Source organism: Aestuariivirga sp. (assembly GCF_046294715.1).
Classification (GTDB): domain Bacteria; phylum Pseudomonadota; class Alphaproteobacteria; order Rhizobiales; family Aestuariivirgaceae; genus Aestuariivirga.
On sequence record NZ_JBKBKI010000030.1, the window covers coordinates 1 to 50,577 of the forward strand.

Annotated in this window: 48 protein-coding genes, 2 tRNA genes and 1 riboswitch; of the genes, 29 read left to right on the forward strand and 21 right to left on the reverse strand. The window is 65.7% G+C overall.

Features of this window, described 5'->3' with window-relative positions:
- The 3 genes from ACK4HL_RS16335 to ACK4HL_RS16345 all read right to left on the reverse strand — a co-directional run.
- Window positions 1–586: precorrin-8X methylmutase (locus ACK4HL_RS16335; protein ID WP_409762355.1), on the reverse strand; the 586-nt coding region annotated here is incomplete at its 3' end.
- Entirely contained in the window at window positions 583–1,752 is a 1,170-nt protein-coding gene (locus ACK4HL_RS16340; protein WP_409762358.1) for a sirohydrochlorin chelatase, read from the reverse strand. The genes ACK4HL_RS16335 and ACK4HL_RS16340, both read right to left, overlap by 4 nt.
- 161 nt (window positions 1,753–1,913) lie before the next feature.
- Complete coding sequence (locus ACK4HL_RS16345; RefSeq protein ID WP_409762361.1) at window positions 1,914–3,764, reverse strand: PAS domain-containing protein; 1,851 nt, start codon at window positions 3,762–3,764, stop codon at window positions 1,914–1,916.
- Between the two features lie 276 nt (window positions 3,765–4,040).
- Between ACK4HL_RS16345 and ACK4HL_RS16350 the strand changes: the two genes are divergently transcribed.
- Window positions 4,041–4,262 (forward strand): hypothetical protein, encoded by a 222-nt coding sequence (locus tag ACK4HL_RS16350; protein WP_409762364.1) that lies wholly within the window; start codon window positions 4,041–4,043, stop codon window positions 4,260–4,262.
- Window positions 4,263–4,541: 279 nt separating this feature from the next.
- On the opposite strand, the gene cobO is transcribed toward ACK4HL_RS16350, so the two are convergent.
- From cobO to ACK4HL_RS16375, 5 genes are read right to left on the reverse strand one after another with little or no spacing between them, the layout of a single operon-like run.
- A complete protein-coding gene (cobO, locus tag ACK4HL_RS16355; RefSeq protein WP_409762367.1) occupies window positions 4,542–5,159 on the reverse strand; it encodes a cob(I)yrinic acid a,c-diamide adenosyltransferase in 618 nt (205 codons plus the stop codon).
- Entirely contained in the window at window positions 5,156–8,818 is a 3,663-nt protein-coding gene (cobN, locus tag ACK4HL_RS16360) for a cobaltochelatase subunit CobN (protein ID WP_409762370.1), read from the reverse strand. The genes cobO and cobN overlap by 4 nt, the downstream gene beginning before the upstream one ends.
- On the reverse strand, window positions 8,818–9,855 hold the full coding sequence (cobW, locus tag ACK4HL_RS16365; RefSeq protein WP_409762373.1) for a cobalamin biosynthesis protein CobW: 1,038 nt from the start codon (window positions 9,853–9,855) through the stop codon (window positions 8,818–8,820). Before cobW ends, cobN begins: the two co-directional genes overlap by 1 nt.
- Window positions 9,852–10,583, reverse strand: coding sequence for a CbtA family protein (locus ACK4HL_RS16370; protein ID WP_409762376.1), 732 nt, complete (start codon window positions 10,581–10,583; stop codon window positions 9,852–9,854). Before ACK4HL_RS16370 ends, cobW begins: the two co-directional genes overlap by 4 nt.
- A 16-nt stretch (window positions 10,584–10,599) precedes the next feature.
- Entirely contained in the window at window positions 10,600–10,776 is a 177-nt protein-coding gene (locus tag ACK4HL_RS16375; RefSeq protein ID WP_409762379.1) for a CbtB-domain containing protein, read from the reverse strand.
- 20 nt (window positions 10,777–10,796) lie between these two features.
- Window positions 10,797–11,011: riboswitch (cobalamin riboswitch) on the reverse strand.
- Window positions 11,012–11,157: 146 nt separating this feature from the next.
- On the opposite strand from ACK4HL_RS16375, the gene ACK4HL_RS16380 reads away from it, so the two are divergent.
- From ACK4HL_RS16380 to ACK4HL_RS16395, 4 genes are all read left to right on the forward strand, one after another.
- Window positions 11,158–12,429: an SPOR domain-containing protein gene (locus ACK4HL_RS16380; RefSeq protein ID WP_409762382.1), complete on the forward strand. Its 1,272-nt coding sequence runs from the start codon at window positions 11,158–11,160 to the stop codon at window positions 12,427–12,429.
- An 87-nt stretch (window positions 12,430–12,516) separates the two neighbouring features.
- Entirely contained in the window at window positions 12,517–13,152 is a 636-nt protein-coding gene (locus tag ACK4HL_RS16385; protein WP_409762385.1) for a restriction endonuclease, read from the forward strand.
- Between the two features lie 59 nt (window positions 13,153–13,211).
- Complete coding sequence (locus ACK4HL_RS16390) at window positions 13,212–13,628, forward strand: DUF1489 family protein (RefSeq protein ID WP_409762388.1); 417 nt, start codon at window positions 13,212–13,214, stop codon at window positions 13,626–13,628.
- Window positions 13,625–14,071, forward strand: coding sequence for a GNAT family N-acetyltransferase (locus ACK4HL_RS16395; RefSeq protein ID WP_409762391.1), 447 nt, complete (start codon window positions 13,625–13,627; stop codon window positions 14,069–14,071). The genes ACK4HL_RS16390 and ACK4HL_RS16395 overlap by 4 nt, the downstream gene beginning before the upstream one ends.
- Window positions 14,072–14,121: 50 nt before the next feature.
- Here the strand turns inward: ACK4HL_RS16395 and ACK4HL_RS16400 are convergent, their stop codons facing one another.
- The 3 genes from ACK4HL_RS16400 to ACK4HL_RS16410 form a co-directional block, all read right to left on the reverse strand.
- Window positions 14,122–14,367: a hypothetical protein gene (locus ACK4HL_RS16400; protein ID WP_409762394.1), complete on the reverse strand. Its 246-nt coding sequence runs from the start codon at window positions 14,365–14,367 to the stop codon at window positions 14,122–14,124.
- Window positions 14,368–14,468: 101 nt separating this feature from the next.
- Window positions 14,469–15,311 (reverse strand): pantoate--beta-alanine ligase, encoded by an 843-nt coding sequence (gene panC / locus ACK4HL_RS16405; RefSeq protein ID WP_409762397.1) that lies wholly within the window; start codon window positions 15,309–15,311, stop codon window positions 14,469–14,471.
- Window positions 15,308–15,814 carry an Lrp/AsnC family transcriptional regulator gene (locus ACK4HL_RS16410; RefSeq protein WP_409762400.1) on the reverse strand — a complete coding sequence of 169 codons (507 nt, stop codon included), beginning with the start codon at window positions 15,812–15,814 and terminating at the stop codon, window positions 15,308–15,310. Before ACK4HL_RS16410 ends, panC begins: the two co-directional genes overlap by 4 nt.
- Before the next feature lie 115 nt (window positions 15,815–15,929).
- Between ACK4HL_RS16410 and putA the strand changes: the two genes are divergently transcribed.
- Window positions 15,930–19,055: a bifunctional proline dehydrogenase/L-glutamate gamma-semialdehyde dehydrogenase PutA gene (gene putA, locus ACK4HL_RS16415; RefSeq protein WP_409762403.1), complete on the forward strand. Its 3,126-nt coding sequence runs from the start codon at window positions 15,930–15,932 to the stop codon at window positions 19,053–19,055.
- 2 nt (window positions 19,056–19,057) lie between these two features.
- Here the strand turns inward: putA and ACK4HL_RS16420 are convergent, their stop codons facing one another.
- Window positions 19,058–20,338, reverse strand: a complete 1,281-nt coding sequence (locus ACK4HL_RS16420; protein WP_409762406.1) for a DNA polymerase IV — start codon at window positions 20,336–20,338, stop codon at window positions 19,058–19,060.
- A gap of 73 nt (window positions 20,339–20,411) precedes the next feature.
- On the opposite strand from ACK4HL_RS16420, the gene ACK4HL_RS16425 reads away from it, so the two are divergent.
- A complete protein-coding gene (locus tag ACK4HL_RS16425; RefSeq protein ID WP_409762409.1) occupies window positions 20,412–21,056 on the forward strand; it encodes a glutathione S-transferase family protein in 645 nt (214 codons plus the stop codon).
- A 2-nt stretch (window positions 21,057–21,058) separates the two neighbouring features.
- Here the strand turns inward: ACK4HL_RS16425 and ACK4HL_RS16430 are convergent, their stop codons facing one another.
- Entirely contained in the window at window positions 21,059–21,709 is a 651-nt protein-coding gene (locus ACK4HL_RS16430) for a hypothetical protein (protein ID WP_409762412.1), read from the reverse strand.
- A complete protein-coding gene (locus ACK4HL_RS16435; RefSeq protein WP_409762415.1) occupies window positions 21,699–21,992 on the reverse strand; it encodes a DUF3572 domain-containing protein in 294 nt (97 codons plus the stop codon). Before ACK4HL_RS16435 ends, ACK4HL_RS16430 begins: the two co-directional genes overlap by 11 nt.
- Window positions 21,993–22,202: 210 nt before the next feature.
- On the opposite strand from ACK4HL_RS16435, the gene ACK4HL_RS16440 reads away from it, so the two are divergent.
- From ACK4HL_RS16440 to ACK4HL_RS16485, 10 genes are all read left to right on the forward strand, one after another.
- Entirely contained in the window at window positions 22,203–22,577 is a 375-nt protein-coding gene (locus ACK4HL_RS16440) for a response regulator (RefSeq protein ID WP_409762493.1), read from the forward strand.
- Window positions 22,574–23,938, forward strand: coding sequence for a PleD family two-component system response regulator (locus tag ACK4HL_RS16445; RefSeq protein ID WP_409762418.1), 1,365 nt, complete (start codon window positions 22,574–22,576; stop codon window positions 23,936–23,938). The genes ACK4HL_RS16440 and ACK4HL_RS16445 overlap by 4 nt, the downstream gene beginning before the upstream one ends.
- Window positions 23,939–24,023: 85 nt before the next feature.
- Entirely contained in the window at window positions 24,024–25,136 is a 1,113-nt protein-coding gene (locus ACK4HL_RS16450; protein ID WP_409762422.1) for an ABC transporter ATP-binding protein, read from the forward strand.
- Between the two features lie 97 nt (window positions 25,137–25,233).
- Entirely contained in the window at window positions 25,234–25,458 is a 225-nt protein-coding gene (locus tag ACK4HL_RS16455; RefSeq protein WP_409762425.1) for a twin-arginine translocase TatA/TatE family subunit, read from the forward strand.
- Window positions 25,459–25,489: 31 nt separating this feature from the next.
- Window positions 25,490–25,846 (forward strand): Sec-independent protein translocase protein TatB, encoded by a 357-nt coding sequence (tatB, locus tag ACK4HL_RS16460; RefSeq protein ID WP_409762428.1) that lies wholly within the window; start codon window positions 25,490–25,492, stop codon window positions 25,844–25,846.
- Window positions 25,843–26,628 carry a twin-arginine translocase subunit TatC gene (tatC, locus tag ACK4HL_RS16465; RefSeq protein ID WP_409762431.1) on the forward strand — a complete coding sequence of 262 codons (786 nt, stop codon included), beginning with the start codon at window positions 25,843–25,845 and terminating at the stop codon, window positions 26,626–26,628. The genes tatB and tatC overlap by 4 nt, the downstream gene beginning before the upstream one ends.
- 71 nt (window positions 26,629–26,699) lie before the next feature.
- Complete coding sequence (gene serS, locus ACK4HL_RS16470) at window positions 26,700–27,980, forward strand: serine--tRNA ligase (RefSeq protein WP_409762434.1); 1,281 nt, start codon at window positions 26,700–26,702, stop codon at window positions 27,978–27,980.
- A 3-nt stretch (window positions 27,981–27,983) separates the two neighbouring features.
- Entirely contained in the window at window positions 27,984–28,745 is a 762-nt protein-coding gene (gene surE / locus ACK4HL_RS16475; RefSeq protein WP_409762437.1) for a 5'/3'-nucleotidase SurE, read from the forward strand.
- Window positions 28,742–29,383, forward strand: a complete 642-nt coding sequence (locus ACK4HL_RS16480) for a protein-L-isoaspartate(D-aspartate) O-methyltransferase (RefSeq protein WP_409762440.1) — start codon at window positions 28,742–28,744, stop codon at window positions 29,381–29,383. Before surE ends, ACK4HL_RS16480 begins: the two co-directional genes overlap by 4 nt.
- 60 nt (window positions 29,384–29,443) lie before the next feature.
- On the forward strand, window positions 29,444–30,181 hold the full coding sequence (locus ACK4HL_RS16485) for a hypothetical protein (protein ID WP_409762443.1): 738 nt from the start codon (window positions 29,444–29,446) through the stop codon (window positions 30,179–30,181).
- Between the two features lie 18 nt (window positions 30,182–30,199).
- On the opposite strand, the gene ACK4HL_RS16490 is transcribed toward ACK4HL_RS16485, so the two are convergent.
- On the reverse strand, window positions 30,200–31,102 hold the full coding sequence (locus ACK4HL_RS16490) for a DMT family transporter (protein WP_409762446.1): 903 nt from the start codon (window positions 31,100–31,102) through the stop codon (window positions 30,200–30,202).
- Between the two features lie 177 nt (window positions 31,103–31,279).
- On the opposite strand from ACK4HL_RS16490, the gene ACK4HL_RS16495 reads away from it, so the two are divergent.
- On the forward strand, window positions 31,280–31,582 hold the full coding sequence (locus ACK4HL_RS16495) for a hypothetical protein (protein WP_409762449.1): 303 nt from the start codon (window positions 31,280–31,282) through the stop codon (window positions 31,580–31,582).
- Here the strand turns inward: ACK4HL_RS16495 and ACK4HL_RS16500 are convergent.
- A complete protein-coding gene (locus tag ACK4HL_RS16500; RefSeq protein ID WP_409762452.1) occupies window positions 31,579–34,002 on the reverse strand; it encodes an FAD-dependent oxidoreductase in 2,424 nt (807 codons plus the stop codon). The two genes, ACK4HL_RS16495 and ACK4HL_RS16500, sit on opposite strands and share 4 nt — an antisense overlap.
- 193 nt (window positions 34,003–34,195) lie before the next feature.
- On the opposite strand from ACK4HL_RS16500, the gene ACK4HL_RS16505 reads away from it, so the two are divergent.
- Entirely contained in the window at window positions 34,196–34,516 is a 321-nt protein-coding gene (locus ACK4HL_RS16505) for a hypothetical protein (RefSeq protein WP_409762455.1), read from the forward strand.
- A gap of 6 nt (window positions 34,517–34,522) precedes the next feature.
- Here the strand turns inward: ACK4HL_RS16505 and ACK4HL_RS16510 are convergent, their stop codons facing one another.
- Window positions 34,523–35,260 (reverse strand): TrmH family RNA methyltransferase, encoded by a 738-nt coding sequence (locus ACK4HL_RS16510; protein WP_409762458.1) that lies wholly within the window; start codon window positions 35,258–35,260, stop codon window positions 34,523–34,525.
- 35 nt (window positions 35,261–35,295) lie between these two features.
- Here ACK4HL_RS16510 and ACK4HL_RS16515 point away from each other — a divergent pair, with 35 nt between their 5' ends.
- Window positions 35,296–37,386, forward strand: a complete 2,091-nt coding sequence (locus ACK4HL_RS16515) for a molybdopterin-dependent oxidoreductase (protein WP_409762461.1) — start codon at window positions 35,296–35,298, stop codon at window positions 37,384–37,386.
- Between the two features lie 200 nt (window positions 37,387–37,586).
- Here ACK4HL_RS16515 and ACK4HL_RS16520 read toward each other — a convergent pair whose 3' ends face one another.
- From ACK4HL_RS16520 to purM, 3 genes are read right to left on the reverse strand one after another with little or no spacing between them, the layout of a single operon-like run.
- Window positions 37,587–38,531 (reverse strand): nucleoside hydrolase, encoded by a 945-nt coding sequence (locus ACK4HL_RS16520; protein WP_409762463.1) that lies wholly within the window; start codon window positions 38,529–38,531, stop codon window positions 37,587–37,589.
- A complete protein-coding gene (gene purN, locus ACK4HL_RS16525) occupies window positions 38,528–39,127 on the reverse strand; it encodes a phosphoribosylglycinamide formyltransferase (protein ID WP_409762466.1) in 600 nt (199 codons plus the stop codon). The genes ACK4HL_RS16520 and purN overlap by 4 nt, the downstream gene beginning before the upstream one ends.
- Window positions 39,124–40,209, reverse strand: coding sequence for a phosphoribosylformylglycinamidine cyclo-ligase (gene purM / locus ACK4HL_RS16530; RefSeq protein WP_409762469.1), 1,086 nt, complete (start codon window positions 40,207–40,209; stop codon window positions 39,124–39,126). Before purM ends, purN begins: the two co-directional genes overlap by 4 nt.
- A 141-nt stretch (window positions 40,210–40,350) precedes the next feature.
- Here purM and ACK4HL_RS16535 point away from each other — a divergent pair, with 141 nt between their 5' ends.
- The 6 genes from ACK4HL_RS16535 to ppx all read left to right on the forward strand — a co-directional run bounded on the left by ACK4HL_RS16535 (window position 40,351) and on the right by ppx (window position 47,637).
- The gene (locus tag ACK4HL_RS16535) at window positions 40,351–41,460 is read left to right on the forward strand and encodes a DUF2066 domain-containing protein (protein WP_409762472.1); all 1,110 of its coding nucleotides are present in this window, start codon (window positions 40,351–40,353) and stop codon (window positions 41,458–41,460) included.
- Between the two features lie 3 nt (window positions 41,461–41,463).
- Window positions 41,464–42,021: a CDP-alcohol phosphatidyltransferase family protein gene (locus tag ACK4HL_RS16540; RefSeq protein ID WP_409762475.1), complete on the forward strand. Its 558-nt coding sequence runs from the start codon at window positions 41,464–41,466 to the stop codon at window positions 42,019–42,021.
- A complete protein-coding gene (locus tag ACK4HL_RS16545) occupies window positions 42,018–43,163 on the forward strand; it encodes an AI-2E family transporter (RefSeq protein WP_409762478.1) in 1,146 nt (381 codons plus the stop codon). Before ACK4HL_RS16540 ends, ACK4HL_RS16545 begins: the two co-directional genes overlap by 4 nt.
- Window positions 43,160–43,864, forward strand: coding sequence for a hypothetical protein (locus tag ACK4HL_RS16550; RefSeq protein ID WP_409762481.1), 705 nt, complete (start codon window positions 43,160–43,162; stop codon window positions 43,862–43,864). Before ACK4HL_RS16545 ends, ACK4HL_RS16550 begins: the two co-directional genes overlap by 4 nt.
- Window positions 43,865–43,942: 78 nt before the next feature.
- Window positions 43,943–46,120, forward strand: coding sequence for an RNA degradosome polyphosphate kinase (locus ACK4HL_RS16555; RefSeq protein WP_409762484.1), 2,178 nt, complete (start codon window positions 43,943–43,945; stop codon window positions 46,118–46,120).
- The gene (gene ppx, locus ACK4HL_RS16560; RefSeq protein WP_409762487.1) at window positions 46,117–47,637 is read left to right on the forward strand and encodes an exopolyphosphatase; all 1,521 of its coding nucleotides are present in this window, start codon (window positions 46,117–46,119) and stop codon (window positions 47,635–47,637) included. The genes ACK4HL_RS16555 and ppx overlap by 4 nt, the downstream gene beginning before the upstream one ends.
- 1 nt (window position 47,638) lies before the next feature.
- On the opposite strand, the gene rnd is transcribed toward ppx, so the two are convergent.
- Complete coding sequence (gene rnd, locus ACK4HL_RS16565; RefSeq protein WP_409762496.1) at window positions 47,639–48,811, reverse strand: ribonuclease D; 1,173 nt, start codon at window positions 48,809–48,811, stop codon at window positions 47,639–47,641.
- Window positions 48,812–49,129: 318 nt separating this feature from the next.
- Here rnd and ACK4HL_RS16570 point away from each other — a divergent pair.
- From ACK4HL_RS16570 to tuf, 3 genes are all read left to right on the forward strand, one after another.
- Window positions 49,130–49,214: transfer RNA gene (locus tag ACK4HL_RS16570), tRNA-Tyr, on the forward strand.
- A 55-nt stretch (window positions 49,215–49,269) separates the two neighbouring features.
- Window positions 49,270–49,343: transfer RNA gene (locus ACK4HL_RS16575), tRNA-Gly, on the forward strand.
- Between the two features lie 50 nt (window positions 49,344–49,393).
- The coding region (gene tuf / locus ACK4HL_RS16580; protein ID WP_409762490.1) for an elongation factor Tu at window positions 49,394–50,577 on the forward strand (1,184 nt) is incomplete at its 3' end.

A 50,577-nucleotide genomic window follows, 5' to 3' on the forward strand; every position in this document is an offset into this window, starting at 1 on the left:
CGACTGCGGCGGCCATTGCGGAGCCGCCGCTGCGGCCGAGCAACGTGGCATAAGGAATGCCGCGCGGGCTGGCGTGGAGTTCGGACTTGGATTCCGCAGCACCCACGAAGCCCACGGGAAAGCCGGCGATGGCGGCGGGCCGTGCGGCGCCCTCGTCGATCAGCTCCAAAACGGCGAAGAGTGCCGTCGGCGCGTTGCCGATCACCACGACGGCGCCCTCGAGATGGTCGCGCCAGAGTTCGACGGCGGCGGCCGAGCGGGTGTTGCCCGTGGCAAGGCCGATCTCGCGTGCCCGGGGATGGTTCAGCGTGCAGATGACGTCAAGGTTCTTGCCGATGATGCCGTGGCGAACCATCTCGGCATCGACGAGCACCGGCTTGCCCCGGGCGAGGGCAGCCTGTGCGCTCTCGACGAATTCCGGCGAGATGCGGAGATCCGCCGCGACCTCCGGCATGCCGCAGGCATGGACGATGCGGGCGGCGACGGCCTCGGCGTTTTGCGGAAGGTGCGAGAAATCCGCTTCGGCACGGATGATTTCGAAGGAGCGCCGATAGATGGCGGCAGGATCTCGCAGGTAGGGCGTCACGTCTTCAGCATGCTCTTCGGCCCCAGCGGATGATCCGCGTGGGGGTAGGGGGCGTGGGTGTGCGGATGCCCGTGATCGTGTCCGTGATCGTGGCCGTGATCGTGACCGTGAGGATGGTGGTGATCCCCGGGACCGTGAGGATGGTGGTGATCCCCGGGACCGTGATGATGGTGGTGGGGCTGGCCGGCGAGGACCTTGCCGGGATCGATGGCGAGCACCGCATCCTTCTGCTTTCCCGGCATGGTCTTGCACATGGAGTTGCAGGTGCCGTCGCAATACGCGCAGTCCTCCGCCGTGCCAATTCCCTCGACGTGGTGGTGGTGGCTTTCCTGAACGGCACCCACTTCGGCCTCGAAGCCCAGAACCTGGGTGCGGTACTTGCACATCTGGCAGTTCATGGCGACGTCGCCTGTGAGGATCTGCCCGATGCGTTCCTCGAAGGTGGCGATGACCTGCGGATGATCGTTGAGATAGGGCGCCTTGACGAACTCGATCGCCGGATGTTTCGCGGCAACCTCGTCCGTTGCGGAATAGATGCGCTCGACGAGGATTCCGGTGAACAGGAAATAGGGAAAGACGATGATGCGGCGGTAACCGAGCCTCGCCGCGTGATCGAGCGCGGGAGCCACCAGTGGGAAGGTGACGCCGGAGTAGGCCGTTTCCGCCCAGCCGAAGCCGAAACCTTCCCAGAGGAGGCGCGTGACCTTCGAGACGTTCGAATTGGCGTCGGGGTCGGAGGCGCCCCGGCCCACGACGACGAGCAGCGTCTCGTGCTTCGGCACGCCTGGCCCCGCGGCGTCGAGCGCCTCCTGCACGCGATCGGCTGCGGCGCGCATCATCTTGGGATCGATGCCGAGCTCCTTGCCATAGTCGATGCGGAGGCCGTTGGCGGCGGCATAGGTGTTGAGCACCGAGGGGATGTCATTCTTGGCGTGGCCGGCGGCAAACAGCATGCCGGGCACCGCCAGCACGCGGGTGACGCCCTGGTCCTTCAAGGTGTCGAGGCCGGTGCGGATGATGGGCGTGGCGAATTCGAGATAGCCGTATTCGACGGGATATTGCGGCAGGCGGCGCTTCAGGTGCTCCGCCAGCACGGCGAACTCCTTCACGGCATCCTTGTCGCGGCTGCCGTGGCCGCACAGCATCACACCGAGTTTTTCCGTCATTTCTCCTGCCTTCCCCGCCCGTGATGCGCCCCCGGGGCGAGCCCGGTCCGGAAGGCAGCTCCGGCATTGGCCCCCGAATTGGGTCGGCCGCACCGGAATGTGCTTTCAGTCCCGTCTCAGGGGACGCTGCGGAGCGCCGTTCTAGCTCCGGGAGGGGCCGGTCACAAGCCCGTTTGCGGCGTTCCGGCGCCGGTTCCGTCCTCGCCCAGACGATCGAAGGGGGCGTCGAGAGTCCACCTGAGGCCGGACCGGCGGAATTCGAGGGTCACCTTGCCGCCGAAGGCGTCCTCGACCACTCTCGTCAAGACGATCGTACCAAATCCGCTGCGCTCCGGCGGGGAAACGGCCGGTCCGTTCTCCTCCAGCCACTCCAGAGAAAACATCTCCCGGCCACCATCCTGCTGCAGTTTCCAGGCGATCGACACGCTGCCCTCCTCGCCCGACAGGGCGCCATATTTAACGGCATTCGTCGTCAGTTCGTGCATCGCCATTCCCAGCGTCTGGGCGCCGAGCGGCGTCAGACGGAGGGGCAGGCCATGCACGGCGATCCTGCTGCCGAGCAGCTCGCTCACATGGGAGAGCTGCGAGAGTACAAGGTCCGTCATCAGAATGCCGCGCCAGCCATTGTGGACGAGAAGATCATGGCTCGCGGCGAGACCGCGAAGCCGCTCGGAGAAATTCCTCACGAAGGACTTCGGCTCGTTCACCATCGCCGTCTGGTGGGCGACGGCCTGAACCACCGACAGCAGGTTCTTGGAGCGGTGGTTCACCTCGCGCATGAGGAGCTGGATCTGTTCCTCGCGCCGCATGCGATCGGTGATGTCGGCGGCGACGCCTGTTATGCGTTCGACGGCACCCGTCTCGTCCATGCCGACATGAGACCGGTTGATGATCCAGCGGATTTCGCCATCCTTTCTGATGATGCGGTACTCGTGCTCGAAGACCGTCCTCTGTTCGATGGCCTGCTTGCTCTTCTGCCACAGCTCCTCCCGGTCGGCCGGGTGAACGAGGGTGGAAAAGCTCTCGACGGTGGGCGTGAAGGTCGCGGGATCGACACCGTAGAGCGTGTAGGTTTCGGGCGACCACCAGACGCTCTCCTCGCCGATCCGCCATTCGTAGACACCAAGCTGGCCGACGAGAAGGGCGACGTTCAGGCGCTCGCGCTCGCGTGTCAGCGATTGGACGGCGGCCGCCAGATCCTCCTCGATCCTCTTTCTTTCCGAGATGTCGAGATCCACTCCGTAAATCCAGCGGCCTTCCGGCTCGTGCGGCCCGGCGATCGAACGCCGTTCCATCCATGCCCAGCTTCCGTCATCCCGAAGCAGCTTCACCTGTATGGCGAACTTCGTACCGGGTTCGGCCGAGCGCTCCGCCGCGCGCACGTCAGCGAGGAGCTGCTGATGATCCGGGTGAACGCGGGCGAAGAAATCCTCCAGCGAGGGATATCGCGACCCGCTCTCGAGCTTCAGCAGCCTCGCTATCCGCGGCGACCATTTCAGTTCAAGTGCAGCGGTGTTGTAACGCCACGGAACCGCATCGACGCCATCGAGCGTCACTTCCAGGGAGGACAGAGCCTCCGTCAAGGCGCTTTCCGCCGCCTTCCGGCTGGTGATGTCGGTGATGGTGCCGAGCAGGCGTACCGGCTTGCCGCCCTCGTAGATCATTCTCCCGTGCGACTCGATCCAGCGCACGGCGCCGGTCGGAAGCAGCAGGCGATGCTGGAGGTGCATCCTGCCGCCCGATGCCGGCTCGAAGAGGCGCCGCGCCGCTTCCTGCACCCATTCGGCATCTTCCGGATGAATGCGGGACACCCAGACCTCGTAGGTCACTTCCGCGCCGGGCGGCAATGCGAAAATCTCGCGCTGGCGATCCGACCAATAGACTTCACCTGTCGCCAGGTCCCATTCCCAGACTCCCAGGCTCGTCGCCTCGACGGCCGCTTCCAGCCGCGAGTGGGCGTGGGGCGCTTTCTCCATCACCGGCTCGGCGGGAGTGCGGCTGTTCTCGCGCATGCGACATCATCCTCAAGGGACACGCGTAGCAATGACAACCAGAGACCTGCCGCCAAAGGTTCCGAGCACTCTGGAGCATCATCGGCTTCCCGGTCAATGGTGCCGGCGGAGGAGCAGATGCCATGGCCATCATTTCGTGACATTGCGGTGCTATGAATTCATCCATACCGATATCCGAAGGTAGTTCACGCCAGCATCTCCCATTCCCGGCAACGGGGCTGTCAGCGGCCGAGCTCAGCGCTACCAAGTATCCAACAATGATTTGGAGTGAGCGCCATGGGTTTGTTCGAAACCGCAAGTGCGGCTGTCAAAGATACAATGAATCGAAGCGGAAGCCGGATCGTCACCGTCGATGTTCTTCTTCCCGAGCTTGAGAAGCGATACGATTCGCTGTCCCGCGATCAGATCACCGATGCCATTCTGCGGGCGATCGCGCTGCACGGCGGAGCTGCCGAATTTGCCGGAAATGCGGATTCACACGAAAGCACTGCCGTCTGAGGTCGAGAGCGGACGATGAGCATTCCCTCCCTGATGCCTTGAGTTGCAGACGACGGGGAGCGCTGCCAGCACTCTCGTCAAAGTAGCGTTCAGAAAGGCAAGCGGCCTTCAACGCATGGGGAAACCTTACGTAGCGGGTGGCCAGACCGGCAAATCGTGATAGCATGGCTGTTGCCGATCTGATCTTGGGAGCGGAGCGGCAGTGGTGTGGCGTCAGAATCCCCCGGTCCTGCGCCACACCATTCCGGCAGGGCAGCAAGACGAGGCCCACCCGCGCCGTCAGAACTCGATTCCGGCCTGCGCCTTCACGCCTGATCGGAAGGGGTGCTTCACCTGTTCCATTTCCGTCACGAGATCGGCAAGCTCGATCAGCTCATCCTTGGCGTTGCGGCCCGTGACGATCACATGCTTTCCGGCCGGCCTGTTCCCGAGAACCTCGAGCACCTCGGCGAGAGGCAGATAGTCGTAGCGCAGCACGATGTTGAGTTCGTCGAGCAGCACCATCTTGTAGGAGGGGTCGGCGATCATCTTCTTCGCCTCCTCCCAGGCGGCGCGGGAATGGGCGATGTCCCGCTCGCGGTCCTGGGTTTCCCAGGTGAAGCCTTCGCCCATAGCCTTGATGGTGACGAGATCGGGAAACTTCTCCAGCACTGTTCGCTCGCCCGTGGACCAGGCGCCTTTCACGAACTGGATGACACCCGATTTCATGCCGTGACCCACGCAGCGGAAGATCATGCCGAAGGCTGCCGTGGATTTGCCCTTGCCCTTGCCGGTGTGGACGATGAGCAGGCCCTTCTCGATGGTCTTGCCCGCCATGATCTTGTCGCGCGCGGCCTTCTTCTTCGCCATCTTCTCGTGATGGCGGGCGTTGTCGTGGTCCGGCGTTTCGTCTGTCATCTGGTCAGTTCCTCGAGAAGATGATGGGCAGAGTTGAGGCGCGGCGTCCAGAGCCCCCTGGCGGCGGCCTCGCGGAAGCGCTCCGCAATCTCCTTCAGCGCAGCTGGATTGTTGTCGCGGATGAAGCCGCGGGTGGGATCGTCGGCAATGAAGGCGTCGAAGGCCAGATCGAAATGATGCGAGCGCACCGCCCCGGTGGTGGCGGCGAAGGCGAACATGTAGTCGACCGTGGCAGCGATCTCGAAGGCGCCCTTGTAGCCGTGGCGCCTGACGCCGGCGATCCATTTCGGATTGACGACGCGTGCGCGCACGACGCGGCCCACCTCTTCCTCGAGCGTGCGGATCACCGGACGCTCGGGCCGGGAATGGTCGTTGTGGTAGACCCGCGGGCGCTTGCCCGATGCCTGTTCCACAGCCGCCGTCATGCCGCCCTCGAACTGGTAATAATCATCCGAGTCCAGAAGATCGTGCTCGCGGTTGTCCTGGTTGTGGACCACGGCCTCGATGCGCCGGAGACGTTCGGTGAAGGCCTTCTCATCGCTCAATCCCTGCGCCTTGGCTCCATATGCGTAGGCACCCCAGGTAACGTAGGCCGCGGCGAGGTCGGCGCGCTCGGTCCAGATCTTCTCGTCGATCAGTGCCTGGAGGCCCGCGCCATAGGCCCCGGGCTTCGAGCCGAAGATGCGGTGGCCCGCCATCAGCCGCGCGTCTTCGCTGGCGATGCCGGCGGCGGCAAGTGCTTTCGCTTCCGCTCTCATGCGGGCGGCGATCGGGTTGTCCTCCTCGTCTTCCTCCAGCGCGCCCACGGCGCGGAACGCCTTGTCCAGCAATTCGATCTGGGCGGGGAAGGCGTCGCGGAAGAAGCCGGAGATGCGGAGCGTGACGTCGACGCGGGGGCGGCCGAGCTTCGCCAGGGGCACGATCTCGAAACCGGTGACGCGCCAGCTCGACGGTTCCCACACGGGCCTGGCGCCGATCAGGGCAAGCGCCTGGGCGATGTCGTCGCCGCCCGTCCTCATGTTGGAGGTGCCCCAGGCGGAGAGCCCGAGCGCTCGCGGATAGGTGCCGGTGTCCTGGAAATGGCGCAGCAGGAGATCTTCGGCGGATTTCTGGCCAAGGTTCCAGGCGGTGGGCGTCGGCACCGTGCGGTTGTCGATGGAATAGAAGTTCCGCCCGGTGGGCAGCACGTCCAGCCGGCCGCGGGTTGGCGCGCCGGAAGGGCCGGGCGCAACGAAGCGGCCCGCTAGACCTCGATTCAATGCGGCAATCTCGTTCGGGCCGCAGGCGCGGAGCGCCGGGCGGATGCGTGACTCGACGTGTGCAAGTACCATCCGGCTACGGACGAAATCCCGCGGAAGGGCTGCACCGGAGAGAAGGCCGGCGGCGAAGAGTTCGAGGCGCTCGACGGTGTCGCCGTTGCTGCGCCAAGGCTCCGGGATCAACTGCGCAAGTGCCTCGGGGCACGGGCCCGTCCAGCGCTCCGCCATGGAACATGTCAGCGGGTCGAAACCAGTGAAGCCGAAATCGCAACTCAAGGCGCGCACGAGCGAAGCATCTCCGCCTTCCCCGAGGCCACGGGGAGCGCGCGTCAGGGCGAGGAGCAGGTCGGTTTCCAGCCGGCCCTGCGGCGAGACGCCGAGAATGTGCAGGCCATCGCGGATCTGCGCCTCCTTCAGGTCGCACAGGAAGGCGTCGAGGCGCTGGAGGTCGGCGTCCTCGTGTCCGGTAAAGCCCGCGTCGGCATCGAGGCGGGTGGAGCGGGTAAGGTCCAGGATGTCGCGGCGCAGCGCGTCACGGCGGCGGCGGTCCAGCCCCGAGGCGAGATAGTATTCATCGACCAGCGCTTCGAGGTCCTTGAGGGGGCCGTAGGTTTCAGCGCGCGTGAGGGGCGGGGTGAGGTGATCGATGACGACCGCACCCGTGCGGCGCTTTGCCTGCGTTCCCTCTCCCGGATCGTTGACGATGAAGGGATAGAGCTGCGGCAGGGGACCGAGCGCGATCTCAGGCAGGCATGCGGCGGAAAGCGCATTGGCCTTGCCGGGCAGCCACTCGAGATTGCCGTGCTTGCCGTTGTGGATCACCGCATGGGCGCCGAAGTCGTGGCGAAGCCAGAAGTAGAAGGCGAGATAGCCGTGCGGCGGAAGAAGGGCAGGATCGTGATAGGTCGACTTGGGATCGATGTTGTAACCGCGCGCCGGCTGGATCGCCACGGCGGCATTGCCGTAGACGCGCACAGGAAGCCGGAACGCGCCATCGGCGAAGAAGGGGTCGCGCGCCGGTTCGCCCCATCGCTCGTTGATCCGTTCACGGACGGAGGAGGGCAGGGCCTGGAGGTGGCGTAGGTAGTCGGCCAGAGCAAAGATTGGCCCGCCCGGGCCGGGGCGATGGAGGCCCGAATTCGTGGGGCCGCGCTGCAGGTCCTCGATAATGCCGTTGCCGGTCGCCGGGTATCCGGTGATGGCATAGCCTTCCGCGCACAAGGCGTCGAGAATTGCCACCGTGCTTGCCGGCGTGTCGTAGCCCACGCCGTTGGCGATGCGGCCGTCCTTGTTGGGATAGTTGGCGAGAACGATCGCCAGCTTGCGCTCCGCTGCGGAGGTGCGCCGCAGCCTCGCCCAGCCGGCGGCGAGATCGGCCACGAACTCCACACGGTCCGGCACGGCCCGGTAAGTGACGATGCGGCACTCGGTTCCCTGATGCCACTGACTGTCCGCCTTAAAGGAAATGGCGCGCGACATGATGCGGCCGTCGAGCTCCGGCAGCACGACGTTCATCGCCAGGTCGCGGGCGTTGAGCCCCTGCGCGCTGCCTCGCCAGCCTTCTTCCGATGAGCCCGAGAGCACGAGCTGCAGCACCGGGCAGTCGCAGGCGGCGAGCGGGTCATCGCCACCGCCCGAGGCCACGGCGAAGCTCGTGGCGTTGAGGATCACGTCCGGAGCACCGAGACCCTGCTTCAGGCACGCGACGCTGGAACCATCCTTCAGGCTCGCGACGTGGAAGGCCTTGCAGCCGATCCCGCGCGCCGCGAGGGCGTCGACGAGGGCGTCGATGGGGGCGGTCTGTGCGCCTTCGAGCACCGAGCGGTAGAAGACCAGCGCCGCACTTGCCTCTCCGCGGCGGGAGGTGTCGCGGTAGAGCCCGGCCTTGGGCAGTTCGCGGGCAGGGGCGGGCGCCTCGGTTCCGGCGATGAGGTGGCGGCAATAGCTGAGGAAGGCACCTGCGTTCTCTGCCCCGCCCATCACCAGATACTGCCGCAGCCGCTCGCAGTGCCGGGGCTCGAGGGTGGAGCGGCGGGTGAGATCCGGATCGGGATGGGCATCGCCCGGCAGGACACAAAGCAGGATGCCGCGCGCGCGCGCCAGTGCTTCGACCTGGTCGAGACCGTAGCTCCAGTAGGAGGCGCCGCCGAGAATGCGGAGCACGATCAGCCTGGCGTGGGCGAGCGTCTTCTCGACATGGAGATCGACGGAGAGGGGATGCTGCAGCTGCAGCAGGTTGGCCAGGCGAAGCGAGACGGGTGCCGCGTCGTGGGCGCGGGCGAGCGACGCGAGTTCGCTGTCCGCCGCCGAGAGCACGACGATCTCCGCTGGAGACTGTTCGAGGTCGACTGCCTCGGCGGCGCCGTCGATCACGCCCGATGTCGTGGCGAGGAGATGCATCAGCCCCGCAGCTTGGCGGCGATCGCCTCGCGGTCCATGTGCTTTTCGCCGATGACGACGAGCTCCGTGCCGCGCCTCTCGCCCGCCTTCCACGGCCGGTCGAAATAGCTGTTGAGGCGCGGGCCCACGGCCTGCACCAGCAGCCGCGCGGCGGAGCCCTTCACATCGGCGAAGCCCTTGAGGCGCAGGATGTCGTGCGCGGCGATGGTCTCCTCGATGCGCTTCAGGAGGGCGGCCTTGTCGGCCACCTCGCCGAGCGATACGATGAAGGTCACGAAGTCGTCGTGGTCGTGCTGCTCCTCGCCTTCCATCTCGTGATGCGACAGGCGGTTGTGAATGTCGTCCTCCGCCGAGGCGCCCACCCCCAGGAGTGCGGAGACATCGATCCGGCCATGGCGCGTGGGAACGAGCTTGGTGCCGGCTCGCACCTTCCCCCTCAGCTCGCCGGTGACGGCGGCATGTTCATTCGCATCCAGGAGGTCTGTCTTGTTGACGATGACCATGTCGGCGCAGTTGAGCTGATCCTCGAAGAGCTCCTCGATCGGATTCTCGTGGTCGAGGTTCGGGTCCGCCTCGCGCTGCGCCTGAACGGCTGCCTCGTCATCGGCGAAGCGGCCCTCGGCCAGCGCCTTGGCGTCTACCACCGTCACCACGCCGTCGACGGTGACGCGCGACTTGATCTCGGGCCAGTTGAAGGCGCGCACCAGCGGCTGGGGAAGCGCCAGGCCCGAAGTCTCGATCACGATGTGCTGGGGCGGGTCTTCGCGCTCGATGAGTTTCTTCATGGTGGGAACGAAGTCATCGGCCACCGTGCAGCAGATGCAGCCATTGGCAAGCTCGATCACGTCCTCCTCGCGGCAGGCCTCGACGCCGCAGCCCTTCAGGATCTCGCCATCCACGCCCACATCGCCGAACTCGTTGATGACGAGCGCGATGCGGCGGCCGTCGGCGTTCTCCAGCATGTTGCGGATGAGGGTGGTCTTGCCCGCGCCCAGGAAGCCGGTGATGACGGTGGCGGGAATCTTCTCGGGTTTCATGCGGCGTAGGCCTCTTTGGCGTAGCGGTTGAGCGCCATTCCCAGGAACTGGCCGATCAGCACCCAGAATATGGCATTGGCCGCGATCGAGTTGGCGGCGAAGGCGGCGGCGAGCCCCGGCGGCACGCTGCTCTCCTGGTGCGCGGCGACCGGCGCCCCGATGACATGGGGCGCGCCGATGAGCAGCACGGCCGCGGCGAGCGCCACGGCCTCGCGCCGCGTGGCGAGAAGGAAGATGCCGGCCCCCGTGGCGATGATGGTGCCTGCCCACCAGGCCTGGCGCGAGACGAGATCGGCGGCCGGCATGCCGGGAAGTTCCGGCGGCAGGCCGATCGAGGGCGCGAGACTCGCCGCGAGGAATCCGCAGAGGCCCCACACCATGCCGTTCTCCCGCGTGAGGGGAATGCCCGAGACGAGCGAGACCGCCGCGAGGATGGCGGCGAAGCCGGCACCCGCCATGGCGGCGGTGAGGGTCGTCGCGAGCGTCCGCTGCCAGCCGTCCTCGGGGGCCCAGCCCTCGCCGTGATCATGGTCGTGACCGCCGGCGGGCGCTTCCGCCCCTGCGGTTGCCGGCTCGCCGGCCGGGGCATGGCTGTGGACATCCGCCGCCCGTTCATAGGCCTCGGCTTCGAGGATGAGGGGCGTCAGCCGCAGATGCTGGATGGCGCCCATGATCAAACCCGCCGCGATCCCCGCAAGGAGCGCGGCGAGCACGACTCGCCCGATCATGTGAAGGTCCGCCGGTTCAGTGGCAGGGGAAGCCGATGGCGTGGCGCGTATCGTGCGCGGTGTTGTGGGCGGCCGCCATGTTGGACAGCCCCACCGCGAAGCTGAGCGTGGCGCCGATGAACAGCAGCGCGAGGCCGGCGGCAATACGCTTAGAGACGGGCAGAGCGGAAACGGAAACGATACGAGCGGTCATGAACACCCTCCGTGGTGACCAGTGAAGTCCAGGCGCGTGGCAGGTCTCCTGACTTGCGGGTCTCAGAACTCCGGCGGCCTTCCCGGTCTCCCAGTGGCCATTTCAGCCGAAGCCCTCGCCGCTCACAGTTGCGGGGGCAGTCACGGATTCGGCCCCGATTGGGTCGTCCTCACCGTGTTCCCTGTTAGGCCCGCAGTCCGTCTGGCTGGCGGGCACCACACGGGAACAGTTGTGGCAGCATGGCCCCGGTTCGTCAACATGCGGGAACGCCGCCCAACGTCCAAAAACGACACAGGTTTCGGGCGGCATTTACCCAATGGAAAGCAGTTGGGCGGCTGGCGGAAAGGCGTTCTTAACCCTGTCCTCGCGATACTGGATGCCATGAAGGTTCGTACGCTCATCCTCGCTTCCGTCTGTTCCGCGTTGCTTGCTGCGGGCGCAACACCCTCCCTTGCCGCAGCCGGCAATCCGGCAAGCAGCCTCGCTTCGCAGGCCTACAAGGCGCTTCATGCAGGCGATCCGGCCTCGGCCGTGATCGCCTACACCCAAGCCATCGAATCCCGCACGCTCGAGCCCGAGGTGCTGGCCAACGCTCTGCTCAACAGGGGGCTTGCCTATCAGCGCCTCAATGAGCACGAGTTCGCGCTGGACGACTACACCGCGGCGCTGCGCATCGATGCGATGTCCGGCAAGCTCCGCGCCCTTGCCCTCTACAATCGCGGCCTGTCCTACCAGCGCCTCGACCGCGACGCGCTGGCCATGGAGGATTACACGTCCGCGCTGTTCCTCGACGGGCAGTTCAGCCATGCCTACTACAGCCGCGGCACGCTGCTGCGCGATGGCGGGCAATATCTCTTCGCGCTCGCCGATTTCGACAAGGCGCTGCGCTTCGGCTATCCGGATGCGGCGCGGCTCCATTTCGCCCAGTCCCTCACCTTCGAGAAGCTGAACCGCGCGGAGGATGCGCGCAACGCCCTGAACCAGGCGCTGGCGGCCAATCCGAAATACGAACCCGCCCTGCAGCGCCTCGCGGTGCTCGACGGCACCATGCCGCAGGCTCCTGCCGAGGCGAGCGACCAGATGCAGACGGCGGCCGTCACGCGGGCCGGGGTGAACCTGCCTCAGGCCGCGGCCCCGGGTGCTACGCTGCTCGGCAGTGAGGCACAGGCCGGTGAAAACGATATATCCCCGAGTGCGGAAAAAGAGTTCACCGACCGCGTCCCGCCCGAGGAGGTGACGCAGGTCGCTGCGGTGCAGCCTTCTCCGGCGGCACCCGCCGAGGAGAAGATTCTCGCTGTCGAAGAGGTGCCGGAGGAGGCTCCCGCAACGGTGGCGGTGGCAGAGCCTGCCTCCGCGCCGGTGGAAGGGGTTGCCCAGGAACCGGCAGAGGCGCCGAAGGCCTCGGGCTGGGCCGTGCAGCTTGCCTCCGCCACGACGGAAGAGGCGGCATGGTCCACCTGGAAGAAGATGAAGGCCAGGCACAAGGCGCTCTCCTCGCATGAGCCCGTGGTGGTGCGCGCCGATCTGGGCTCCAAGGGCGTCTTCTACCGCGTCAGGCTGGTGGGCTACGACACGCAGACGGATGCCGGCAAGACCTGCTCCCGCCTGAAGGCCAAGGGGGTCAAGTGCTACGTGAGCAAGTCCTCCTCGTAAGCTTATCTCCAATCGCAAATGGGGCACGGGTGACCGGGCCCTTTTCGCATTAACGCGCCTTCAAGCCATTCCGCATTACGTAACGGCATGTCCCTGCTTGGTGATTTCCAGCGGCTCATGCTGTCTCCGGACGACGAGTCATCTCCTCCTCCCGGGGAACGGCTGGAGCACGGCTCTCCGAAACCCCGCGGCGACGACGCGGTTACGGGCTTCGTCGAGGCGGCGCATGCGGCCCTCACGGACGAGCTCATCGCGCGCATCCACGCTCAGCCGCCCGCCTTCTTCGAGCGGCTGGTGATCGACGTGCTTCTTGCAATGGGCTACGGCAGGGACCGGGCGGGAATGGCGCAACGCCTGGGCCGTTCCGGCGATGGCGGCATCGATGGAGTGATCACGCTCGACGAGCTCGGCTTCGACCTGATCTACATCCAGGCCAAACGGCTGAAGCCCGGCGTGCCCGTTCCGATTTCCGACGTCCGGGATTTCGCCGGGACGCTCGAATCCCGGCACGCCTCCAAGGGCGTGTTCGTGACCACGACGCATTTTTCCGCCGGCGCGGCGGAGTTCTGCTCGCGCCTGACGCGCCGCGTGGTGCTGATCGACGGCATGCGGCTCGCCCATCTCATGGTGCGCTACAACATCGGTGTGGTGGTGCGGCACTGCTATGTGCTCAAGGGCCTGGACAGGGACTATTTCGCCCTCCCGCCGAGCCTCGCCCGCTGAACTGGGGAAAACCGGCCGGCCGTCTTCCGCCCCGAGCGGGGTTCACCTAATATCGCGGCATGCCTCTCAACCTCGTCAAGCTCTGCGTGGGCGTTTCCGAAATCGAGGAGCTCGAGTCCTGGGTGAACGACTGCCGGGCAGGACGCGACACGCTCGACCACGTCACCCGCATGTTTCCGAAGCGGAAGGACGAGATCCTGCCCGGGGGCTCGCTCTATTGGGTGATCCGCGGCATGATCCTGTGCCGGCAGCCCATTGCGGCGCTCGAGCCGGTGACGGGGGCGGACGGCATCGAGCGCTGCCGCATCGCCTTCAAGCCGCAGATCATCCCGGTGCGGCCGGTGCCGAAGCGCGCCTTCCAGGGCTGGCGCTATCTGGAGTCCGCGGACTCGCCGCCCGACCTGCCCAAGTCCGCGAAGGTCGAAGGCATGCCGGAAAAACTGCGGCGGGAGCTGGCGGAGCTGGGGCTGCTGTGAAGGTGCGGCGGGTCGCTGCGGCGGACGACCCCGCGGGAGCGATCACATTGCTGCAGCGGTTCTTCGCCGAGGAAGGATTCGCGACGCCGGACGAGACGATTGCCGCGAACGCCCGACGCATGCTCGCCATCGACAGCTGTGCGCTCTTCGTGGCGGAAGCAGGCGGCGAGGCGATCGGCGTGGCGACTGTCTCGATGGAATTCGGGATCGAATATGGATGGTCCGCCGAGATGGGCGATCTTTACGTCCGCCCCGACTGGCGGGGGCAGGGAGTGGCGCGCGCGCTGGTCGCGGCGGTCGAGGCTCACCTTCGAGAAAATGGCGCGAGTGGTTACCAGGTGACTCTCACGCCCATTGGAGAAGGGGTGCACGGCCTGAGCCGCTTCTATCGCGCGCTCGGATTCAGCAGCGAAGGGCGCGTCATCCTCCATCGCGCCCTGTGATCGTGGAAGGTATACGGGCGCAGACTTGCTGCGCCCGCGCATTGATCCAATCAGGGCGTGGTCGTGGTGCCCTGCTGCTGGCCTGTCGAAGGGGCAGCGGTGGTGCCCTGCGCCGCAGGAGCCGCAGGCTGCTCCGTCGTGGTGGCGGCCGGGGCGGGGGCCTCGGCAGGGGTGCTGCCACCGAACCATCCCGCGGTCCAGCCCACAATGGCGAGGACGACGACTGCGGCGGCAGCGGCGATGCCGATGGTCTTGCCGTTGAGGCTCGTCGACGAGCCCCGCGTGGACGTGCTCATGAAAGTCTCCTTCATTGGCGGGAGGCTCCAGCGCCTCCGCTATCGCAAGAGTTGGTGATGGGTTGCGCGCCGTTCAAATGAAGAAGCTGTAATGATCGGCATCACACCGGGATGTTGTCGATGAGGCGCGTCTTGCCGAGCCAGGCGGCGGCGATGAGGCGCATCGGTTCGTCGCGGTGCTGGGGAATGGCGAGCGTCTCGGCATTGCGGGCGGAGACGTAATCGACCTTGAAGCCCAGCGCCATCAGCGTGCGCGTCGCCGAGCGCGTCGCTGTCTGCGGGTTGACGCCCGCCCTGATGCGGTCGGCTGCATTCACCAGGTTCCGATAGATGGCGAGCGCCTGCTGGCGCTCGGACTTCGAGAGATAGACGTTGCGCGATGACTTGGCGAGCCCGTCCTCCTCCCGGACGGTGGGAATGCCGATGACTTCGATGGGGAGATCGAGATCCTTCGCCATGCGAGTGACGACCTTCAGCTGCTGATAGTCCTTCTCGCCGAACATGGCGTAGTCCGCGCCCGTCTGGATGAAGAGCTTGGCGACGACGGTGGCGACGCCGTCGAAGAATTGGGGGCGGAACTTGTCCTCGAGCCCGGCCTTGGCTGGCCCCGCGAGCGAGACGGTGGTGGAGAAGCCCTGCGGATACATGTCCTGCGGGCCCGGCAGGTAGATCGCGTGGCTCCCGGCCTTGCCGAGCTTTCTCACATCGCCTTCCTCGTCGCGCGGGTATTTGCCGAGATCCTCGTTCGCGGCGAACTGCTTCGGGTTCACGAAGATGGTGGTGATCACCCTGTCGGCGCGCTCGCGGCCCGCGGCGACAAGCCCGGTGTGGCCGGAATGGATGGCGCCCATGGTGGGCACGACGGCGTAGGTCAGGCCTTCGCGCCGCCAGGCGGAGGTTTCGCGGCGGAGCGCAGCGAGGCTGCGGAGGAGTTTCGGTTTCATGCGCGCGGTTCTTTGGGGCGGCTGACGTTCAGGAAGGGAGATTCCTTTACCTCCTCCATCACGAAGTAGGAATGGGTGCTTTCGACCATGGGCAGGGCGCCGAGAACGCCGCCCAGGATATCGCGATACTCACCCATGCCGCTGACCCGGATCTTGAGCAGGTAATCGAAGCCGCCGCCCACCATGTGGCATTCGAGGATTTGCTTCACCGGCTTCACGGCGGCGTTGAAGGCGCGCAGCGTCTTCTCGTCGGTCGACTTGAGGCTGACCGTGACGAAGACCATCAGCGTATGCCCGAGCGCCAGGGGTGAGAGCCTTGCATGGTAGCCGGTGATGACGCCCTCCTGCTCCATGCGGCGGATACGCAGCGTGCAGGGCGTGGGGGAAAGATTCACCCGCCGGGCCAGTTCCACCACGGGCAGTCGTGCATTCTCCTGCAAGGCGGCGAGAATGGCTCTGTCCGTCTGATCCAGATTCACTAGAGTATTCCCTGATTCTGGCATTATTCCCCTCAATCGTGACACATAACTCGATAAATCACCGTATCATGCCTGGAGTTTGGTGAGAAGCCCCTGCCGATTTATGGCAGAAGGAGGTCTTGTTCGAGGAGATCACCGCATGCCCCAGCTTCCCAGCCGTTCCGCCATTGCCGACAAGCTCTTCGCCGACGAGACCGCCACCGTCCGCGCCCTTGCGGCGGAGGCGGGGCTTTCATCGACCGACAAGCGCCGGGTGGCGGAACTTGCCCGACAGCTCGTCGCGGCGGTGCGGGCTGGACGGCGGCAGCAGGGCGGCATTGATGCCTTCATGCAGGAGTATTCGCTCTCCTCGGAAGAGGGGGTGGTGCTGATGTGCCTTGCCGAGGCACTGTTGCGCATTCCCGACGGCGAGACGGCAGACCGGCTGATCGCCGACAAGGTGGGCGGCAAGGACTGGGAGCGGCACCTGGGTCAATCCGAATCGCTCTTCGTCAATGCCTCGGCCTGGGGGCTGATGCTGACCGGACGTTTCGTCGACCTCGGCAAGATGGCGCGCAGCGACGTCGGGGGCTACCTGAAGCGGCTGGTGACGCGGTCGGGCGAGCCCATCATCCGCAACGCCATGAAGCAGGCGATGCGCATCATGGGCAAGCAGTTCGTCCTTGGGCGGACGATCGAGGAGGCGCTGTCGATCGCGGCCCCGCTCGAGAAGGAAGGCTACCGCTTCTCCTACGACATGCTGGGCGAGGCCGCCTTCACCAAGGAGGATGCGGAGCGTTATTTCGCCTCTTACCGCGATGCGCTGAGAACGGTGGGTGCGAAGACGCAGGGCGCGGACATACTCGACCGCGCCTCGATCTCGGTGAAGCTCTCGGCGCTTCACCCGCGCTACGAAGAGAAGCAGGAGGCGCGGGTGATGGCGGAACTGCTGCCGCGCGTGGCGGAACTCGCCACCGAGGCGCGGGCGCTTAACGTGGGCCTCACGATCGACGCGGAGGAGGTGAACCGGCTCGATCTTTCGCTCGAACTCTTCGGCAGGCTGGCACATGACGAGCGGATCAAGGGCTGGGGCGGGCTGGGACTGGCGGTCCAGGCCTATTCGAAGCGCGCGAAGCCGGTGCTCGAATGGCTGGCCAGGCTGGCGGAGGAAACGGACCAGGTGCTGCCCGTGCGCCTCGTCAAGGGCGCCTATTGGGACACCGAGATCAAGCGGGCGCAGGAGCAGGGGCTCGAGGCCTATCCGCTGTTCACGCGCAAGGTCTCGACGGACGTGAGCTATCTCGCCTGCGCCAAGTACATGCTGGCGCGGCGCGATGTGTTCTATCCGCAATTCGCCACGCACAATGCACACACGCTCGCCGCCATCTCGGTGATGGCCGGGAACGACCGGCGCTTCGAATTCCAGCGGCTGCACGGCATGGGCCAGGCGCTCTACGAGCAGGTGGTGGGCAAGGACAAGATGAACCAGCCCTGCCGCATCTACGCGCCGGTCGGGAGCCACGAGGACCTCCTCGCCTATCTCGTTCGGCGACTCCTGGAGAACGGCGCCAACACCTCCTTCGTCAACCGGCTGGCTGACGACGAGGCGCCGATCGCCGACATCATCGCCGACCCGGTGACGGAGCTCGACAAGCTCGATGCAATTCCGCACCCCAGGATTTCGCTGCCGCGCCAGATCTTCGCAGGCCGCGAGAACTCGCAGGGCATGGCGTTGTGGGACGACGGAACGCGCGAGCGCCTCGTCTCCGGCATGAATGCGGCGCTTTCCTCCCGCATCACGGCGCATGCGCTGGTGGACGGCAGGGCGGAGCCAGGCGGCCCCGTCCGGCGCATCACCTCGCCGGCAGACCGCAGCATCGAACTCGGAGAGGTGCGAGAGGCGGATGAAGCGGCGGTGGCGCGCGCCATGGAGATTGCCTCTTCCGCGCAGATGGACTGGGACCTGGTGCGCGGCGCGGCGCGCGCCGGGAAACTGGAAAAGGCGGCGCAGCTCTACGAGGCGAACACGCCGCGGCTGTCGGCTCTCCTGGTGCGCGAGGCGGGCAAGACCATGGAGAACGCCATCGCCGACATCCGCGAGGCGGTGGACTTCCTGCGCTACTACGCTCAGCAGGCGCGGGCCGATTTCGAAGCTCCGATGCCGCTGCCCGGCCCCACCGGCGAAAGAAACGAGATGTCGCTACACGGCCGCGGCGTCTTCGCCTGCATCGCGCCGTGGAACTTCCCGCTCGCGATCTTCACCGGCCAGGTGGCGGCGGCCCTCGCCGCGGGCAATGCCGTTGCTGCGAAGCCCGCGGAGCAGACGCCGCTCGTCGCCTTCGAGGCGGTGAAGCTCATGCACGAGGCGGGCATCCCGCGCTCCGTGCTGCAGTTCCTCCCCGGCGACGGCGCGCGGATCGGCAAGGTGCTGCTGGCGCATCCGGCACTTTCCGGCGTGGCCTTCACGGGTTCGAACGAGACGGCGGCGATCATCAACCGGGCGCTGGCGGCGCGCGACGGGGCGATTCCGGCGCTGATCGCCGAAACGGGTGGCATGAACGCGATGATCGTCGATTCATCGGCCCTTCCCGAACAGGCGGTGCGCGACGTGCTGGCCTCGGCCTTCGACAGCGCGGGCCAGCGCTGTTCTGCGGCACGGCTGCTCTTTGTGCAGGAGGACGTGGCGGACCGCGTGACCACCATGCTGAAGGGCGCCATGGCGGAGCTGAGGATCGGCGATCCCATGGCCTACGCTACCGACATCGGCCCGGTGATCGACGAGGAGGCGCGGCAGGAGCTCGAGGCCCACAAGGCGCGCATGAAGGCGGAGGCGCGGGCGCTGATCGAGCTGCCGCTTTCCCCCGAATGCGCGAACGGCACCTTCGTCGCTCCGGCGGCTTATGAGATCTCCTCCGTTTCGATGCTGAAGCGCGAGGTGTTCGGCCCCATCCTGCACGTGGTGCGTTTCGCCGGCGACAGGCTGGCGGATGTGTGCGCCGCGCTCAATGGCACGGGCTATGGCCTGACGCTCGGACTTCACACCCGGATCGAGCAGACGGCAGCGGAGGTGCGGCGGCGCGTTCGGGTGGGCAACATCTACGTCAACCGCAACCAGATCGGCGCGGTGGTGGGTGCCCAGCCCTTCGGAGGCGAAGGCCTGTCCGGCACGGGGCCGAAGGCGGGAGGGCCGCATTATCTGCACCGATTCGCCACCGAGCGCGTGGTCTCGACCGACACGACGGCTTCGGGCGGCAACGCGGCGCTGATGTCGATGTCCGTCGAGTAGGCTCAGTCCTCGCTGCCGAAGCCGATGCCGCGGGCGACGGCAGCGCGGCCGAACTTGTCGCGAATCCTGTCGATGGCGAGTTCGGCCCGGGCGCGCGCGGCAGTGTTGACGTCCAGCGTTTCCGTTTCCTGCTCTGGCCTGGCTTCGACCAGAGCGGTGATTCCGACGCCGACGAGGCGAAAGGCGGTGCCCGTCGCCTCCCGCGCCAGCAGGGGCAGTGCGGCGTCGTAGATACGGGCGGCGAGCAGCGTCGGGTCTGCCAGCGAGACGTTGCGGGTCCGCGTCTTGAAGTCCGCCGTCTTGAGCTTCAGCACCACGGTATGGCCCGCGACGCCCTCCGCCTTGGCGCGGCGCGACACCTTCTCGGAGAGCGGCCAGAGGATGCGTTCGAGTTCGGAACGGTCACGAATATCGGAATCGAAGGTTGTTTCCGCACTGATCGACTTCGAATGGTCATCGGTCGAGACGATGCGGCGGTCCTCGCCGCGCGCGAGGTGATAGAGCCTCGCTCCCATGCTGCCGTAGCGGCGCATGAGCTCCGCCTTTTCCATCTGCTGGAGCTGGCCAATCATGGTGATGCCGCCTTTCGCCAGCTCTTCCTGCATCGCCTTGCCGACCCCCCAGATGAAGCCCACGGGCCTCGCGGCGAGGAAAGCCAGCGTTTCCGCGCGGCCCAGCACAGAGAAGCCGCGCGGTTTCTCGAGGTCGGAAGCGAGCTTGGCCAGAAACTTGTTGTGGGACAGCCCCACGGACGCGGTGATGCCCACGTCCTTCTGGATGCGGGCGATGAGGCGCGCCAGCGTCAGGGCAGGACTCATGCCGTGAAGGCGGGAGGTGCCCGTCAGATCGAGGAACGCCTCGTCGATCGACAGCGGCTCGACGAGAGGCGTCACGCTCAGCATGAGCTCGCGCACGATCCTGCCGGCCGCGGCATATTTCGCCATGTCCGGCTTGATGACGACGGCCTCCGGGCAGAGTTTCAGCGCCTTGAACATCGGCATTGCCGACTTCACACCCTGGATGCGGGCGATGTAGCAGGCGGTCGACACCACGCCGCGCGTGCCGCCGCCCACGATCACCGGCTTGTCGGCAAGCTCCGGCCGGTCGCGCTTCTCGACGGCCGCGTAGAAGGCATCGCAGTCGATATGGGCGATCGACAGCTGGTGAAGTTCCGGATGGCGGATCAGCCGCGGGCTGCCGCAGGAACGGCAACGCCGCTCTTCCCCCGCGAGGGCCGAAAAGCAGTCGCGGCAGAAACCCGCCGTGGCGGCACCGTCTGGCATGGCACCAAGACTAGCGCATGGGCGCGAATTGGGGAACACTGCCACCCCGGAGTCGGGTTGCAGGGAGAGGGACATGTACAAGCTCTACAACGTGAAGGCCTGGGGATCGCTCGTCATCCACTGCCTGCTCGAGGAAATGGAGGTGCCCTACACCAATATCTGGATGACCGCCGAGCAGGTGAGGGCGCCTGCCTTCCGAGAGTCGAGCCCGCTGGGGCTCATCCCCGCGCTTGGCCTCCCGGACGGGCGCAGCCTCTATGAATCGGCAGCGATCGTCTCGTTCCTCGTTGCGGCGCATCCCGAGAAGCACATGTCGCCGGCGCTGGGAAGCCCCGCCTATGGCGAGTTCATGAGCCTGCTCCACCTCATGAGCACCGAACTCTACCCCACCAACAACCTTGCCCTCGGCGAAGGCGGCTACGCGCAGGATGCTGCACATGAGGCCTTCATCATGGCGCGGGCGCGAGAGAGGGCGGATACCTACTGGCAGATCCTCGAGCGGCGGCTTTCGGCCTCGGGACCATGGCTGATGGGGCGGGAATTCTCGGCGCTGGACCTCTATGCCTTCATGCTTTCCCTGTGGGGCAGGCCGAGCGAAAGCGCACTGCACGACCGCTTTCCCGCCATGGCCAAACTCGCGGCCGCGGTGCGCGCGCGGCCGAAGCTCAAGGCGGTGCTCGAGTCCCATGGCGTGATGAAGATCGGCGGATACGGCTGAGGTCAGCCCCTGATCAATTCGAGGATATGAGGCCGGGCCTCGTCCCAGCTGGCGGTTCTGAGCGAAACGAAACCCAGCGGCTCGACGTGGCGGGCGAAGCGCTCGTCATGAAGGAAGTGGACGAGATGCACCTCGGGTGCATGCTCGAAGCAGGAGGCGATATAGGATGGGCTGTCGTCGATGAAGACGGCGGGCTGCCGGGCCCGGCGCAGGATGTCCCTGATCGCGGGCCCCTTGGGGCCGGAGTTGGTGACGACGGGGAAGGGAAGGCCGTGCCCTGCGAGATTGGCGCGCCGGTGGTCGCCCGCCGTGTGCGGCAGGTTGGTGAGCAGCACGACGTCCGCCGTCTCGCCGATCGTTAGGAGCGAATCGACCGCCCCGTCGATCGGCTGCATGTGGCGGGTGCGCTCGTCGAAAAACGAGGAAATGAGGCGGGCCACGTGCTCGTCCGGAGCGGGCGCGCCCGTGCGGCGGCACCTGACGTTGCCGTTCAGGGCAAAGCTCGAGGTGTCGAGCAGGAGATCCTGCGCGGCGAGATAGTCCTCGAAATCGCGGGTGAAATGCACGACGACCTCGTCCACGTCGCAGATGACCAGCGGGCGCCCGGTGAAGGCGAGGGTCTCCAGTTGGGCGAGGGTGAGGTCAGAGATCAAGTGCGGCTCCCGGAAGCTTGCGGCGCAGCAACTGAATACGTTCCGGCTCGAGGTCATGTTCCTCGCAGAAGATCAGGAGCAGCGTCTCGTCGGCCAGCAAATGATCCATGAGGCCACCGAGAAACGCGGGCTCCGCGGCGGAAGCGCGAATCGCCTGCGGCCCCAGTCCGGTCAGGTCCATGAAGCGGGAGAGGCGCTCCGGCTCGGAAGCCAGAAACCCAAGTACTTTCAGCGCGATGATTTCAGCTTCCGCAGAGGAAGCGAGGCTCTTTTCCTGGTGCATGGCGCGCAATTAACCACCCTTGAACCTCGTTGAACAGCGCCCGGGTTTGGTTAAGCTGTTGGTTACCCCGCGAGAGTCAGACTGTGCACCAAGTGATGGGAACGCCGCACGACCGGAAATGTCCGGCGCGCCAACAGAGATCAGAGCCAGATGAGTTTGAACATGTCAGTCTCGGCGGGACCCATGAGGACGCCTGAAGTGGTGCCGGCGATGCCGAAGCGAGTTCTGGTCGTGGAAGACAACGAGTTGAACATGAAGCTGTTCAACGATCTTCTGGAGGCGAACGGCTACCAGGTGATCCAGACCCGCGACGGGCTCTCGGCCCTCGATCTCGCGCGCCGGCACCGGCCGGACCTGATCCTGATGGACATCCAGCTTCCCGAAGTCTCCGGCATCGAGGTGACGAAATGGCTGAAGGAGGACGACTTGCTGCGTCACATCCCGGTCATTGCCGTCACCGCTTTCGCGATGAAGGGTGACGAACAGAAGATCCGCGAAGGCGGTTGCGAGGCCTATATCTCGAAACCGATCTCAGTGATGAGCTTTCTCCAGACCATCGACAGCTATCTCAAGAAGAGCGCATGACGGCCCGCGTCCTCGTCGTCGACGACATCCTCGCCAATGTCCGGCTTCTCGAAGCGAAGCTGGCGGCTGAATATTTCGACGTGGTGACCGCCATGAACGGCGCCGACGCGCTGGAGGCCGTGCAGCGCACCAAGCCCGACATCGTGCTGCTCGACGTGATGATGCCGGGGATCGACGGCATCGAGGTGTGCCGCCGCATCAAGTCCAATCCGCTTACCCAGCACATCCCCGTCGTGATGGTGACTGCACTCGACCAGCCGGAGGATCGCGTTCGCGGGCTCGAGGCCGGTGCCGACGATTTCCTCACCAAGCCTGTCAACGACGTTTCCCTGTTCTGCCGGGTCAAGAGCCTTGTCCGCCTCAAGATGCTGACGGACGAACTCCGGACCCGCACCAACGGCGACCCGCTTCGCATGCTCGGTCCAGACGGGCTGGGGGAGTCCGGCCGTGGCCGGATCCTCGTGATCGACAACCGCACGGCGGTGGCCGAACGCATCAAGACGGCACTCGCGGGGCGCCACGACGTGACCGTGGCGGTCGATCCGCAGCAGGCCTTCGAGGCCTTTGGCCAGAGCGAGGGCGACTTCGAGCTCGTCATCGTCAATCTCGACATGGAAGGTGTCGACGCGCTGCGGATCTGCTCGCAGCTCAAGTCGGTCGAGAAGACGCGGCAGACGCCGATCCTCATTATCGTCGATCCGGATGACCACCAGCGGCTGCTCAGGGCCCTCGACATGGGGGTGAACGACTACCTGATCCGTCCGATCGACAAGCAGGAACTTATGGCGCGCGTGGCGACACAGATCCGTCGTTTCCGCTACACCGAGCGGCTGCGCACCAGCGTGCGCGCCTCGATCGAGATGGCGGTGACGGATGCTCTCACCGGCCTCTACAACCGCCGCTATCTCGAGACGCATCTCGGCACGCTGATCGACCACGCCGTCAACCGCGGCAAGCCGCTCTCGGTGCTGACGCTGGACGTCGACTTCTTCAAGTCGGTGAACGACACACATGGCCACGACGCGGGTGACCGTGTGCTGCAGGAGTTGGCCGGGCGCATCCGCGCCTCGATCCGCAGCATCGATCTCGCCTGCCGCACGGGGGGCGAGGAGTTCGTCATCGTACTGCCCGGCACCGACCTGCAGACGGCGGAGCGTGTCGGCGAACGGATCCGCAAGGCGGTGGCCGCCAAGACATTCAACGCCGGCCCCGATTCGCACCTGAGCATCACCGTCTCGCTCGGCATCGCCGAACTCGCCTCGGTGGACGATACGGTGGACGATCTCCTGAAGCGGGCCGACCAGGCGCTCTACCGGGCTAAGCGTGAAGGGCGCAACCGCGTGATCCTCGCGGCGGCCTGAGGCCGGTTCGGGCGGGCCCGGCATTTGCTTCAAACCTGAAGTGGTGTAGACCCCGCGGGCGATGAGCGCTGTCGAAAGCAAAGCCATGGAGGACCGCGACAGCCGCCGGTGGGGCCAGAAGGGAACCGCCGGGGCCACCTTCGCCGGCCTCCTCGAGTTCGAGCATGTCTCCAAGCGCTTCGGCCGGACGGCCGCCGTGCAGGACGTGAGCCTCACACTGGAACCGGGCGAGATCGCCTGCCTTCTCGGGCCCTCGGGCTGCGGCAAGACCACGCTGCTGCGTATCGCCGCCGGGATCGAGCGGCCGGACAGCGGCCGGCTGCTGTTCGATGGCCAGGAAATGGCGGGCCCCTCCCGCTTCGTGCCGCCGGAGAAGCGCAACATCGGGCTGATGTTCCAGGATTTCGCGCTGTTCCCCCATCTCTCGATCATCGACAACGTGGCCTTCGGCCTCAAGAACCTGCCGCGCGAGGAAGCCCTGAAGATCGCCCGCCATGCCCTGGAGCGGGTGGGGCTGGCGCGTTACGCGGCGAACTACCCTCACCATCTCTCGGGCGGCGAGCAGCAGCGGGTGGCGCTGGCCCGCGCCGTCGTGCCGCGGCCGCAGGTGATGCTGATGGACGAGCCGTTCTCGGGGCTCGACCAGCGGCTGCGCGAATCCGTGAGGGCCGAGACGCTGACGCTGTTGCGGGAGACCCGCGCCTCCTGCCTCCTGGTGACCCACGATCCCGTTGAGGCGATGGGCCTCGCCGACCGCATCTTCCTGATGCGACAGGGAAACCTCGTCCAGTCCGGCACGCCGGAACAGCTTTACCGCCACCCGGCGGACGCCGCTGCCGCGCGCTTCTTCTCGGATACGAACGAGGTCAAAGGCCTGGTCCAGGGTTCGGCAGTCGTCACCCCGCTCGGCAGGTTTCCCTTGCCACGCGGGGGGAACGGGCGCGAGGCTCTCGTGCTGATCCGCCCCCAGGGGCTGAAGAGGGCCGCCGAAGGAGAAGGCATCGAGGGGCTGGTGACCGAGGCGCGGTTCCAGGGGGATGACGTCAAGTGCACGGTTCTGTTCAATGGGCTCGAGGAGCCGCTTACCGCGCTGATCCATTCCCGCTCGGCACCGTCCAGGGGCAACGCCGCCTGGTTCCGGATCGACCCCGAACACGTTTTCGTCTTTGATTCGGCGACATCGCAACCTATCTCCTGAGCCGTTCGGCTTTGGTTGCGGCGCGCTGGGGTTTCTGCTTTAGTGCCGCGAAACTTTAGGGAGAGGCGAGCCCTCTCCGCATACAAGGAGTTTGTCTATGGGTGCGATGTCGTTCTGGCACTGGGCGCTGGTGATCCTGGTGGTCGTGCTGCTGTTCGGGCGCGGTAAGATTTCCGACCTGATGGGTGACGTGGCAAAGGGCATCAAGAGCTTCAAGAAGGGCATGGCGGACGACGACGAGCCGGCAACGGCCACGTCCGAACCGAAGCCGATCGAACAGCAGCCGGCGGTGAAGACCGAGGCCGAGAAGGCCAAGAGCTAAACAGTCCGGCGCGCCTCGGGCGGGCACACCCATGTTCGATTTCGGATTCGGCTATACCGAGATGTTCGTCGTTGCCGTGGTGGCGATCATCGTCATCGGGCCGAAGGATCTCCCGCGCGTGCTGCGCGCGCTCGGCAAGACGGTGGCCAAGATGCGCGGCATGGCGCGTGAGTTCCAGGGTCATCTCGACAGCGCGATGAAGGAAACGGGCTTCGACGAGGTCAAGAAGGAAGTCAACAACCTCAAGAACTCCGCCAATGTCGTGGAGCCGGTGAAGAAGAAGCTCGCCGATGACGCCAAGAAGCAGGAAGACGACTTCAAGAAGCTGTTCGGCGAAGTGCCGGCGGCGGATGCGCCGCAGCCGCCCACCACCACGGCCGCCTCATGACCCAGCAGGACATCGACGCTTCCGAAGCCCCCCTGATCGAGCATCTGATCGAACTCAGGACGAGGCTCATCTATTGCGTGCTGGGCTTCATCGCCGCCTTCATCTTCAGCTTCGTCTTCTCGACCGACATCCTCCACTACCTGATCCTGCCCTTCAAATGGGGGACGGGCACGGACGTCTCGCTCATTTCCATCAAGCTTCTGGGCGTGTTCCTGGTGAAGCTGAAGATCGCCTTCTTCGGCGGACTGTTCATCGGCTTTCCTCTGATCGCGACGCAGATCTACCGGTTCGTGGCGCCCGGCCTCTATTCGCACGAGAAGCAGGCATTCATGCCCTATCTCGTCGCAACGCCCGTCTTCTTCCTGCTCGGGGCGGCGCTGGTCTATTTCTTCCTGCTGCCGGTCGCCATCCACTTCTTCTATGCTCTTGCCGCCGGCACGGGTACGGAAACCCAGCAGGGCATCCAGCTCATGCCGGATATCGAGGCCTATCTCGATTTCGTGATGATGCTGATTCTGGCTTTCGGCCTGTGCTTCCAGCTTCCCGTGATCCTGACGCTTCTCGGCCATGTCGGGGTGGTGAGCTACGATCAGCTGCGGAGCGGGCGGAAGTTCGCCATCGTCGGCGTCTTCGTGGTGGCCGCCATCCTGACCCCGCCTGACCCCATTTCGCAGATCTCGATGGCGGTTCCGCTGATGGGGCTCTACGAGGTGTCGGTTCAGGCGGTGCGCTTCCTCGAAGCGCGGCGCAGGAAGAAGGAAGCGGCCGAAGAGGCTGCCTAGGCTCCGCCAGCAATCATCTTCCCGTCCGCCGCGCGCCGTCCTATAGGAAGGCGCGAAAAGGGACTCATGACATGCACGACATCAAGGCCATACGCGACAACCCTGCGGCATTCGACGCGGGCCTGGCACGGCGCGGGCTGCCGCCCGTGGCGGCGGAGCTTCTCAAGATCGATGCCGACCGGCGCGACCATGTCCAGAAGCTGCAGGACGCCCAGGCGCGGCGCAACGCGGCGTCGAAGGAAATCGGCGAGGCCATGAAGGCGGGCGACAAGGCCCGGGCGGAGGCCTTGAAGGCCGAGATGGGCTCCATCAAGGATTTCATCGCCTCCGGCGAGGCGGTGGAGCGCGAGATCGACAAGAAGCTCGATGCAGCACTCGCCGTCATCCCGAATCTCCCCCTGGACGAGGTGCCGGACGGCAAGGACGAGACGGGCAATGTCGAGGTGCGCCGCTGGGGCCAGCAGCCAACCTTCGCTTTCGAGGCGCGCCAGCATTTCGACATTGGCGAGTGGCTCGGACTGATGGATTTCGAGACGGCGGCGAAGATCGCCGGCGCCCGTTTCGTGGTGATGAAGGGACAACTCGCCAGGATGGAGCGCGCGCTCGCCCAGTTCATGCTTGACCTGCAGACGGGCGAGAAGGGCTATACCGAGCATTACGTGCCCTACATGGTGAACGACAGCGCGGTGTTCGGCACGAACCAGCTGCCGAAATTCGCCGAGGACCTGTTCCGCACCACAGACGGGCGATGGCTCATCCCCACGGCGGAAGTCTCGCTCACCAATCTGGTGCGCGAGACGATCCTTGAGGAGAAGGACCTGCCGCTGCGGCTCACCGCCTACACGCCCTGCTTCAGGGCGGAGGCGGGGGCGGCGGGGCGCGACACGCGCGGCATGATCCGCCAGCACCAGTTCTCGAAGGTGGAGCTCGTCTCCATCACCACGCCGGAACAGTCCCGCGGTGAACTCGAACGCATGACGGGTGCCGCGGAGAGCGTGCTGCAGAAGCTAGGACTTCACTATCGCGTGATGCGGCTGTGCACCGGCGACATGGGCTTCGGCAGCCGCATGACCTATGATCTCGAGGTCTGGCTTCCGGGGCAGAACGCCTTCCGTGAAATCTCGTCCTGCTCGGTCTGCGGCGACTTCCAGGCGCGCCGCATGGACGCGCGCTACAAGCCCGCGGACGGCAAGGGCACGCGCTACGTTCACACGCTGAACGGCTCCGGCCTCGCGGTCGGCCGCACCATCGTGGCGATCCTCGAGAACTACCAGAATGCCGACGGAACGGTGACGATCCCGGAGGCCTTGCGGCCCTACATGGGCGGCGCCGAGCGGATCGTGAGGGGCTGAGTGATGCGCATTCTCGTGACCAATGATGACGGCATCCATGCGCCGGGCCTCGAAACGCTGGAGCGCATCGCCCGCACGATCTCGGAGGACGTGTGGATCGTGGCGCCCTCGGAGGAGAATTCGGGTGCGGGGCACTCGCTCTCGCTTGCCGACCCGATTCGCTTCCGCAAGATCGCCGAGCGGCGCTTCGAGGTGGCGGGAACGCCCACCGACTGCGTGGTGATGGCGGCGCGCAAGATCCTGCCGGGCGATCCGGACCTCGTCCTCTCCGGCGTCAACCGCGGCCAGAACATCGCCGACGACGTGACCTATTCCGGCACCATCGCCGCGGCGATGGAGGGCACGCAGCTGGGCTTCAAGTCCATTGCGCTTTCGCAGGTGACGGGTATCCACGGCAACGGCTTTTCCTATGACGTGGCCGAAAAGCACGGCGCCGCCATCGTCGCCAGGCTGCTCAAGCTGAGCTTCGGGCCGGGCATACTGATGAACGTCAACTTCCCCGATTGCCGGCCGGACGAGGTGCAGGGGGTGGAAGTGACGCGCCAGGGCAAGCGCGACGTGAACCTGCTCCACGTCGACGAGCGCACCGACATGCGCGGCAACAACTATTACTGGCTGGGCTTCAAGCGCGAGCGAGGCAATCCGCCTCTCGGCACCGATCTCTGGGCCGTGTTCAATCGCCGCATTTCCGTGACGCCGCTGCACATGAACCTGACGCAGCTCGAGGCCATGGACGCGGTGCGGGCGGTGCTCGATCAGCCATGAGCGGAGACCGGCGCCGCCGCGACCTGCTCCAGTCCCTGCGCGAGCAGGGCATCACGGACGAGAGCGTGCTGCAGGCCATAGGCGAGGTGCCGCGCGAGGCTTTCGTCGAGCGGCCCTTCGCCGACCAGGCTTATGCCGACCAGGCACTGCCGATCTCCTGCGGCCAGACGATCTCCCAGCCTTACATCGTGGCGCTGATGACGGAGGCGCTGAGGGTGGAGCCCGCTCATCGCGTGCTCGAGATCGGCACCGGATCCGGCTACCAGGCGGCGGTGCTGAGCCGCCTCTGCAGGCGTGTCTACACGATCGAGCGCTACCGCACACTATCCGAGCAGGCGGGCGAACGATTCCGCCGGCTGGGCCTCACCAACATCACCCAGCAGGTGGGCGACGGATCGAAGGGCATGCCCACACTTGCCCCCTTCGACCGCATCATCGTGACGGCTGCCGCGCAGGAAGCCCCGCAAGCATTGCTTGACCAACTCTCGCCCGGAGGAGTCATGGTGGTGCCCCTCGAGGAGCGGCCCGGCCGGCAGTCCCTCTGGCGCATCACGAGGGACGAGCAGGGTTTCGCCCGCGAGCACCTGACGGCGGTGCGGTTCGTGCCGCTCGTCGAGGGTTTGCCGCGGGAAGGCTGACAGTTGACCTGCCACCAGCAGGTGCGTTAACGAGGTTGGCTGCAACGGGAGGGCGAAGCCGTGACAGCCGTAATCCGTATTGTCCTATGGGCGATTGCATTGGGCACCAGCAGCTTGTGCGTCTCCGGCGCGATTGCGCGCGAGGTGCCGATCGGCTCCATCACCTTCGAGGCGCGGCCGGAGCGCGAGGTGGTGAACGTCGGCGGGCGCGAGGGGGAGTTCCGCGGCATCCGTTTCGAAGTGCGGCAGAGCGATGTCGAGGTCCTCGATCTTCGCGTTGTCTACGGCAACGGCCAGACGGAAGACATCCGCGTGCGGCAACTGTTTCGCGCCGGGAGTTCCTCCCGGGTGATCGATCTCGGGTCGCCCAGGCGCGCCCTGCGGCAGATCGTCGTGACCTATGTTCCAAAGGGCCCGGCGCGGCTCCTGTTCTTCGGCGTTGAAAGCGGTGGAGGCGCCGGCGGGATGGTGGGCGAGTGGGTGAGGCTCGGCTGCAAGGACGTCCGGTTCCTGATCGACCGCGACACGCTGCGGGTGGGCCGGCAGGAGGGCCGTTTCAGCGCGCTGCGGCTGAAGGTGCGCCACGCGCCGGTTGAGATGTTCGACCTTCGCGTCACCTTCGCGAATGGCGCAAGGCAGGATCTGAGGGTGCGCGAGTTCATCCCGCCAGGCGCCACGACGCGCCCCATAGACCTCATCGGCAGCAATCGCGGCATCGACCGCATCGAGATGTTCTACCGCTCCATCCCCAGCAACAAGGGGACGGCGGAAGTCTGCATCGACGCGCTGGAGCGGTGACGCGGATTCCGCCACCTCTCAAGGCTGCTCGAAATCGCGGATGGGCTCGACGTTGCGGATGCGCTCACGCACCGAGATGTAGATGGCGCAGGCGATGAGGATGGCGACGCCGACGAAGGTCCAGAGATCCGGGAAGTCGCCGAAGAAGTACCAGCCCACCGCAGTGGCCATGATCATCTCGGTGTAGGCGAGGGGAGCGAGGAGCGAGGCCTCTGCATGGTCGTAGGCCTTCACGATGAGGTAGTGGCCGCCGTTGGCGATGAGGGCGAGCAGCACGAACAAGCCCCATTGCGAAGGTGTCGGCGGTTCCCACACGAGCACCACGAGGGCACTCACGATGATTGCGCCCATGAGGCTGGTGTAGAAGGTCGTCACCATCGCCGGGGCTGAGCCGGCGATCTTGCGTGTGAGCAGCATGTAGATTGCGAGGGAGGTTCCCGCGGCCAGCGCCATGAGCACACCGGGGTTGAAGTCCTGGAAACCCGGGCGAATGATGATCAGCGTGCCGATGAATCCGACGACGACCGCGAGCCAGCGACGGACGCCGACCTTTTCTCCCAGGACGAAGGGAGAGAGCATGGTGACGATGAGCGGCTGCACGAAGAAGATCGCCAGCGTATCGGCGATCGGGAGATAATGAAGCCCCCAGAAGAAGAAGCTGGTGGCGGAGAGAAGGAAAATCGCGCGGGCCGTATGCATCACCGGCATGTTCGGAACGAGACCGCGCAGGCCCGCGAGCCGGAGCGCGAATGGCATGGTGAGGAGGGTGCCGAAGAACAGGCGGGCCCAGACCACCTGCAACACCGGAACGCCCTGATTTCCGAGATGCTTTGCCGCGGCGTCAAGAAAGGGGAGAATCGCCATGGCCGTCAGCATCAGGGCGATGCCCAGGAGCGGGCGGTGCGCGCGGCCTCTGCTCATATTGCGGAACCGAAGCAGAATCCTCGCGTTCCCCGCTCGAAGGCCCGGCGGAAAACTCGGGGTTGGGTCTTGAAGGAGCAGGGCATGTCATATGTCGGACGCACGGGCGCTCCGCAGACGGGCTGGAGAGGATAGGGACCTCCGGCCGTAGACCGGCCCGGGCATTTGGAGGTCTTTATGAAGCTCGCGTTCATTCTACTCTCTTCCGTAATCGCCGGATCCTGGACGTTGCCCGCGACGGCACAGCAGCAGGTTCCTTGCGGCGAGCGTGACGAGATCGTCAAATCCCTCTCCTCGCAGTATAGCGAGAAGCCGCGCGCGATGGGTCTTGCCAACCAGTCCGCGATCATCGAGGTGTTCACCTCGAAGGCGGGGACCTGGACGATCCTGCTGACCCGTCCTGACGGTGCGTCCTGTATCGTCGGGGCGGGAGAGGCCTGGGAAGACATTCCGCCGGCCCAGACCTATACGTCGCTCTAGGCCCTCAGGCGCTCGTTACCGGGGTCCCAGGCGGATTCCGGGATGATGCGGGCAGGGCGCCGCTCGGCGAAGACGAGCACCTCGAACGCGGTGCCTTCTGCCGCCATTTCCGGAGGCACATACGCGAAGGCAAGAGACTTGCCCACATTGTGACCGAAGGCGCCGGAGGTGGTGACGCCGACGACCCTGGTGCCGGCATAAACGGGCTCGTTGCCCATGCAGTCCGAATCCGTGTTTTCCACCTCCAGATAGACGAGCTTCATGCGCGGGCCGCGCTGCTTGTTCTTCAGCGTGGGCGCCTTGCCGATGAAGTCCTCCTTGTCGAGCCTGAGGAAGCGCTCCATCGAGGCTTCGATCATGTCGATTTCGGTGGTGAGTTCCGAACCCCAGCCGCGATAGGCCTTCTCCATGCGGAGCGAATTCATCGCATAGGTTCCGAAGAGCCGGATGCCGTGCGGCTTGCCTGCATCCATCAACGCATCGTAGACTTTCGGCATCCCGGCCATGGGAACGTGCAGTTCCCAACCGAGTTCGCCCACGTAGTTGACCCGGAGCAGCCGCACGCCCTCGACGCCGGCGACGGTGGCGGTCTTGCCGGTGAGCCAGCGGAACGAGGCGTTCGAGAGATCCGTCTTCGTGCACTGGCCGAGGACGTCGCGCGCCATGGGTCCCGCCAGGACGAGCACGCCGAAATCATCCGTCACGTCCGTGATGGTGACCTGCTCGTCCTCGCGCTTCCTCCAGTTCATCTGGTCAAGATCGTGAAGCTGGGCGACGGCTGCGGAGAGCACGTAGAAATGATCAGCCTCGAGCCGCGTGACGGTGATCTCGGACTCGATGAAGCCGTTGGGGTTGAGAAGATGGCCCAGGATGATGCCGCCGTCCTTCCTGGGGATCCTGTTTGCGCAGATGCGCTCGAGGAAGGCGTGGGCATCCCTGCCTTTCACTTCGTATTTAGAGAAGGTCGAGAGATCCATGAGCCCCACGCGCTCACGCACTGCGAGGGCCTCTTCCTTCACCGCATTCCACCAGTTCGAGCGCCTGAAGGAGTATTTCTCGCCTTCGCCCGACTTGTCGTACCAGCGCGGGCGCTCCCACCCGAAGATCTGGGCGAACTGGGCTCCCTCGGACTTGAGCCTGTCGTAGAGGGAGGACTTGCGCAAGCCGCGGCCCACCTCATGCTGCTCCGCCGGCTTGTAGCAGTAGTACATGTGGTGATAGTCGGCGACGGAAACCTCCGCCGTGTAGTCCTTGGTGGCCCAGTTGCCGAAGCGGCGCGGGTCGAACTCGCGCATGTTGATCTCGGCCTGGCCATGCACCATCCACTGCGCGAGATACTTGCCGGCACCGCCGCCCTGGCAGATGCCGATCGAGGCGCCGCAGTGCATCCAGTAGTTCCGGGGGCCGGGGGCGGGCCCAGAAAGATAGACGCCATCCGGCGTGTGGGTGATGGCACCCGGCACGATGGACTTGATGCCCGTCTGGCCGAAGAGGGGCAGGCGCTCGGTGGCCTTTTCCAGCCAGGGCATGAGACGGTCGAGCTCCGGGGCCTCGAGCTCGCTTTCGTAGTCCCAGCGCGGCGGCCTGCCGTCCCAGCAGACGTGGGCCGTGGCCGTTTCGTAGGGGCCCACGAGCACGCCGTTCGTCTCCTCGCGCAGGTATGCGTGGGAGTAGGGGTCGCGCACCACGGGGAGCTCCATCTTGAGGTCGATCAGCTCCTTCAGGGGCTCTGTGATCACGTAGTGATGCAGCATGTTGGCGATCGGCACGTTGTGGCCCGTCCAGGAGCCCACCACGTCGCAGTATGAGCCAGCGGCATTGACGACGTGCTCACAGTCGATGTGGCCGTTCTCGGTGAAGACGCGCCACTCGCCGTTGGGCAGCAGCTTGATGTCTGTCACGCGCGTGCGCCGGTAGATGTCGGCGCCGAGCTTTCGGGCACCCGCAGCCATGGCGTTGGTGATGTCGGCCGGCGCCACGTGCCCGTCATGAACGGTTCGGAAGGCGGCCTTCACGCCGAAGGTCTCGAGGTAAGGGTGATACTGCTTGATCTCTGAAGGGCCGATGATCTCGCATTCGTATCCAGCCAGCCGCGAAATGCCATAGACGTACTTGAACCAGTTCACCTCCTCATCGGTGATGGCGAGGCGGAGCCCGCCGCATCCGTGCCAGGACACGGCCTGGCCGGTGAGCTTCTCGAGCTTCGGATAGAGCTCCGTGCCGTAGACGTGCACCTTGGTCATGTTGAGGGAGCCGTTGAAATGCGGGCACTGGCCGGCAGCGTGCCAGGTGGAGCCCGAGGTCAGCTCGCCCTTCTCGACCAGCGCGATGTCGGTCCAGCCCTCCAGCGCCAGGTGGTAGAGGAGGCCCACCCCCATGACGCCACCACCCACAATCACCACACGCGCATGCGACTTCATTGCAATCTCCGGAGTTTTCGCGAGGATAGATCGGCTCCCCGCCGCCGCTCAAGGTCCAGTCAGTCCTCTTCAACCCTCCCATGCGCTTTTCAAGGGAAAATCCCGGGAGGGGTGGTGAGGTGGGCTCATCAGGGGTTCAGCGGCCGTTCAGCTTGCATTCGCCAAGGTCCTCTCACCAACATAGGAGCGTTTCATGAAGAGCCTCGTTCTCGCCGTCCTCTGTCTCGCCGGCCTTGCGGCCCCTGCCTTCGCGACGTCGGGCCCCGGATGCCTCTATGTGGTGAACGTGGCCCGGAACGATGCGCTCAACATGCGGGCGCGGCCGACCACCAGTTCTCGCATCGTCGACATTCTCGTGCCCGGCCGCCACGGCATCATCCACCTCGACGCCAGGTGCCGGCCTCTCGATATCCCCTGGGCCAGCCGCTGGTGCCCGGTGAGCCATTACGACGGCGATCGCGTGACGAAAGGCTGGGTCAAGGCGCGTTATGTGCGCGACATCGACTGCCCGTGACCCGGCCTAGAGCCTTTGCGCCTCGAACAGCACGAGGGCCGTTGCGACCGCGACGTTGAGCGATTCGGCGCCCCCCTTCATGGGGATGCGGACGAGCGTGGAGCAGGCGGCGGCGGCCTCTTCCGAGAGGCCCCTGCCTTCGCTGCCCATGACGAGCAGGGTGGGGCGGGCGTAAGGGCGGCGGTAGCTTTCAGCCGCCTTCAGATGCGTTCCGACGCTCTCTCCCGGCCAGGCGCGGCAGATGTCCAGAAAATCCTTCTGGTCCATCCTGACGAGCGGCACGCCGAATATGGAGCCCATGGTGGCCCGCACGCAGTCTGGCGAATAGGGATCGCAGGACTGGCCCGCAAGGATGACCCCGGCGGCCCCCGCCGCATCCGCCGTGCGGATGATGGTGCCGAGATTGCCCGGATCGCGCATGTCCTCGAGGGCCACCCATGTCCCTTCCGGCACCAGGCGATCCGCCCATTTCTGACGGAACACGCCGATGACCGCGGGCGGATTCTTCTGGGCGCTCACCTGGCCCATGATCCTCTCGTCCACACGGACGATCTCGGCCTTGCCCCACGGGCCGATGTGTCCGGTCGTGAGCAGATAGCGGGGTTCCCAGCGCTCGGCCTTTGCCCGCTCGAGCACCTGTTCACCCTCCGCGACGAAGAGCCCGGTCTCCTGCCGGTGCTTCTTCTCGGCCAGCGAACGGATCAGCTTGATCGTCGGATTGTGGGGCGAGGTGACGGTGAGCATGACGTTCCTTCTAGCTTGGGCTATAGAGAGTTTCCATGAACATCCTGCCCAACATCCGGACCGGCATCTCGGTCTGCCCGCATGACTGCCCCTCTGCCTGCGCACTCGAGGTGGAGGTGCTGGATGAGCACACCATCGGCCGGGTGCGCGGGGCAAGGGAGAATAGCTACACGCTGGGCGTCATCTGCGAAAAGGTCGCCCGCTACTCCGAGCGCATACATCACCCGGATCGGCTGCTCCACCCGCTCAAGCGCAAGGGCCCGAAGGGGTCGGGCGAGTTCGTGCGGATTTCCTGGGATGACGCGCTGGCGGAAACGGCGGAGGCCATGCTGAAGGCGGAGGCCGATTATGGCCCCACTTCCGTATGGCCCTACTACTATGCCGGCACCATGGGCTACGTGATGCGCGACGGCATCCACCGGCTGCGTCACGCCAAGGGCTATTCAAACATGGGCGACACGTTCTGCGTGGCGCTGTCGTGGTCTGGTTATCTCGCCGGCACCGGGAGCATCTCCGGCGTCGACCCGCGCGAGATGCAGCAATCGGACCTGATCGTGATCTGGGGCGGAAACCCCGTCAATACCCAGGTCAACGTGATGACCCACGCCATGATGGCGCGCAAGAACCGTGGCGCCAGGATTGCCTGCGTGGACATCTACGACACGGGAACGATGAAGCAGGCAGACGTGAAGGTGCTCATCCGGCCGGGAACGGACGGTGCGCTCGCCTGTGCGATCATGCATGTGCTGTTCCGTGCCGGTTATGCCGACTGGTCTTATCTCGAGACATACACCGACGCGCCGCGGGCGTTCGCCGAGCACCTCAAGGCGAAGACACCGGAGTGGGCCTCGCGCATCTGCGGCATTCCGGTCCAGGAGATCGAGTCCTTCGCCAAGCTGATCGGGGAGACGAAGCGCACGTTCTTCCGCATCGGCTACGGTTTCACGCGTTCGCGCAATGGTGCGCCCAACATGCATGCCGTCACCTGCATTCCGGCCGTGACCGGCGCCTGGCAGCACGAAGGCGGCGGCGCCTTGCATTCGAACAGCGGCATGTATGGCATGAACAAGACGATGATCGAGGGGCTGGACGTCAAGAAACCGGGCATCCGCATCCTCGACCAGAGCCGGATAGGGCCGGTGCTGCTGAACGATCCCTATGATCTCCAGGGCGGGCCGCCGGTGAAGGCGCTGTTCGTGCAGAACACCAATCCGGCCTCCGTCGCGCCCGATCAGACCAGGGTGAAGCAGGGGCTGGCGCGGGAGGACCTCTTCACCTGCGTGCACGAGCAGTTCATGACCGAGACGGCGAAATTCGCCGACATCGTGCTTCCCGCCACCATGTTCCTCGAGCATGACGACATCTATCAGGGCGGCGGCCACTCGCATCTTCTCTTCGGCCGCAAGCTCGTCGAGGCGCCCGGCGAATGCCGCAACAATCACGAGGTGATCTGCGACCTCGCCCGCCGGGTCGGGGCGGAGCACCCGGGGTTCCACATGAGCCCGCGCGAGCTCATCGACTGGACGCTGGTCAATTCCAGGCGGCCCGGCCTCGAGGCGCTCGATGCCGAGAACTGGATCGACGTGATGCCGGAGTTCGACCGCGCGCATTTCCTGAAGGGCTTCGGCCATCCCGACGGCAAGTTCCGCTTCCGCGCCGACTGGCGGAAAGTGCGCTTCCGCAGCACCGAAACCCCGGTTGGTCCCGTCGAGCAGCTTCCCTCCTTCCCCGATCACTGCGAGACCATCGAGGAGGCGACGGAGGACTATCCCTTCCGGCTCGCCACCAGCCCGGCGCGCACCTTCCTCAACACCACCTTCAACGAGACGCCCTCGTCCCGGAAGCGCGAAGGCCGCCCCACCGTGTTCGTCCATCCGGAGGATCTGGCCGCCCTCGGGATCGCCGACGGCCAGAAGGTGAAGCTCGGCAGCGCCCGGGGCACGGTCACCCTTCATGCGCGCGCCCATGAGGGCCAGCGCCGCGGCGTGCTAATCGCCGAGTCGATCTGGCCCAACGAGGCCTTCGAGGACGGGCAGGGCATCAACACCCTGACCGGCGCCGACCAGCCGGCACCCAATGGCGGTGGCGCCTTCCATGACAACCGGGTGTGGATACGCGCAGCCTGATTCCGTTAATGATTTCTTAACGGGAACCGGTCCCGCCCGCCCACGTTGCAGCCTCAAACCTGCCCTGAAACTCCCATGATCGGGAGCGAGAAAGGTTACCGAAACGAGGTTCGCGATGTCGCTCGGAGGAATGATCGTGATGGCCGTGCTGCTGCTCGCCGCCAACGTGGCAGCGGCGGCGGCCCTGCTCGCCTGACCGCCTATGGCAGCTTCGCTATTCTTTCCGTCAGCAGGTCGAAGAAGCCTGCGGCGTCGACGGAGCGGATGACCGTGGCGTTGGCCGGGCGGCGCGTCACGTGCCACCAGTCCACCACCGTGGCGCCCATCGTCAACTCCGACTCGCACTCGATCGAGACATTCACCAGTCGGCCGGAAAACAGGTCGGGCTTCAGCAGCCACGCGATCACGCAGGGGTCGTGCAAGGGGCCGCCGTCCGTGCCGTACTTGTTCTCGTCGAAGCGCTCGAAGAAGTCGAGCATGGCGGCCGTCGCCGGGCCTGAACGGTTGGGCATGGCGCGGAAGGCCTCCACGCGTTTGGCCGACGTCAGCGCCAGGTGCGTGCAGTCGAGCGGTATCAGCGTGATCGGAATGCCCGACTCGAAGACGAGGCGTGCTGCGTGCGGATCCACATAGATGTTGAATTCGGCGGCGGGCGTGACGTTGCCCTGCTCGAAATAGCCTCCGCCCATGGCGACGATCTGCTTCACCCGTCCGGCGATGCGGGGCTCCCGCACGAGGGCGAGGCCGATGTTGGTGAGCGGTCCCAGCGTGCAGAGCGTCACGGTTCCCGCGGGACGGGACATCAGTGTCTCGATGATGAAATCGACCGCGTGCTGCCGCTGGAGAGGCATCTGCGGCTCGGGCAGCACCGGGCCGTCGAGGCCCGTCTTGCCGTGCACCTCTTCCGCCGTCACCAGCGTTCTCACCATGGGGCGGATGGCGCCCGAGTAAACGCTGATGTCGGGCCGGCCTGCGAGTTCGCAGATCTTGCGGGCGTTCACCTCGGTCAGGGCCAGGGGCACGTTCCCGGCCACCGCGGTGATGCCGAGCACCTCGAACTCGGGGGAGGCGAGGGCGAGGAGGATGGCCACGGCATCGTCCTGGCCGGGATCGGTGTCGATGATGATGGGAAGCGGCTTCGTCATTTAACGTCCTTGGGTGAATGGGAAAGGCGCTCGGCTACAATGGCCAATGCCTGAGGATAGATCCTGTGTTCCTGCTCGAGCACCCGCGTGGCCAGCATGTCGGGGGTGTCGCCCGCGAGCACCGGCACCTCCGCCTGGAGAAGGACGGGGCCACCGTCGAGTTCGGCCGTCACGAGATGCGCGCTGCAACCATGGGTCCTGGCGCCGTCGGCCAGCGCGCGCTCATGGGTGTGGAGGCCCTTGTAGGCCGGAAGGAGCGAGGGGTGGATGTTGATCAGCCGCCCCTCCCAGCGGGCGATGAAGCCAGCCGTCAGAACCCGCATGAAGCCGGCGAGCGCCACGATCTCGACGCCCAGCGAGCGAAGATGGCGATCGAGAGCATCCTCGAAGCCCTCGCGCGCGGGATAGGCCTTGTGGTCGATCACCGCGGCCGGGATGCCGTTCGAGCGGGCGAAATCCAGCCCCTTCGCATCCGCCCTGTTCGATACCACGCAGGCGATCTCGGCCGGATAGCCGGGATCACGCGCCGCCTCGACGAGTGCCATCATGTTGGAGCCGCGCCCCGAGATCAGAACGGCGGTGCGGACCTTCCTCATGTCACGGAGAGGCTGCCGGCGAGCGCCACCTGTTCCTCCGCTCCCTTGCGCTTGCGGATGGAGCCCAGGCTGACGACCTCCTCGCCCGAGCGGCGGAGAGAGGCTGCCACCTTCTTCGCGTCCTTCGCCGCCACGACGGCGATCATGCCGATACCGCAATTGAAGGTGCGCAGCATCTCGCGCTCGCTGACGGAACCCACCTCCTGCAGCCACCGGAACACCGGCGTGAAGGGCACCTGCCCGAGGTCAATCTCGGCCACGGCGGTCTTCGGCAGCACCCGCGGGATGTTCTCGATGAAACCGCCACCCGTGATGTGGGCCAGGGCCTTGATGGCCCCGGTCGCCTTGATCGCCTTCAGGACCGGCTTCACATAGATGCGGGTGGGGGCGAGCAAGGCCTCCGCCAGTGTCTTCCGGCGGTCGAACGGCGCCTTGTCTCCATAGGAGAGGCCGCTCATCTCCACGAGCTTCCTGACCAGCGAGTAGCCGTTGGAATGGGGCCCGGAGGAGGCGAGCCCCAGGATCACGTCGCCCGGTTTCACGTCCTTGCGGGGCAGGAGCATCTTCCGCTCGGCCGCGCCCACGGCGAAGCCCGCCAGATCATAGTCGGCACCCTGATACATGCCCGGCATCTCGGCCGTCTCGCCGCCGATCAGGGCGCAGCCCGCCTGGCGGCAGCCATCGGCGATGCCGGCGATCACCTCGGCCGCCGCCTTCACCTCGAGCTTCCCGGTGGCATAATAGTCGAGGAAGAACAGCGGCTCCGCGCCCTGCACGACGAGATCGTTCACCGACATGGCGACGAGATCGATGCCCACCCCGCGGTGGCGGCCAGTCTCGATGGCGATCCTGAGCTTCGTGCCCACGCCGTCGTTCGCCGCGACCAGCACGGGGTCCTTGAAGCCGCATGCCTTGAGGTCGAACAGGCCGCCGAAACCGCCCAGGGCCGAATCGGCGCCTTTGCGCCGGGTGGAACGCGCAAGGGGCTTGATGGCCTCGACGAGTGCGTTTCCCGCCGCGATGTCGACGCCGGCATCGGCGTAGCTCACGCCCTGCCGTGCTGCTTGTTTCGTGCTGCTCATGCCGCTAGTTTGCCCCAATTCTCTGGTGGGAGGTGCCCGTTGGGCGTCCATACCCCGAAGCGCTTTGCGAATAAAGTGTTGCGGGAGGCGCCGGAACAGCGTGTGGAAAGCTTTGGGGCCGGCATATTGATCGTGACTTGCATGTTGAAGGGACGCAGCATCGCCGCGGCCCTCGCAGGAATGCTGGCGCTCCTGGCGCTGGCGTTGCCTGTCCGTTCGGCAGGGCCGATCGAGACCAACATCTTCGCCGTCCAGGGCGTCGAGGTGGACGTGACGAGCACGGACGCTTCCGCCGCGAAGAACCAGGCGCTGATGGACGTGCAGGTGAAGGCCTTTTTCCAACTGGTCGAGCGGCTGGGCTCAACCGAACTGGCGGAGGAACTGAAGGCCAAGCTCAAGCCGGAGGACATCGCCCCCTATCTCCGCTCTCTCTCGATCGAGCAGGAAAACTCCGCGCCGGGGCGCTATATCGGCAAGTTCACCGTGCGCTTCCTGCCCGAGAAGACGCAGAAATTCTTCGAGAGCTACGGCATCCGCGTTCCCACCGAGCAGGCAGACCCGATCCTGGTCCTCCCGGTTTACCGCGGGCCCGAGGGCGGCAGCCTGTGGGAGGACAATCCCTGGCGCAAGGCCTGGATCGACCTCAAGGGCGAGCAGGGCATCGTGCCGATCATCGTGCCGCTCGGCGATCTCGAGGACACCGAGACACTGACGGCCGAGGACGCGATCCGGGGGGAAGCGATCCGTCTCGAAGCGATCCGCAAGCGCTATGGCGCCCCAAGCCTTCTGGTGGCGCAGGCCCAACCTACAGAGGATGGCGGGCTCCATGTCTACATCGCGGGCGAGACCAAGCTCGGCAAGCTGGAGTTCAACAAGATCTACAAGCCGGAGGCCGGCAGTGCGGAGCCCGTCGAACCTGGGGCCGTGCAGGCCTTCCAGCAGGCCCTCTACAAGTTCTACAAGGAGCAGGAGGAGAAGCTCGCCGCCGAGGAGGCCGCGAGAAGCGCGAATCTCTCGCAGTCGCTGGCGGTGTCGGTGCCCTTCACCAGCCCGCGCGAGTGGAATGCGATCCGGTCCCGAATCCTGACGACGCCCAATGTGATCGGCGTCGATCTTTCCTCGCTTTCGGCGGACGGGGCGGTGATCAGGCTGATGTTCACCCACACCGTGGAGGAGCTCCAGGACAACATGCAGCGTGCCGGCCTGAACCTGGCGCAATCCGGCTCGGCCTGGGTCATCCAGCCGATGTGAGGCATGAGGAACCTCCCGAACCTGATCTCACTGATGCGGCTGCTGCTGGTGCCGCTCACGGTGTGGCTCATCCTCTCCGAAGCCTATTCGCTGGCCTTCGCCAGCTTCGTGCTGGCAGGGGTTTCCGATGGCGTGGACGGCTTCCTGGCGCGGCGCTACGACTGGCGGTCCCGGCTGGGCACCTATCTGGACCCGCTGGCGGACAAGGCTCTCGTCGTCTCCGTCTTCGTGACCCTCGGTTTCCTGAAGCTGATCCCCACATGGCTCGTCATCATCGTCGTGTCGCGTGACGTGCTCATCATCGGAGCCGTGCTCCTCTCGCGCCTCGTGGACAACCCGGTGCGGGTTCAGCCGCTGATGGTCAGCAAGGTGAACACCGCCGCCCAGATCTGCTATCTGGTGGGCGTGCTGGCACTGGCGGCATTCGGCGGCCCCCTGAGCCTTCTTGTGGATGTCGGGAGCATTGCAGTGGCACTGTTGACGGTTCTCTCCGGCGCTGCCTATCTCATGGCCTGGCTCCGCCACGTTGCGGAAGCGCCTCATGAGGACAAAAAGCCGTGACGCTGCAGAAACAGGTGCTGATCTGGACCGTCTCCTTCGCGGTGCTGGTCTTCTTCCTGTGGGTGTTCAGCTCCATCCTGTTGCCCTTCATCGCCGGGCTGGTGCTGGCCTACTTTCTCGATCCGGTCGCGGATGGGTTGCAGAAACTGGGTCTGTCAAGGCTTGCCTCGGCCCTCGTCATCGTCTTCGCGGCGCTCTTCGTGCTCGTCCTCGGCCTCGTGATCCTCGCCCCCATGCTCGCCGACCAGGTGAGCAAGTTCGCCAGCGACCTGCCGAACATCATCCAGGCGCTGACGCTGCGCTTCAATGAATTCGCGCCGGACTGGATGAAGGATGCGCTGGCCCGAAGCGGGGCGGACATCAGGGGCTCGGTGTCGGAGGTGGCAGGCAAGGCCGCCGAGTGGATTCTCGGGGTGCTGAAGACGCTGCTCACGGGCGGGCTCGCGCTGGTCAATCTCGTATCGCTGCTGGTGGTCACGCCCATCGTCGCCTTCTATCTGCTCGAGGACTGGGACGACATGATCGCCAAGATCGACAGCTGGGTGCCGCGCGACCATGTGGAGACGGTGCGAATGCTGGGCCGGGAGATCAATACCGCCATGGCGGGCTTCATCCGCGGACAGGGCACGGTTTGCCTGCTGCTCGGCTTCTTCTATGCCGTGGCGCTTTCGGTGGCAGGCCTCAGGTTCGGCATGGCGATCGGCCTTTTCGCAGGCGCTCTTACCTTCATTCCCTATGCCGGGGCCCTGATCGGGGGCGTGCTGGCGATCGGCGTGGCCGTCGTGCAGTTCTGGCCGGAGTTCTGGCCGATCATCATGGTGGCGGCGATTTTTGCGGTGGGGCAGTTCCTCGAAGGGAACTTCCTTTCGCCCAAGCTCGTGGGCAAGAGCGTGGGCCTGCATCCGGTGTGGCTGATGTTCGCGCTCTTCGCCTTCGGTTATGCATTCGGTTTCGTGGGGCTGCTGCTGGCAGTGCCACTGGCAGCGGCCGCCGGCGTGCTGGTTCGTTTCGCGCTCCAGCAATACCTCTCGAGCCAGCTCTATCTCGGAACGGCCGAGGAGCCGGAGGCCATGCCCATCCCGGTCTCCATCGCCGATGAGACCGGAACGCCGCCGGTGCCTCACGGGCAGCGGCCCTCATGACGCGGCATTCGGGCCGTCAGCTGGTGCTCGAATTGCCGCTGCGCGCCGCGCTGGGCCGCGACGATTTCCTGGTGACGCCCTCGAATGCCGCCGCCGTCGCCATGATCGACAGCTACCCTGACTGGCCCCACCACGGAATCGTGCTGCTGGGCGGGAGGGGCAGCGGAAAGTCCCACCTTCTCCAAGTGTGGCAGCAATCAGCAGGCGCACCCGTCATCACCTCGGACGCTCTGGCTCGCGAGCCGCCGGACCGGCTTCTCGCGGCCGGCGCACTCGCCATCGACAATGCCCCCGGCCCGGGGCTGGATGAAAGGGCCCTGTTCCACCTGCTCAATCTGGCACGGCAGACGGGCGGCCATGTGCTGATCGCCAGCGAAACCGACCCGGCGCACTGGCCGGTGACGCTTCCCGACCTCGCATCCCGTCTCAAGGCGATGCCGGTCGCGCGCCTCGACCCGCCGGACGACGCACTCCTGCGCGGCGTGCTGGTGAAGCTCTTCGCCGACCGGCAAGTGGCAGTCGAGGAGACGGTCATCTCCTATCTCATGTTGAGGATGCCGCGCTCGCTCGATGCGGCGCGGGCGCTCGTCGCCGGGATCGACCGGGCGGCGCTCACGGAGCAGGTACCGGTAACGCGGGGCCTTGCGGCCCGCGTTCTGCAGCAGATGACAGAGCCCGGAATGTTTCCGGAAGATAGTTGACGCAAGGTCAATCGTCTCATTCACCGGATCGTCACAGGCCTGTTATACTTGAATGTGAGCCGTCAGCCGAAAGCCGCCATGAACGAACAGCTTCCGATACCCGCCGCCATCACGATGGATTCCCCGTCGCGCTTCATCAACCGCGAGATTTCGTGGCTGGGATTCAACATGCGGGTGCTGGAAGAGGCGCGCAACACCGTGCACCCGCTGCTGGAACGGCTTCGCTTCCTGTCGATCTCCGGCAACAACCTCGACGAGTTCTTCATGGTGCGGGTGGCGGGGCTGGTCGGCCAGGTGCGCGAGCGTCTGCCGCAACTCAGCGACGACGGGCTCACGGCGCAGGAGCAGCTCGACCGGCTGAGAGTGCTCGCCCAGGAGCTCATGGCCGAACAGGACCATCGCTGGCACCAGCTCAAGGTGGAGCTCGCCCAGAACGGCATCGTGATCACCGACGGCAACGACCTTCTCCCGCACGAAAAATCCTGGCTCGACCAGCGTTTTCTCGAGCAGATCCTGCCGGTCGTCACGCCGATCGCCATCGATCCGGCGCATCCCTTCCCGTTCATTCCCAACCGCGGCTTCATCATCTGCCTGGAGCTGAAGCGGCGCAAGGATGGAGGGCGGATGAACGCGCTGCTGCCGGTGCCGCAGCAGCTCGAGCGTTTCGTGCGGCTTCCCGGCCTCGACGGTTCGAGCGTCGTACGCTTCATTTCCCTCGAGAACATGCTGAGCCTGTTCGTTCCCCGCCTCTTCCCCGGATACGAGGTGATGGGGCAGGGCGTGATGCGGCTCCTCCGCGACAGCGACATCGAGATCGAGGAGGAGGCCGAAGACCTGGTGCGCGTCTTCGAGACGGCGCTGAAGCGCCGCCGCCGAGGCTCGGTCATCCGCATGGAGGTCGACGCCCATACGCCCGCCTCGCTGCGCGACTTCATTGCCGAGGAAGTTGACGTGCAGCGCGACGCCATCGTGGAATGCGCTGGCCTCGTCGGCTATTCCGACACGCGGCAGCTGATCATCGACGAGCGGCCGGACCTCAAGTTCACGCCGTTCATCGCGCGCTTCCCCGAGCGGATCCGCGATCATGGCGGGGATTGCTTCGCGGCGATCCGCCAGAAGGACATCGTGGTTCATCATCCCTACGAATCCTTCGATGTCGTCGTGCAGTTCGTCCTGCAGGCGGCGAATGATCCGGACGTGGTGGCGATCAAGCAGACGCTCTACCGCACCTCGAAGGATTCACCCATCGTCGCAGCACTCGCCAAGGCCGCCGAGGCGGGCAAGTCGGTGATGGCGCTGGTGGAGCTCAAGGCCCGCTTCGACGAGGAGGCCAACATCCAGTGGGCGAGAGACCTCGAGCGGGCAGGCGTGCAGGTGGTCTTCGGCTTCATCGAGCTCAAGACCCATGCCAAGGTCTCGATGGTCGTGCGGCGCGAGAGCGGGCAGATGCGCACCTATGTGCATTTCGGCACCGGCAACTACCACCCGATCACCGCCAAGGTCTATACCGACCTCTCCTTCTTCACCTGCGATCCCGCGCTCGTGCGGGACGCGTCGCGGCTGTTCAACTTCATCTCGGGTTATGCCCAGCCGGAAGACCTCGAGAAGATCGCCCTGTCGCCCATCAATCTCAAGAGCCGGCTGCTCGCCCATATCGACGAGGAGATCGAGCATGCGAAGGCCGGGCGGCCGGCTCAGATCTGGGCCAAGCTCAACTCCGTCGTCGACCCCGGAATCATCGACGCGCTGTACCGCGCCAGCCAGGCCGGCGTCCAGATCGATCTCGTGGTGCGCGGCATCTGCTGCCTGAGACCTGGCGTCCCTGGCCTGTCGGAAAACATCCGCGTGAAGAGCATCGTCGGCCGCTTCCTCGAGCATTCGCGCATCGTGTGTTTCGGCGCAGGCAACGCCCTGCCGCACAACAGGGCCAAGGTCTACATCAGCTCGGCCGACTGGATGCAGCGCAACCTCCACCGCCGCGTGGAGACGCTGATACCGATCGAGAACCCCACGGTGCACGACCAGATCCTCGACCAGATCATGATGGCGAACATGATGGACAACCAGCAGAGCTGGGAGCTGCTGGCGGACGGCACATCGCGGCGCATCGCGCCGGGGCCCGACGAGGAGCCCTTCAACGCGCACCAGTATTTCATGAAGAATCCCTCGCTCTCTGGACGCGGGCGCTCGCAGGCAGGTAATGTGCCGCCCGAGATCATCGAGCGCTTGAAGAAGAAGGCCAAGGCGAAGACGTGAGCTGGCACAAGGGATTCCGCACCGAACCGCCGAAGTACCGGCCCGTCTCGGTGGTGGACATCGGCTCCAACTCGGTGCGTCTCGTGGTCTATGACGGCTTGCGGCGCTCGCCATCCCCCATCTTCAACGAAAAGATCCTGTGCGGGCTGGGGCGCGGCGTGGCCACCAGGGGAAAGCTCGCGGAGGAGGGAATGACGCGCGCGCTGGCGGCGCTCCGTCGCTTCCGCGCGCTCTCGAGGCAGATCGGCGCCAAGCACATCTTTGCGGTGGCGACGGCGGCCGCGCGCGAGGCTTCCAACGGTGCGCAGTTCATCGCCAGGGCCGAGAAGGCGCTGGGATGCGGCATCCGTGTGCTCACCGGCAAGGAAGAAGCGCGCTACGCCGCGCTCGGCGTCATCGCAGGCATTCCAGGCGCCGACGGGATCGCAGGCGACCTGGGCGGCGGCTCGCTCGAACTCATCGACATCAAGGACGGCAAGCTGCGCGAAGGCGTGACGCTGCCTCTGGGCCCCCTCCGCCTCATGGACCTCTCCGGCGGATCGATCGAGAAGGCCAGGTCCATCATCGACGAGGCCTTCGCCAAGGCCGGCATCCTGAAGCTCCTCAAGGGCCGCACCTTCTATGCGGTCGGCGGCACCTGGCGGAACCTCGCCAAGCTGCACATGGCGCAAAGCAATTATCCGCTGCATGTTCTCCACTGCTACAGGCTCACGCGGCAGCAGGCGATGTCGCTCTCTGGCCTCGTCGCCCATCTCTCGCCGAGCTCGCTCCGCGAGATTCGCGAAGTCTCGAAGAGCCGCTCCGACACCATGCCCTATGGCGCGCTGGTGCTGGAGCGCCTGCTCCACCACGCGCAGGCGAGTGCGGTCGAGATCTCCGTCTATGGCGTGCGCGAGGGGCTGCTCTATTCGAGGCTCCCCCCGCGCAAGCGCAACAGCGATGCGCTGCTTTCCTCCTGCTGGGATTTCGCCCGCCGCTATGCCCGCTCGCCCGATCACGAGCTCGAACTCTGCGATTGGACGGACCAGGTCTTCGGCGAGGGCAAGCTTCCCGAATCGGAAGAGCAGCGGCGGCTGCGCTATGCGGCCTGCCTCCTCGCGGATATTGGCTGGCGGGCGCATCCCGACTACCGCGCCGAGCGGTCGCTCTCCATGATCTCGCAAGCGGCGTTCGTGGGAATCGATCATCCGGGCCGGGTGTTCCTGGCGCTCACCGTGTTCTACCGCTACGACGGGCAGGGGGAAGAAAGCGACAGTCTGACCCGGCTCCTCGGCGATGAGGATCACCAGCGCGCCCATCTGCTGAGCAGCCTCTTCCGGCTCGCCTACATCCTTTCCGCCGCCATGCCCGGCATGCTGCCGAAGATCGGGTTGAAGCTCGGAGAGAACAAGACGCTGGTGCTCAGCCTTCCGAAGAAGCTCGCAGACCTCTCCGGCGAGAGGGTGGAGAAGCGGCTTGCCGCGCTCGCCGCCGAGATCGGCCGCAGCGGCCGGGTCGTCATCGGCGGCAGGGCATAGCCTATTCCGCGGCCGCCTGCAGGCCGCTGTTCTTGCGCATGACGCGCACGCGGCCCTTGTCGAAGCCGATCACCGCCTCGCCGCGCTTGATGGCAAGCGCCAGATCGCCGAACAGTTCCCGCCGCCAGCCGTGCATGAGGTGCACGTCGGCCGCGTCGCTCTCGGCGATGGCGTCGATGTCGGCGCTCGAGGCGACGAGCTTCGGCGCGATGCCCTCCTGCTCGCAGACGACCTTGAGCGCCAGCTTCAGCACCTCCGCGGCAGCCTGGGCCTGCTCGCTCATGTCGTCGCGGCCGTCGTCCGGCTGGGGCAGGCTCTTGGGATCGAGCGCCAGTCCCGCCGCCACGGCCTTCAGGATCGCCTCGCCGGTGCGAGAGGTGGCCATGCCGCGGGGCAGGGCGCGGAGCTGGTTCAGCGCCTCGCGTGCCTGCGGCATCTGAACCGCGATCTCGGCCACGGCATCGTCCTTCAGCACGCGGGAGCGCGGCACGTTCTTCTCGCGCGCCTCCCGCTCGCGCCAGGCGGCCACCTCCATCAGCACGCCCAGCTGCTTCTTGGAGCGCAGGCGCACCCTGATCCGCCTCCAGGCATCTTCCGGCTCGGTGCGGTAGGTGGCGGGATTGGTGAGGATGTCCATCTCTTCCCGGAGCCAGTGCTCGCGGCCGGTGCGGTCGAGCTCCTGCTTGAGGCTCTCATAGATTACGCGCAGGTGGGTCACGTCGGCCAGTGCATAGGCCAGCTGCTTGTCGCTCAAGGGGCGGCGCGACCAGTCGGTGAAGCGGGAGGACTTGTCGATCTGGGACTTGGCGATCCGCCGCACCAGCGATTCATACCCCACCTGGTCGCCGAAGCCGCAGACCATGGCGGCAATCTGGGTATCGAAGACCGGGTGCGGCACGATCCCGGCGCGATGGACCATGATCTCGATGTCCTGGCGGGCGGCGTGGAAGACCTTCAGCACGGCGGGATCGTTCATCAGGGCGAAGAAGGGCGCGAGGTCGAGGCCCGGCGCAAGGGGGTCGATCAGACCGTTGACGGTTTCGCCCGCCACCTGGATGAGGCAGAGGTCGGGCCAGTAGGTTGTCTCCCGCATGAACTCGGTGTCGACGGTGACGAAGTCTTCCCGGGCGAGGGTCTCACAGAGGCGCGCCAGCGATTCGGTTGTGGTAATCAGGTCCATGGCCGCAGGGAAGCGCGATCGCCTGCTCAGGTCAATGGCTTGCCGCGAAAACTTCTCGTTGGTCGGTTGGTGAGTTGAATCAGAACGTTAGGTGCAATTTTCAAGAAACTGCATCACGATCCAGGCGGGCTATGGGCCCGCTGCCGCAGGCGAATGGGCGCGAGGCGCGCCTGGCCGGCCGCAAGCGCCAATCATTCCCTTGACTTGGCTTGCCAAGCCTTGCATAACGCGCCCACCAAACGGCCCGGGCGACCCCCGGGCTGAATGGCGTTTGGCCCAAGCAAACGGGTTTGCCCTCTTGCAGGGTGAGGCGGGGGAGTGTCCCGAGCGGCAAAGGGGGCGGACTGTAAATCCGCTGGCTTCGCCTTCGTAGGTTCGAGTCCTACCTCCCCCACCATTTGCCTGGGGCCGAACGTCAGAAGGGTTAAGGAGTTCGGACGACGGTTTTCCGGGCGGGTGTAGCTCAATGGTAGAGCAGCAGCCTTCCAAGCTGAATACGAGGGTTCGATTCCCTTCACCCGCTCCAAAGTTTGAATCGTGAATGCCGCCGAGAGCGGCCAACAGGGTAGAGCGACGATGGCCAAAGAGAAATTCAACCGCGACAAGCCGCACTGCAACATTGGCACGATTGGTCACGTCGACCATGGCAAGACCTCGCTGACGGCTGCGATCACGAAGGTTCTGGCGGAGACGGGCGGTGCGACGTTCACGGCCTATGACCAGATCGACAAGGCGCCCGAGGAGCGGGCGCGCGGCATCACGATCAACACGGCGCATGTCGAGTACCAGACGCAGAAGCGGCACTATGCGCATGTCGACTGCCCTGGCCATGCCGACTACGTGAAGAACATGATCACGGGCGCGGCGCAGATGGACGGCGCGATCCTGGTGGTGTCGGCGGCCGACGGCCCGATGCCGCAGACGCGCGAGCACATCCTGCTGGCCCGCCAGGTCGGCGTTCCGGCGCTGGTGGTGTTCATGAACAAGGTGGACATGGTGGACGATCCGGAGCTTCTGGACCTGGTGGAGATGGAGGTGCGCGAGCTGCTCTCGTCCTACCAGTTCCCGGGCGACGACATTCCGATCATCCGCGGCTCGGCGCTGTGTGCGCTGGAGAACCGCAACCCGGAGATCGGCCATGACGCGATCCTGAAGCTGATGCAGGCGGTGGACGAGTACATCCCGCAGCCGGAGCGCCCGAAGGACCAGCCGTTCCTGATGCCGATCGAGGACGTGTTCTCGATCTCGGGCCGCGGCACGGTGGTGACGGGCCGGGTGGAGCGCGGCATCGTGAAGGTGGGCGAGGAAGTCGAGATCGTCGGCATCCGCGACACGCAGAAGACGACGGTGACGGGTGTCGAGATGTTCCGCAAGCTGCTCGATTCGGGCGAGGCGGGCGACAACATCGGCGCGCTGCTGCGCGGCATCGACCGCGAGGGCGTGGAGCGCGGCCAGGTGCTGTGCAAGCCGGGCTCGGTGAAGCCGCACAAGAAGTTCAAGGCGGAAGCCTACATCCTGACCAAGGAGGAGGGTGGCCGTCACACGCCGTTCTTCGCCAACTACCGTCCGCAGTTCTACTTCCGCACCACCGACGTGACGGGTGTCGTCACGCTGCCGGCGGGTACGGAAATGGTGATGCCGGGCGACAACATCTCCTTCGACGTCGAACTGATCACGCCGATCGCCATGGAGGAGAAGCTGCGCTTCGCCATCCGTGAAGGCGGCCGTACCGTCGGCGCCGGCGTCGTCGCCAAGATCAC

Coding starts and splice junctions, on each gene's coding strand:
- ACK4HL_RS16340 (WP_409762358.1), bottom strand. CDS start 1,752: ATGACGGAAAAACTCGGTGTGATGCTGTGCGGCCACGGCAGCCGCGAC.
- ACK4HL_RS16345 (WP_409762361.1), bottom strand. CDS start 3,764: ATGCGCGAGAACAGCCGCACTCCCGCCGAGCCGGTGATGGAGAAAGCG.
- ACK4HL_RS16350 (WP_409762364.1), top strand. CDS start 4,041: ATGGGTTTGTTCGAAACCGCAAGTGCGGCTGTCAAAGATACAATGAAT.
- cobO (WP_409762367.1), bottom strand. CDS start 5,159: ATGACAGACGAAACGCCGGACCACGACAACGCCCGCCATCACGAGAAG.
- cobN (WP_409762370.1), bottom strand. CDS start 8,818: ATGCATCTCCTCGCCACGACATCGGGCGTGATCGACGGCGCCGCCGAG.
- cobW (WP_409762373.1), bottom strand. CDS start 9,855: ATGAAACCCGAGAAGATTCCCGCCACCGTCATCACCGGCTTCCTGGGC.
- ACK4HL_RS16370 (WP_409762376.1), bottom strand. CDS start 10,583: ATGATCGGGCGAGTCGTGCTCGCCGCGCTCCTTGCGGGGATCGCGGCG.
- ACK4HL_RS16375 (WP_409762379.1), bottom strand. CDS start 10,776: ATGACCGCTCGTATCGTTTCCGTTTCCGCTCTGCCCGTCTCTAAGCGT.
- ACK4HL_RS16380 (WP_409762382.1), top strand. CDS start 11,158: ATGAAGGTTCGTACGCTCATCCTCGCTTCCGTCTGTTCCGCGTTGCTT.
- ACK4HL_RS16385 (WP_409762385.1), top strand. CDS start 12,517: ATGTCCCTGCTTGGTGATTTCCAGCGGCTCATGCTGTCTCCGGACGAC.
- ACK4HL_RS16390 (WP_409762388.1), top strand. CDS start 13,212: ATGCCTCTCAACCTCGTCAAGCTCTGCGTGGGCGTTTCCGAAATCGAG.
- ACK4HL_RS16400 (WP_409762394.1), bottom strand. CDS start 14,367: ATGAGCACGTCCACGCGGGGCTCGTCGACGAGCCTCAACGGCAAGACC.
- panC (WP_409762397.1), bottom strand. CDS start 15,311: ATGAAACCGAAACTCCTCCGCAGCCTCGCTGCGCTCCGCCGCGAAACC.
- ACK4HL_RS16410 (WP_409762400.1), bottom strand. CDS start 15,814: ATGCCAGAATCAGGGAATACTCTAGTGAATCTGGATCAGACGGACAGA.
- putA (WP_409762403.1), top strand. CDS start 15,930: ATGCCCCAGCTTCCCAGCCGTTCCGCCATTGCCGACAAGCTCTTCGCC.
- ACK4HL_RS16420 (WP_409762406.1), bottom strand. CDS start 20,338: ATGCCAGACGGTGCCGCCACGGCGGGTTTCTGCCGCGACTGCTTTTCG.
- ACK4HL_RS16425 (WP_409762409.1), top strand. CDS start 20,412: ATGTACAAGCTCTACAACGTGAAGGCCTGGGGATCGCTCGTCATCCAC.
- ACK4HL_RS16435 (WP_409762415.1), bottom strand. CDS start 21,992: ATGCACCAGGAAAAGAGCCTCGCTTCCTCTGCGGAAGCTGAAATCATC.
- ACK4HL_RS16440 (WP_409762493.1), top strand. CDS start 22,203: ATGCCGAAGCGAGTTCTGGTCGTGGAAGACAACGAGTTGAACATGAAG.
- ACK4HL_RS16445 (WP_409762418.1), top strand. CDS start 22,574: ATGACGGCCCGCGTCCTCGTCGTCGACGACATCCTCGCCAATGTCCGG.
- ACK4HL_RS16450 (WP_409762422.1), top strand. CDS start 24,024: ATGGAGGACCGCGACAGCCGCCGGTGGGGCCAGAAGGGAACCGCCGGG.
- ACK4HL_RS16455 (WP_409762425.1), top strand. CDS start 25,234: ATGGGTGCGATGTCGTTCTGGCACTGGGCGCTGGTGATCCTGGTGGTC.
- tatB (WP_409762428.1), top strand. CDS start 25,490: ATGTTCGATTTCGGATTCGGCTATACCGAGATGTTCGTCGTTGCCGTG.
- tatC (WP_409762431.1), top strand. CDS start 25,843: ATGACCCAGCAGGACATCGACGCTTCCGAAGCCCCCCTGATCGAGCAT.
- serS (WP_409762434.1), top strand. CDS start 26,700: ATGCACGACATCAAGGCCATACGCGACAACCCTGCGGCATTCGACGCG.
- surE (WP_409762437.1), top strand. CDS start 27,984: ATGCGCATTCTCGTGACCAATGATGACGGCATCCATGCGCCGGGCCTC.
- ACK4HL_RS16480 (WP_409762440.1), top strand. CDS start 28,742: ATGAGCGGAGACCGGCGCCGCCGCGACCTGCTCCAGTCCCTGCGCGAG.
- ACK4HL_RS16490 (WP_409762446.1), bottom strand. CDS start 31,102: ATGAGCAGAGGCCGCGCGCACCGCCCGCTCCTGGGCATCGCCCTGATG.
- ACK4HL_RS16495 (WP_409762449.1), top strand. CDS start 31,280: ATGAAGCTCGCGTTCATTCTACTCTCTTCCGTAATCGCCGGATCCTGG.
- ACK4HL_RS16500 (WP_409762452.1), bottom strand. CDS start 34,002: ATGAAGTCGCATGCGCGTGTGGTGATTGTGGGTGGTGGCGTCATGGGG.
- ACK4HL_RS16505 (WP_409762455.1), top strand. CDS start 34,196: ATGAAGAGCCTCGTTCTCGCCGTCCTCTGTCTCGCCGGCCTTGCGGCC.
- ACK4HL_RS16510 (WP_409762458.1), bottom strand. CDS start 35,260: ATGCTCACCGTCACCTCGCCCCACAATCCGACGATCAAGCTGATCCGT.
- ACK4HL_RS16515 (WP_409762461.1), top strand. CDS start 35,296: ATGAACATCCTGCCCAACATCCGGACCGGCATCTCGGTCTGCCCGCAT.
- ACK4HL_RS16520 (WP_409762463.1), bottom strand. CDS start 38,531: ATGACGAAGCCGCTTCCCATCATCATCGACACCGATCCCGGCCAGGAC.
- purN (WP_409762466.1), bottom strand. CDS start 39,127: ATGAGGAAGGTCCGCACCGCCGTTCTGATCTCGGGGCGCGGCTCCAAC.
- purM (WP_409762469.1), bottom strand. CDS start 40,209: ATGAGCAGCACGAAACAAGCAGCACGGCAGGGCGTGAGCTACGCCGAT.
- ACK4HL_RS16535 (WP_409762472.1), top strand. CDS start 40,351: ATGTTGAAGGGACGCAGCATCGCCGCGGCCCTCGCAGGAATGCTGGCG.
- ACK4HL_RS16540 (WP_409762475.1), top strand. CDS start 41,464: ATGAGGAACCTCCCGAACCTGATCTCACTGATGCGGCTGCTGCTGGTG.
- ACK4HL_RS16550 (WP_409762481.1), top strand. CDS start 43,160: ATGACGCGGCATTCGGGCCGTCAGCTGGTGCTCGAATTGCCGCTGCGC.
- ACK4HL_RS16555 (WP_409762484.1), top strand. CDS start 43,943: ATGAACGAACAGCTTCCGATACCCGCCGCCATCACGATGGATTCCCCG.